This is a genomic window from Legionella nigrisilvae (genome assembly GCF_977063395.2).
In genome coordinates, this window is record NZ_CDRUGZ020000044.1 from 57,672 (window position 1) to 115,342 (window position 57,671).

Below are 57,671 nucleotides of genomic sequence, written 5' to 3' on the forward strand. Positions count from 1 at the left end.
GGACTTTGGGCTTGAAAATTATTTTTTCCATCTGTAACCTCAGAACTCTCAGTGAGACAAAAATGAATGAGTTTATTTTTTTTCGCCAAAGGTGCAACTAAAGCGCCACTCTCTGTTCCTTCAGTCATAATTACATTGATGTGATGTGCATCAATAAATTTTTGCAATGTTTTTGCTGCATTGGCATTATTTGTCATTTTATCCAGTGTATAAAACTCATAATTAATCTCGGAGGACTTTAATTGGTCTCGTGCAATTTCCATTGCTCCTAACATATTTCTACCAATAAAAGCAGATTTCTCAGAAAAAGGGGCATAAATACCCACATTAATTGTCATTTTAGGTTTAGCTGTAGAATTACTTAGATCAGATGTGGCGTTACAAAAACTCGCAGTCATTAGCGACAGAAAGAAAGTCCCTAATACAGTATAAAATTTTGATAAAAAATGTCTCATATTCATCATCCTAATTGATTAGACTTTATAGGGTGCAGCCCCTTAGAACAGCAAAATCATTTTGCTATGAATAGATCCTAAATACAATGGTTGGGATTTAATAATAATTGTGCGATAATCCCTCAAAACTGACATATTTTCGAATACAATGAACTATATTAAATCAATCCTTCTTCTTGCTGGTCTATTTTTTTCCTCTTTTACACAAGCAAATATTCAATTCTATTTCGACCAAATAAAACATGATCCTAATGCCTTATATGCATTTTTTAAAAGTATGCCCAAGGGTGGGGAGTTACATTATCACTTAGCGGGAGGTGCTTACCCCGAAGTCATGCTGCAACTGGCAGCCAAAGATAGCTATTGCTTAAATACAACCAATTGGAATGTGAGTAAAACTTCCTCCGCCTGTAATGGAATTGATACTAAGGATCTACTTAATCATCCAGAACTATATGCAAAAACAGTAAAAAGTTGGTCTATGAAAGACTTTGTTCCTGGTAAGGAATCAGGACACGATCATTTTTTCAACTCCTTCTACAAGTTCATCCCTATAGTTGCAGATCACCAGCCTGAGTTAGTGGCAGCAGTATTGCAAACCGCAGCACAACAAAATGAACAATATATGGAATTAATGATTTTGCCTGATAACGCCCATTCAAGCAGTTTTGGCGATATGCTTAAAGACACTACTTCGTTTAATCAAAAACGAAAACGTTTATTAGAAAATCAGGATTTTCAAAATAATATTAATTACACGGTAGTCGAATCGAATCGAATTCTGCAACAAACACGTCAAGAGTTGGACTGTGAAAGAAATCCAGGAAAAAAAGCCTGCCAAATAAAAGTTAAATTTTTATATTACTCCCTCAGAGAGCAATCTCTAGATAATCTTTTTGCACAAACACTGAATGCCTTTGAAGCCGTAACTCAATCTATAAAAAGCAACGGTGCGCTTGTTGGCGTTAATTTAGTCCAACCTGAAGACGGTATTATTTCATTGCGCGATTTCCGCAAACAAATGCAGATCTACCAATATCTTCACGAGCTCTACCCTCAAGTCAATATCGCCCTACACGCCGGCGAGCTAAATCAGGAACTAGTCGCCCCGGATGATTTGGATTCTCACATCCATGATTCTCTCTTTACTGGTCAGGCGCAAAGAATTGGGCATGGGGTGGATATCGCTCATGAAAATAATGTACAAAAAACCTTAGGTTTCATGGCGAAACATCATAAGGCGGTAGAAATTAATCTCATCAGCAATTTAAAAATATTAAAGATTTCTGGTCGTAATCATCCTTTGAATTTTTATCTTCAAAATCATGTTCCTGTTGTTTTATCTACTGATGATGAGGGTATATTGCGGACCAATTTAACACAGCAATATGTTGAAGCCGTATTAAAACATGATCTGAATTATCAAACCTTAAAACAAATCAATAGAAATGCTCTAACCTACGCATTTGTCTCTGGAGAGAGCATTTGGTCTGATGCAGATAAAGGGTTATTGGTTCACGATTGCCTAGATTTAGATAGTGAACGCTGTAAACAGTTTATAAAAGGCAATGAGAAGGCGCAATTGCAGTGGGATTTAGAGAAGAAACTACGCGCATTTGAAACTAAGTTTTAATATTTAAATTTTAACTAAGATGTTTTCAAATTCATCCTGCATGTGTGTACCGCGGCGTGTTCGCGGTTTTCCATTAAATTCGACGACGCCAATTCCAAATGCAATCCCATCTCTTACCAAAAGCTCTGAATCTTCTCAAAACATTACAGGTTAGAGATTATTTATGAATAAAGAAATGGATTAGCGACTAGATACCGCGAACAAGCCGCGGTACCTTAGTAATAATGGATGGTTTAAGCCCCGTACAAGCTTTGTGGCCTAGCTTGGATAACCGGGAACAATTAATCTTTAAACGGACCGCGTAAAATAATAGTCGAGTCTCGTTCTGGGCCTGTTGATAATATATCAATAGGAACTTTAAGAAGCGTTTCTATGCGATTCAAATAAGCAAGAGCATTGGCAGGTAAATCACTGATATTTGTGATATCAGCAGTAGACTCTTCCCAACCAGGCATTTCTTCATAAACTGGTTCTAAACCCTGAAAATCAGCCGCAGCTTGGGGGGGACGAGAAATTAAATTACCGTGTTCGTCTTTATATGCAACCGCTATACGGAGGACCTCTAAATTATCAAGAACATCCAGCTTAGTGATACACAAGCCCGTAATACTATTCAACTCGATTGAATGCTTTAACAAAACCGCATCAAACCAACCGCAGCGTCTAGGTCTCCCTGTTACCGCCCCAAACTCTTGGCCACGCTCAGCGATTCGTTTACCTACGTCGTCGAAAAGCTCTGTCGGGAAGGGTCCACCACCTACACGGGTAGTATAAGCTTTAGTAATTCCTAAAACATAGTCAATGTATTTCGGCCCAAACCCTGCACCATTAATTACGGAACCCACACAAGTGTTTGAAGAAGTGACAAATGGATAAGTTCCATGGTCAATATCTAGATAGACTCCTTGGGCGCCTTCAAATAAAATATTATCGTCATTTTCTCTATGTTCATGTAAACAAGCCGAGACATCACATACCATAGGACGTAATTCTTTCGCCCATTGCAAAGCAGAATCTAATATAGGCTGCATCGCTACAGCAGGCTGTTTGAAATATTGAGTCAAAATAAAATTGTAGTAATCTAAAAGTTCGGCCAATTTTTTTTCAAATCGGTCAGGATGAAATAAATCACTAACCTTTAGAGCGCGACGAGCTACCTTGTCTTCATACGCTGGGCCTATACCACGACCAGTGGTACCAATCGCGGCGCTCCCCATATGAGCTTCACGTGCTTTATCCATAGCCACATGACATGGGAGAATTAGAGGACAAGCCAGGCTAATGCGCAGGCGAGAACGAACATCAACTCCACTGTGTTCGAGTTCTTTAATTTCACTCAAAAGTGCATCAGGCGAAAGAACCACTCCATTTGCAATGTAACACATTACATTGGGTCGCAACATTCCGGAGGGAATGAGACGTAGAATCGTTTTCACCCCATTAATTTTTAAGGTATGGCCGGCATTATGACCGCCTTGATAACGAACAACAACCTGCGCATCTTGAGTTAATAAATCGACAATTTTACCTTTGCCTTCATCGCCCCACTGCGTTCCTAAAACAACAACGTTTTTACCCATGATCTACTCTTAATTTGCAAAATGCTATTCGCCGCTCTAAATTGAGAACACTTGAACTCAATTTCAACAAAATTGTGTAACTAAACCTCCCGGTCTAGTCCCTTGGAGGCATTCTAAATAAAAAACATTCTGAAAAGTTCATCGTGTTTTTTCCAGAATTTTCATTCAATCTGTACTTATATGTGGATGTTCTCCACAATTTTTGCTTTAGAGTGAATAGTTACCAAAACTCAACATTATAGTTACTTTTTAGCCGGTACACCATCATTTTTTGGTATGGCTTCCTTAAAATAATCGAAAAATGCGCTACTTTGATCCAAGACTAAAATATCCCTTTTACTTTTGAAACTCCCTTCATATGCAAGTAAACTGCGATATAAAGAGAAAAAGTCTTTATTTTGATTGTATGCATCCGCATAGATTGATGCCGCTTGTGCCTGTCCAATAGCCCTTATTTTCTGCGCATTACTGCGAGTTTTTGCCAATAAAACCATGACATTAGCATCGGCTTTAGCTTTAATTTCCTCAGCAGCTGCTTGCCCATCAGCACGATGCCTATTTGCAATTTTTTGCATATCAGCACGCATGCGTTGATAAATTGCATTGCTCGTATTGGCAGGTAACTCTATCCCTTTAATGCGAACATCGACCACGATCATGCCCAACCCGCCTGCTTGCTTTTGAGCCGCTTTACGCAATAATTCCATCAAATCGTCACGGCCACCGGATACCACTTCAGGAATGGTGCGTTTCCCAAACTGAGCGCGTAATAAGGTGTTTAATTGTTGTTCCAATAAAGTTTCCGCTTTAAATTCACTGCCACCGGTTGACCTAAAGTATTGCGCTAAATCAGTAATTTGCCATTTAACATAATAATCAACCATTACATCCTTTTTTTCCTTAGTGACAATGCGTGTTGACTTGATATCCATAGTTTGAATACGAGTATCAAAAATGCGTACATTTTCGATAAATGGTATTTTAAAATGCAATCCAGGATTTAATACTTTAACTTTATTAGTCAACTTATCATCGACCAGACGACCTAGACGCAAAAGAATACCCTGTTGTCCTTCCGTAATGGTAAATACACTAGTCAATAAAAATAAAAAAAATACGAAAATCAGGATGCCAAGAGTTCTAGCAGCAGTAGTTTTCATTGTTAATCTCTCCCTTGTCGATAAACAGGTCTAGTAAACTCACGATCATCGACTAAATTCTCTGTCTCACCGATCTCATCTCGCTCCGTTTTACCATTTTTTGCGGATAGAGTTGAAAAACCGGAGGGCTTTTCAAATAATTTGTCTAAGGGTAAATACAAAAGGTTGCCAGATTTGCTATCAACAATGATCTTACTACTCTTGCTTAATACTTTTTGCATAGTCTCCAAATACATACGCTCAGCGGTAATAAGGGGAGCCGCGGTGTAATGAGGAAGTAAAGCTAAAAACTCGGAAACTTCTCCCTGGGCATTTAGTACAACCTTTTTGGAGTACGCTTCGGCCTCTTGCATGATACGGCTTGCCTTCCCTTCTGCAATCGGTACTACTTTAGCTGCATAGGCATAAGCCTGCTCTTTGAAACGTTTTTCATCTTCTTGTGCTTTAATGGCATCATCAAACGCATCTTGGACACTCTCAGGAGCACGTGCGGGTTGAGGTGATACATTAACGATCGAAATACCCGTTTTATATAAATCCAATGTTTTTGCCAAAGTATCTTGAACTTGATTACCCCATACTTCACGACCTTCAGTAATCATTTGATCTAATGTAGTGGTACCTACTACTTGTCTAAGAGCACTTGAGGTCGCCTGCTGTAAACTTTCTTCGGGATTGGCTACATTAAATAAGTAATCCTCCAGATCCCCAATACGGTATTGCACAGCTAAAGATACCGAAACCAAATTCTCATCTCGAGTAAGCATTTGTCCCGAATAGGAGTAATCCAACACTCTGTCCACATTCATAATTATCTTGGAAGAAATAATTCTTGGTATCCAATGGGGTCCGGATCCTACAGTTTCTACATATTTACCAAAACGAAGAATAACGGCCTGTTCAGCAGGATCAACAATAAAAATACCAGACAATACCCAGAGAATAAAAGCAATCGAGACTACTATTAAAGCCACTAAACCGCTATTTGATTTTTTAGAAGGCTCATTATTCGTTTTAGCAGCGCCTCCGAATAGGATCTTCTTCAATTTGTCATGAACACGTTTAAGAGCTTCATCCAAATCTGGAGGCTGATTTTTACCCTTCCAGGGATCTTTGCCTTTATCTGGCTCGTTCCACCCCATGTACTACTCTCCTGGCAAATTCTAAGAAAACTAGAATTCTATGGGGTATATGAAGTTTAAGCAAGTTCTCACGAAGGAATTAGCTCGATAGGGACTCCTAATTGTTCAGAGAATATGCTTAGTAGAGGGACTAATTCTAATTAAATAATAAATGTATAGACTTGGTTTTATTACAGAAATGATTCCAAATTTTGAGAAGCTACTGACATTTTCCTCTGAGATCAATATCCCAAATATCAACCACAATATCATGTTCAGTAATAAAAAACTGATCAAATAAATTAATTGTGGGATCACAATGGGGGACCATCAATTCTAAAACGTCCCCATGTCCAGGTAATTGAGTGCCCTTTACAGCAGTAATCTTTCCATGCTCATCCCCAAATCCACCCCAATCATATTCCAAACCCTGATGACTAATAATTTGAGGTTTGTATTGATCGACATAAATGGATTTTGTCCCTGCATCTACAGTAACATGCTCCGCTCTATTATTGCTGATGACTGTAGTTAAAAGTGTCAATGCCGGTTTGAATGTATTAAATTGGTTCGGGTTTCGTTGGGAACCAATAGAAGTATATTGAACATCCATAACTGCATAAGATCCTGGTTGAATCTCAGTAACCTCTGTCGCCTCCACATCAATATCATAAGTTCCTGTCCCACTCCCTGTTAATATAGGGCAATTAAGACCATTTTCTCTAAAGATTTTTATAAGATCACTCGCCATTTGCATCGTTTGCAATGATTTACTTTTGCGTTCATCAAAGGAGAGTATATGTTGTAGATTTCCTGCATAACACTGAATTCCCATCAACTTTAACCAAGGAAATTGATTCATTTCTAATGCAAAATTTAAGGCATTTTCGGGTTTAACCCCGGTACGCCCTATCCCCGGGTCTACGTCAACTAGGACATGAATCATTTTCCTATTGTGTGCGCCAGCTTCATTTAAAGCAGCTAGATTTTCTTTATTATCTACAACTATTAAAGTGGAAGGAGCTTGTTCCAGACAAGAAATAAGCCTAGATATCTTGTTGTTAGTGACAATCGGAGAAGTAATCAAGACGTTGGGTATGCCATTTCGAATAAGAACTTCAGCTTCTGAAATTTTTGCAACACAAACACCTATTGCACCGAATTCAATTTGTAACTTAGCTAATTTAGAACACTTATGAGTTTTACAATGCGGTCGGACATTGACTTTATTCTCAATAGAATGTGTCCTCATCGTTTCTAAATTGGATTTTAGTATATTTTTATCGATTAATAAGCAAGGGGTATCCAACTCTGTTTTTTTTAAACCTATGGCTCTTTTCAACATTCTATTTCTATTCCTTCGTAACAACTAATCCGCGCTCAATATCACTCGAATTCCTATATAAACTAATAAGCCACCAAACAAACGACTTAAAATGGCTTGAAAATTAGCAAAAACGGCTCGAACTTTATTAGATTGCAGAAATAAAACTAATAACGGCCAATAAAGAGCAGATTCCGTAACAAATACTCCAGCGACTAATGCCTTATCACTCATTGATGCATTCATTGAGACAAACTGAGTAAACAAGCTTAGTAGAAAAATTGCAAGTTTTGGATTTAAAGCATTACACAAGACCCCTTCCATGTAGGCTTTAGAAACGGTTATGTTTTTTATAGAAGATTTATCTTGATCTATTATTGCAGAATGATTGGATTTAAGACCTTTTAATCCAAGATAAATTAAATAACAAGCACCGGCATATTTTATAGTGGTATAAAGGATGATACTTTGGGTGATAATGAATGCTAATCCTAAAATACAATAAGTTGCATGAAAAAGGCATCCAGAAACAATCCCAAAAGCGGTTGCTAAAGCTTGCCGTTTTGGGTAAAAAAAAGCGTTTTTAGTGACCAGTATAAAATCTGGTCCTGGACTTATCATACCAATAAAACAAATCATCATTAAAAGAAATAAACTAATATTCATAACCACTACACCCCATTCATTTTAATCCAATGAAAACACTACAGCCATCAATTATATACTAGAGAGATAGTCCCCCTAAACCCTATGTGGTTCTATCTCTACAAGAATAGATGCAGCTGTACTTAAATGGTTGATTATACCTTAATGGAGTCAAGCTGGTTTACAACTTCTGAGCTCTCAATTTGTTCATGCATCTCTATTTTCGGCAAGGTCTTAAACATATCATCATAGATAATCTGCGTCCTAGTGCCTTTATGGGTACGCGCATATTCTTTTACGGTCTCCCAATTACATTTGCCCTCGGCAATCATCCAACGCATCGTACTCCAAGGGTTGGGAATTTTTTGATTCTCATATGCTTCGTTATAACGTCGTACAAACTCCGCATACAGTTTAAATGGAGGCTCATCTTCTTTTAATGGTACTGCCGCAACTGTTGGTAATATAGAAGCTTCTTTGTTCCCTTCTGGGCGACGACTGTATTTTCGAGTAACAAGCCGTTCTATAACAAAGGCTGCCTCACTAGGCCTACCGAAAAGCTGGCGTAATGTACTTCCCCAAGAATGATCCACATAAATTATTTTATATAAAGCACCATCATTTAAATGGCATCGATTCACAAAAGGATCAACTAATTCGGGTCGTGTATCCAGATAACAATCGATTTCTTTGAGTAACTCGCTACGTTTATCTGCCAATAATTGACGCAAATCCTCACTTCGTGGTGGTTCTGCTCCACGACAAAGTAACATTGCAACACCTCGGAGCAAATCTTTGTTGTTCCGATTATGGTTTAACTGTTTACAAAGAGCTTCAATTGCATTCTCACCTATTTTCTTATCTTCAGAACGTTTATTATTTTCTCCCTCAAGCTTTAGTTTTGCTACTGGAGCTTCCTCTAATAAAGCTTCAAGCGCCTTAATTTTGCCTTGTCGTGCTGCCAAGAGCAACGGAGTATCTTTCATCGGCCCCAAAGGATTTGTCACATCTGCACCGCTTCTAATTAAATTTACTACTCCTGAAGCAAAATCCAGTGTGATGGCTTGATGTAGAGGTTGGAAGGAAATTCGTGCTTCAGTAAGACGTGTTGGCGCATTAACATCCGGTTTAGCATCTAAAATTTTTTTTAATAATTGGCGGTTTTTTGTAGGTAAAGCCAAAGATAATAAGGTACGCCCCTCTTGATCACGATGATTAACATCAAAAATATGAGACTCCAAAAGATGAAGAGCTAACCGTACCTTACCGAAAGCGATAGCTTGATGCAAAGGCTGGCCAATGTTTTTATTCCGAATCTTTTCTAGGACAAGATCAATAAAATCAGTTAGATCTGAAGGTAATTTTTCATCAACAGAATCTCCTTTTTTTCTCTGATGTAATTGAATCAAATAATTCAAAGCGGTTACTTGGGCACCTTCTGCCATCCAAAATGGATGCTCAAGATAACTATTATCTACTTGCAGCTTTTGCTCAATGAAATCGTTAAATCCTTTCAATCCTGATTTTATAGCTGCATTTATTTCAGTGATAAATTCCATATTACGTCCTTTGTAATGTTCCATCCGGATTCATATTACACATTGGACAATAGAAGATCAAAAGGTTAGTTAAAATTTCTACAAATTCGTCAATTTTTTTAAGTTATGTGATTTCAATAGTTTAAAAGTGCTCTTCAATTTTAGTAAAAATTAAATCCCAAACCCCATGCCCTAAGCGTTCTCCGCGTTGTTCGAATTTTGTAAGTGGTCGAGATAAAGGTCTAGGTGAATATCCTCCGTCTTTTTGAGTATTCTGCAAAGTAGGCTCTGTAGATAAAACATCTAAAATATGTTCCGCGTAATCTTGCCAATCGGTTGCACAGTGAATAAACCCTCCCGGCTTAATTTTTTTTGCTAATAATTGAATAAATTCTTTCTGAATTAAACGTCTTTTATGATGGCGCTTTTTATGCCATGGATCGGGAAAGAAAATTTGCACACCTGCAAGTGAGTTGTCCAGTAATTGAGTGCGAAATACTTCAACAGCATCGTGAGCAACTATACGTACATTAGATAATTGATATTCGTGCAAATCTGCAGCCAAACTGCCCACACCAGCCTGATGGACCTCTATTCCTATATAATTAAGTTCGGGATTATTTTGTGCCATGGTCAACAATGATGCGCCCATGCCAAAACCTATTTCTACCACTGTATTTGCAACGCGTCGAAACTCTTGTTCCAAATTCCAGGGAGTTCCACCCACAGTAAGCTCATAATTTTTAAACCAAAGATCTAACCCTTGACGCTGCCGATTGCTCACACGACCAGCCCTTAAGACATAACTTTTTATCTTGCGTTGCATAAATTGCGCTCATATTTTGTCAAAGCATGAATTATATGTTTTTACAAAAATCTTGCAACTAATGCATTTTTTTGATATAAAACCGCTCTTGTATTTCACATCCGGCTATTTGCCCAGAATTTTACAAAGACAAAGCAAATTAAAACCTATTTTGGAGTAACACAATGTCTAGAGTATGTCAGGTAACTGGCAAGCGACCCATGACTGGTCATAAAGTGTCGCACGCTAACAACAAAACTAAAAGACGCTTTCTGCCGAATATTCAGAACCATAGTTTCTGGGTTGAAGAAGAAAAACGATTTGTCACATTAAAGCTCAGCACCAAAGGTATGCGTATTGTAGACAAGTTAGGTATTAAAGCAGTTCTGGATAAACTCAGAGCTGAAGGCGAAAAAGTATAACTAAGGGGATAAACCATGGCAGCCGTCACTATCAAAGTGAAAATGGAATCCACAGCAGGAACTGGATACTATAAAACTACAACTAAGAACCCAAGAAACCATCCTGAAAAGATGGAGCTTATGATGTACGATCCTAAAGTTCGTAAGCATGTTCTTTTTAAAGAGAAAAAAGTTAAATAATGATTTAAGCCCCATATCTTATGGGGCTTAATTTATTTTAAGCTCTCCATTATCCTCCTCATCCGAATAATTTAACTCGGTTCGTTGTGCTCTAGTAAATCAATACCAACACCCCGCTTTATTCTTATAACTGTAAAACCAGTTATTAATGGCCGTTTTCCAGAGGTTATTTTCTAAATTAACTCAGCAGATACTGGATAATCCTTACGAATCGTTTAAACTGATAGTAAATAGCAATGAATACAAAGAGGATTTGCATGAAACCATCATTGCAACTAAGTATTGGACAGCATTTAACCCTAACCCCACAGTTACAACAAGCCATAAGACTGTTACAACTATCAACTTTTGATTTACAGCAAGAAATTCAACTTATTGTGGAATCCAATCCTATGCTTGAAGCAACACCAAGTGAAGATAAGGAAGGATTTGAAACGAATGAAGTAAAACAGCAAGAGAGCGATGAGTCTTACGACTTTCAATGGTCAGAACTCTACCAAAGTCCAAATAAACGCTCTGCGTTTGAAGACAGTGACTATAATTTCGATAATTTACATTGCACAACAACCAATTTACGAGATCATCTAAGATGGCAACTGGAACTTTCGCCTATGAGTGATGTAGATCGGGTGATCGCAACAGCGATCATTGACGCAGTAAATAACGATGGCTTTCTTACGATGAGCCTTACGGAGTTGCATAACAGTCTTACCAGTGAGGAACATCCTCTGGATTTAGATGAAATAGAAGCCGTACGACATCGTTTGCAACTATTTGATCCTGTAGGCTGTGCCTCTAAGAATCTTGCTGAAACACTACTTGTGCAACTGGAGCAACTTCCATTGAAGGGGGAATACCTAGCTCTGACTAAAAAGATTATTACCGAAGATATAGAATTGCTCGCCCAGCACAACTATAAACAATTAATGAAAAATCACCAGATTAATGAAAAAACGGTTGATGAAGTATTGAAAACAATTCAAGGATTAAACCCTAAACCTGGTAATTTGATTCATGAAGATATTACTGAATACATCATTCCAGATTTAACTGTTAAAAAAGTGAACCATAAATGGAACGTTCAACTCAATCAAAGCGTGCTTCCTAATTTAAGTATTAATAACCAATATGCCTCTTTAATTCAACGAGCTGATAATAGTGCAGATAATCAATTTTTAAAAAATAACTTGCAAGAAGCACGTTGGTTTTTAAAAAGTATTCAGAGTCGGCAAGAAACGCTACTTAAAGTAGCCAAATGCATTATGGAATATCAACAAGGATTTCTCGAGTATGGTGAAGAAGCAATGAAACCATTGATTCTCAATGATGTTGCTTCTGCTTTGGATATGCATGAGTCAACAATCTCTCGAGTCACCACCCAAAAATTTATCCATACGCCTCGAGGAGTCTTTGAACTTAAATATTTTTTCTCAAGTCATGTCAACACAAATGCTGGAGATGAATGTTCCTCTACGGCGATCCGTGCGGTGATAAAAAAATTAATTGCTGCAGAGAATAGAAAAAAACCATTAAGTGACAGTAAAATTACCCAATTATTGGAAGAACAGGGTATCAAAGTAGCAAGACGAACCGTAGCAAAATATCGTGAAGCAATGGGAATTGCTCCATCTAATGAACGAAAAATAATTTGTAATTAATTGAGGATCATGGTTTCATCATGATCCTATGTAACTCGGAGATTTTTATGCTAATTAACATCACTGGACATCATATTGATGTTACTCCTGCCCTTAGAGCATTTACCGAAGAAAAATTCGATAAACTGGAGCGTCACTTTGATCAAATCAAATCCATTAATGTAATATTGAATGTAGAAAAACTACGTCAAATTGCTGAAGCAACGGTTCATGTTAATAAAGTTGAACTACATGCCACTTCGGAATCTGAAGATTTATATGTTGCCATAGATGCTTTAATTGATAAATTGGAGCGTCAACTGATCAAACATAAAGAAAAAAATCATAAACATCATGATTAAGAAATAGAAATAGTTTACATCTGATAGCTTGAGCCAAAATGACCTAATTGAAAAACAGGGCAGTTTGGCCAAGTGGTCCATGTAAGCAGTCACTAAGTAACCTGAGCACAGTGAAGACCCCCTGATTACCTAGATTGCGCTTTCCTGCATTCAGCTACACTTATATCTTAATTCGTGGTACATTGTGGGCGCTATGATTAAAACTAAGATTAAAATAATTAATAAGTTGGGCTTACATGCTCGTGCTTCGGCAAAATTTGTTTCTACGGCAGCAAAATTCCAAAGCCAAATTGATGTAACCAGCAACTCACAAACCGTTAATGGAAAAAGCATTATGGGAGTCATGATGCTTGCAGCCAATAAAGGAAGTGAACTCATTATGGAAATAGAAGGCCCCGATGAAATACAAATGAATGAGGCCTTAACTCATCTTATTAATAATTTTTTTGGGGAAGGTGAGTAATAAGGATTAAATAATCATGCTTCTGAAAATCAATCCTTAACATAGTTATTGAGTTTTTTTGTAGTTCATTTGAAGGTTTTTACTTCTCAGAATTCTTTCTTTGCTTTCTCACTTTTTGCAACGCCATCAAAGTCATAAGCAATCCAGATAATGCATAAACAGTAAAACTAACAAATAAAACCAACGAAGGATTTGCTGCAATGGCTACAAACAAAATAATCATCACCAAGACATAAAGAAATGGTACTTTTCCCTTAAAATCCACTTCCTTAAAACTGTAATAGCGAAAGTTCGACACCATTAAACCTGAAATAACCAATGATAGAACGGCTGTTAAAACCGCAACAAACATATTGTGCCATTCATTTTGATAGCATAACCAAGCAAAAGAAGCCATTACAGCAGCAGCTGGTGGGCAAGGTAATCCCTGAAAGTATCGTTTATCTGCGATCTCAAGCTGGGTATTAAAACGTGCTAACCTTAGAGCAACGGCGGCTGTATAAACAAATGCCACCAGCCAGCCTACTTTTCCCAATTGACTTAAAATTAAATTATATACCAGTAATGAGGGTGCAACGCCAAATGTGACCATATCGGATAAACTATCATATTCGGCACCAAATTCAGTCTGAGTATGAGTTAATCGCGCAATCCGCCCATCCAAACCATCAGCAATCATCCCAATAAATATAGCAATGATCGAGGCTTCAAATTGCCCTTTCATCGATGCAACAAGCGAGTAAAATGCTGCAAATAAACTGGCTGTTGTAAACAAATTAGGCAACAAATAAATACCAGAATGACTTTCTTTTTCCATTCTTAATAACCCTTCAAAAAATGCCAAATAGAATATGTTGACATAATAGGGATAAAAAGTGCTTTTGGAAACCAAATTTAACACAAATTTATTTCTGTAAAAAATGAATAAATTACAGTACAGCCTCGAGCAGATGATGGTATACTTAGCATACTGTATTTATATTGTATAAAAGATATGGCTATACCTAAAAATAAGACAATTATTATAGAAGGAATAACTGACCAAGGAAAAACTTTTCGACCCAGCGATTGGGCAGAACGGATGAGTGGTTCACTAGCAAGTTTCAAGAACAGCCGCATTCATTATTCGCCCCTATTAAGACCCAGTGTAAATAGTGAAGGATATCAGTGCGTTTTGCTTGATCCCAAACTTAAAGAATCAAGTCCTTTATTGTATCAATCCATTATTGATTTCGCCAAAGCCAACAACCTCAGAATCTGTGGGGAAGAAATTTAGAAACGACTAATATCCTTGACTGGCTGTAATTGCCGAAGTCCAACGAGCCATAGAACTCATTACGTAATTTAGCATGGCAATGGTATTATCGAAATTCATTGCTAATACCCCAGCAATTATAAATACCAACCCTTTAGGACCATGCTGAGTCCCTGGCTGACTAGCTTGTGCAACCAATACACTCCCACGAACAAACCATAATACCCCTGCTGTTTGAATCACTAAACCCATAGAACTGAATATATTGGAAGGATTATATGATGTATAAGTTAAGATGTTACCTACCCCAAAGGTTGTATTGGCCATAACGTCTAAGGCTGTGGGTAAATAAAGCAGCGCCGCACCAAATAACAAGTACATCATGGGGGCAAACATCTTTTCCTGTGATGAAGATTGTGCCCGGTGATCCGCAATATTTCTGAGTTTTGAAATAGCAGTCCAAAAAAATAAAATGCCCAGTATATATGCACCCCCAGTGATTAAGTGTTGCACCGGGTATAAAGAACGGCTGAGATTGCCTATCATTGTAACAAGATCTGGTGTATTCATAATATAATTATATGTCGTTAAAACTTGTAATGCATAATTTTTTGCTTATATTAACTTTAGTTCAGAGTTATAATCTCTAATTTTTACGGTAAAGTTGATATTCGTCATGCAAATAAATACATTCCCCATCACTTTAAAAGAGTCATTTATGATCTCTCCTAAAGTTAAACACTTCATTTTTAATTGTGAAGTAACACCTAATTTTAATTATTTACCTGGACAATTTATTACCATTCACTTTGAACATCAAGGAAAATTACTAAAACGTAGTTATAGTATAGCCAATGCGCCAAAACAAGATAATCAAATTGAAATCGCCGCAGGTTATTTTGAAAATGGACCGGGCACTGAATTCCTTTATAATTTAAAACCTGGAGACACTATTCAAATCAGTGGTCCATATGGTCGCTTAATTATCAAAGAGGATATACCCAGTCGATTTATCTTGGTCGCTACCAGTACAGGAGTTACTCCTTATCGCGCAATGTTGCAAGAACTAAGCGTACTCATGGAGAAGCATCCTGCACTCGAAGTGGTTATTCTGCAAGGAGTGCAACGACGAGAAGAAATTCTTTATGCCAATGAATTCTATGCGTTTTCTCAAAAATACCCTAAAGTTTCATTTAGACCTTACCTAAGCAGGCAAGCAACAGATGAGTTAAATGAAAACGAATACAGCGGCTATGTCCAACATGCTTTCCCTTCGTTAAACCTCAATCCTCAGCGTGATGTCATTTATTTATGCGGAAATCCCAGTATGATTGATGAAGCATTTAACTCCTTAAAAGAACAAGGTTTTGCCATGCAACAAATTATTCGTGAAAAATATATATCTAGATAATAAACAATTAGGAGCCCACACAAAATGAATTATGAAGAACTATCTAATACCATGGAACAAATGTTGCAACAAGGAAAAGGAATCTTAGCTGCAGATGAAAGCAACTCAACTATAGGAAAGCGTTTTGCCTCAATTGGTATTGAGAATACCGAAGAAAACCGCAGAGATTATAGATTATTGCTCGCCACCACAACTGATTTGGAACAATATATAAACGGAGTTATTTTATTCGAAGAAACCTTTACCCAAACGGATGAGCATGGCACTCCTATTCCTAAACTGTTTGCCGATAAAGGTATCGTCCCTGGCATTAAAGTAGATAAAGGATTAATTGCTTTAGCTAATACTGAGAATGAACAAGTCACTCAAGGCTTAGATGGATTAGCTGAACGTTTACAACATTTTAAAAAATTAGGTGCAAAATTTGCTAAATGGCGAAATGTTTACTCAATTTCCGAATTTACTCCCAGTTTAACTGCGGTAAAGACAGGAGCAGAAAATTTAGCTCGTTATGCGGCAGCTTGCCAAGAAGCAGGAATTGTTCCCATCGTTGAGCCTGAAGTTCTTATGGATGGCGATCACAGCATCGAACATTGTGCAGAAGTATGTGAAATTGTGCTTCATGAGTTATTCCACGCTTTATTTATTCATCAAGTTGAATTAGAACATATTATCTTAAAACCTAGCATGGTAACCTGCGGTAAAGCACATAGCCCTTTCAGTGAACCTGATGAAATTGCTGATTACACAATCGGTGTATTCCGTAATAATGTACCCGCGGCAGTGCCGACAATTAATTTCTTATCTGGTGGGCAAACGCCACAACAAGCTACAGCAAATCTAAATGCAATTAATAGCATTGATCACCAACCTTGGTTGCTCAGTTTTTCTTTCGGCAGAGCATTACAAGAAGATTGTTTAGCGGCTTGGGGTGGAAGTAAAGACAATGTTTCTAAAGCACAAGAGGCTTTATTGAAGCGTGCGCGCCTAAATAGCCTGGCCTGTGTGGGTGAGTACAACAACAAAATGGAATAACGCTAATAAATACCTCCCTGGATGAAGCAAGTAGTGCTAAGGCTTCATCTAGGGCTTAATCAATTCAAAACGCGCATAAAGCGGTAAATGATCCGATAACATTCGCCATGGCTTTCCATGCAAACAAGCTACTTCTTGTACTTTCATACCCCGGAAATAAACTCGATCAACGCAAAGCGCCGGTTTAATTGCTGGGAAAGAACGGGCATGTTGCCCCTCCACTGAAACAAAAGCCTCTTCTATATTCAAAGTTTCAGCCAAAGGCTTGGAAATAACAGTACGCCAATCATTGAAATCTCCAGCCATTAACAGAGGTTCATCTTGTGGAACAACATCCTTGATACGTTGCATTAAAGCATTACATTGTACTATCCGCTCAGCTTTAAAAAGGCCTAAGTGTACGCATAACAAATGAATAGTAATATTATCCAGCTTCAGTTGTGCATGCAAAATTCCCCTTGAAGCCCTGCGAATGTTTGTGAGATTAATATTTTCAAATCGTTCAAAAGCATATTTACTCAAAATTGCATTTCCATGATGTCCTGATTCGTATATGGCATTTTTTGCATACACATAATGAGGCCAGATATTTTCAGCAATATACTCAAATTGTGGTGAATCAGGCCAGGCATTAATTCGTTTTTGGCGTTTTATATGTTCACCCTGAACTTCTTGCAAAAAAACAAAATCCGGTTGTAAGCTCGTAATGGCATCACGCATTTTTGGAAGTAAAAAACGTACAGCACCTACACCAAACCCTTTATGAATATTATAGGTAATTAATGAAACGCTTTGTGTTTCTTGTTGCATAGTTAACTCTTTTCAAGTTCCTAGATTAAGCATAACATTAAATGCATAAAAACAATTGTACTCCTTTCGTCTTAATCCAAACTCATTGTACTAACTAAAACGCAGGGAAAAATTTTTATTCATTCTATAATGGATTATAGCTCTCCTGTTTGCAGTAGAGATATAATGATTGCTTATAATACTTAAAAAAATAATATATAAAATGAACACATTAAATCTTACAATTCCAGGTTTTTCAATATGCTGCAGAACTTGGGGAAATCCAGAGAAACCAACTATCCTAGCCCTACATGGTTGGCTGGATAACGCGAACAGTTTTGCTCCTCTTGCCTCGTATTTAGCCAATGATTTTTATTTTATTGCCGTAGATTTGCCCGGACATGGTTATTCTTCGCATCTTCCTGAAGGATGTCACTATCATTTTTTTGATGGTATTTTTGTAGTTATTGAATTAATCAATGCGCTAAAACTTGATAAGCTCCATCTATTAGGACACTCAATGGGCGCTTGCTTGGCGAGCCTAGTTGGCGGTGTAATACCCGAACGATTTCTGTCCTTAAGCCTGATTGAGGGTTTAGGGCCCTTTTCCCATCCTGCAGAAACTGCATGTCAGCAATTAAGAGAGTATGCATCTTTTCTTACTCAAAAAAGAAAAAAATCCAAAGGATATGATAGTTTAAGTAGTGCTGCTCTTGCACGTGCCTTTAAAGGATATGTTTCTTTAGAAATTGCAAAAATTCTTTGTGAACGAAGTTTAATAGAAAAAAAAGGTAAATTTTATTGGCGGCATGATCCACGTTTATTGGTACGCTCACCTTTGCGGATGACAGAACCTCAAATACTTTCTTGTTTACAGGAAATTACTGCAAAAACCTATCTACTATTATCGAGTCGAGGATTTTCCTTTGACACTGAGATCATAGATCATCGAATTAAAGCGGTAAAAAATCTCACTCTGAAAAAAATGGATGGCGGACATCATATTCACATGGAACAACCAGAAGTTATAAGCAAACTTCTGGCTGATTTTATTATTACGGATTAATTAGAACAATCACTCATATTGGTGGTGATTTTAACTTCATTTAATGACTTTTTAACGTCACAAACAGCAGTTGAAGGATACCGCTCATGGTTCGGATCACCAGCTACAAGATCAGAAATCGCACTTACTATACCTTCACCGCCTTCATCAAAGTTAGAATAAGGGGTCCAATAATCCATGTTAGCTTTAACCATCACATCAAAGGCTAAACGGGTATTCCAACTAGGCTGATTGGCTAATATGTAGAATAAATGGTTATATACCCCACTGGAGTAATGAACATCCAGACCACCATAATATTCATCAGCAGTATCAATAGACTCACCATCACGACTTGGTTGATCCATATAGCGTAGAGCATCCCAGCCGCTATCTTCTTTCATGATCTCGCCGCCAATTTGCCAAGTGCTTTTATTTACTGAATAATATTCAGCTGCTTGAGCTGCCATATCCGAGAACGCCTCATTCATACCACCTGATTGGCCATAATATTCAAGGTTAGAATGTTGTTCTGTAAAACCATGACTGATTTCATGTGCGCCTACTCCTAGTGAAACCAAAGGATACATCATGGTATCACCATCACCAAAGGTCATCTGCTGGCCATCCCAATAAGCATTCTCATAACCTTCACCATAGTGAACTCGCATTACTAATTGCATTGGAGAACCATCAGAATTACTCAATGCATTGGTGTTATACCATTCTTTATACATATGGTTAATCACATGACCTGCATACAAAGCATCATTCGTGGGAGAAGCCGCTCCATTTTGTTTGTCGTAACCATCTCCTCTATAACCAGTGAGGTAAACATTAGAGTCATTGGTTGGACAATTAAATTTCATTGCTCTACGTTTAGAACTGTATCGGTGATCCATGTCAATTACTTTGACATCGGTGTTTTCCATAAAACACGACTCAGTACCTGAATCACGAGTTACATCTAAATAAGGTAAGTCAGCACCATATCGATAGAAACCTGTTTTATTATTTCCACCGAAACCTGCTCCATTAACCGCACTTTTGCCAGTTTTAATATCATTCCATTGGACGAAAGGTTTGCTATTTTCTGCGTCAATTATTGCAGTTGGACGCTCTGGAATTTGATCTTTGTGAACAACAAGGACACTCACTTTATAAGCCCAATGTGCTTTATGCTGAGCATCTATATAAATCATAGGAGTGACTTTTTCCTCGCTCACTTCTTTACCTGCATACTTGGCTTTAAACTGTTGTAATGCTGAATCCGCATTTTTCACAAAATTAGCATCAGGTTGTCCTAATTCGGATTGTAGGCCTTGATAAATAACGCCGTTCATTGCCACATTAGACTGTGCTTTGGTTAATGATTGTGCTGGATACATGCTATGCATAATTGCATAACCACCATGAACAGGAAATCCTACATATTGTTGTTGCATACGAACATGAGTTACTTTGTTACTGTCTGTATGTTCGCTGACAAAACGTAAACTGTCTTTAGCAACTGCGACACCTTGTGTCGTTAAAGCAAATTTTTGCTTTACTTGCTGAAGAGATGCCTTTTGTAAAGGCATAGGTTCTGCGGCTCTCGCAGAGGATGCTATTCCTAAAGCCAGAGCAACAGCTAAGGGAGATAAATAGTAATTATGATGCATGGAAACCCACTCCTTCTTTGCAACTTAATCTAAATTGAAAGCAACTCATCTCCTGCCAAACCAATTAATCCTTAAATCAAGTTATAAAAACCTGCTTGGTTTCAACAGTGAGTCACACCTGTGAACACAACCAATAACTCTAAAAACTTATCCAAGCTAGCATAGTTTTCGAATTTTTGAAATTATTATTTGATGCTTCGCTACATGTCCATAGGAAATATGAGTGGATAAAAAAGAGTTTTTATTTCAAAGAATCCTAAATAGGTGATTTTCAAGAGTATGAATTCATTTTATTGAGTTATTGTTTCTTGATAATACCATGCGGCCAAAGCACTTATACCAAGAACAAGTAATATTGCAGCTAAAGAAAATTGGCCTTGTATCTTGGTAATTGCAATCATACCACTAGTTAATGCAGAAGTTAAATCCTGCATGCTGACATACAAAGCGGCCACCGTTCCTGCAATTTGTGGAAATGGATGAAAAACTCCAGCAAACGCATTAATAAATGTAAAACCTGCCCCCATACTAAATAAAGAGATAGGAATCATAACTGTCAGTACATTCATGATTCCAGCAAGAGCAAAGCTAAGCATCATCCCCCCACCACCAATCATTAACATGATACCAATAAACAACATATATGAAACACCTTTAGACATAACCAATTGGCTATTAATTAGGCCGCTAAGACAGATAGCCACAGCAATAAAAACTGAAAGTTGACCATATTCCAATGGACTTAGATCTAATTCATTTTGAAATAAAAATGGAGCAATAGTAAGGTAAGCAACCAAACCCGAACAGGCAGAACACGCACATAAGGTATAGCCTAAAAAGACTTTAGATTTTAATAAAGCAGCATAATTTTGTTGTATTACTCTTAACTTAGTAGCATCGGGATTAAGATTTTTATTCGTTTCTGGCAAAACCAGAAGAATAAAAATCCAAAATGTCAAACCGACAACAAAAATAAATAAAAAATTGGCTCTCCAACCAAAATGCTCCTGAATAAATCCTCCCCAAATTGGAGAAGCAACTAAAAGAAGCGTACTTGCCACGCCAACATAAGAACCAATTTTCGATAAATATCGGTCAGTAAAAAGATCACGTATTAAAGAGCGTCCCACTGAACTGCACGAACCGATACCAAATCCTTGTAAGAAGCGACCTAAAATTAACACCCAGACAGAAGGTGCCAATAAACAACAAAGACATCCTATAATACTTATACCAATTCCATAAATTAGCGGGCGCCTACGCCCAATTTTATCGGACCACGGTCCAAAAAATATATGAGAAATTCCCAATCCAAACATAAAAAGAAACAAGGTGAACTGAATGGATGAGTCGTTACTATTAAGAGATTTAGTAATGGCTGGTAATGACGGAACATATTGGTCAATAGAAATTTGCACCAATATCATCATCATAAAAATCACAAAATATATTACAGGTCGTACTTTTTGTACTTGCTGTTGTTGGTCGAGCCTTGCTTGCATCAAAATTCCTTTTTTTAGAATTGAATAACAAAAAATGCCATTTAAATAATTCAATCCTTACCTAATCTAATAGTCTAGGTTACTGTGGGAAAGGGAGCAAATTTTTAACTAGTTGTCCCTGTTACACAAATATTAAAAAGTGTAGATCATGTAGATATCTTCGGAGATATATGGACAATTTCAGGAAGATCAGGCAAAATCTGCAAAAATTGCTCGATACGAACAAAAATATGAAAAAAATTCTGGTTTTACATGGACCAAATTTGAACCTCTTGGGAACTCGAGAACCTTCAATTTATGGGGCTACAACGTTGGATCATATTAATACTCGGTTGATCAAAGAAGCCACCACGGCAGGATTTGCATTAAAATGTCATCAAAGCAATTCGGAAGCGGATTTAATTGAAGTAATTCACCAAGCAAGTATCGATAAAATAGATTATATAATTCTTAACCCCGCTGGATTTACCCATACCAGCGTGGCTTTGAGGGATGCCTTATGTGCTGTTGCAATTCCCTTTATTGAAGTACATATCAGCAATATTTATTCCCGCGAACCTTTCCGCCACCATTCCTATTTCTCAGATATAGCGAAGGGTACTATTAGTGGATTAGGTGCGCAAGGATATTCATTAGCATTAACATCAATTATTGAAAGAGAATCAAATAATGGACATTCGTAAAATAAGAAAATTAATTGAACTGCTGGAAGAAACTGGCATTTCTGAAATTGAAATTAAAGAAGGTGAAGAATCGCTCAGATTAAGCCGTCATAGCAGCGGACCTGCGGTTGAACAACACCAGGTTCACTATGTTACTTCACCTGCCCCGCGTCATGAATCACATCATGCTGTAAATAATATACCTGCTCTGGCAATACCTTCACACCATGAAAGTAAACCTGAGCCTACGGTCTCAGGTCACAAAGTCCGCTCTCCTATGGTGGGTACAATGTATACTTCTCCATCACCAGAAAGTGCACCTTTTGTGACTCTTGGCCAATCAGTCAAAGCAGGTGATGTTTTATGTATTGTTGAAGCAATGAAAATGTTTAATGAAATTGAAGCGGATCGCGCCGGTAAAATCGTAGAAATACTCGTCGCCAATGGTGAACCTGTTGAATACGATCAGGTCCTGTTTGTCATAGAATAGAGGTGCATCCATGCTCAGTAAAATTGTTATTGCCAACAGAGGTGAAATTGCCCTTCGCATTTTGCGTGCCTGTAAAGAACTCGGCATCCAGACTGTAGCCGTACATTCAGATGTAGATAAAGATTTATTGCATGTTCGTCTCGCAGATGAAACCGTATGCATAGGACCGGCTCCAGCGCAAAAAAGTTACCTCAACATCCCAGCAATCATTTCTGCTGCGGAGATTACTGATGCGGTAGCAATTCATCCTGGTTATGGGTTCCTTTCTGAAAATGCTGATTTTGCAGAAGTAGTAGAACAAAGTGGATTTCGTTTTATTGGTCCTCGAGGTGATACTATTCGTCTCATGGGAGATAAAGTATCTGCTATTAACGCAATGAAAGCTGCCGGAGTTCCTTGTGTTCCTGGATCGGACGGTCCCTTATCTGATGATGATCAATCAAATCTGGAAATTGCTCGAAAAATTGGTTATCCAGTTATTATCAAAGCAGCAGGAGGCGGTGGTGGGCGCGGTATGCGTGTTGTGCATAGTGAGGCCAACTTGCTTAATGCCATAGCTCTTACCCGTAGCGAAGCCAAAGCTGCATTTAATAACCCAATTGTTTACATGGAAAAATTTTTGGAAAATCCACGCCATATTGAATTCCAAGTGCTTGGAGATGGTAAAGGTAAAGCAATTCATCTAGGTGAGCGTGACTGTTCCATGCAAAGACGTCATCAAAAAGTAGTCGAAGAAGCACCAGCTCCGGGAATTAGCGTTGAACTTAGAAATAAAATTGGCGCTTCCGTAGTCAAAGCATGCCAAGAGTTACAATATCGTGGTGCTGGAACCTTTGAATTCCTATATCAAGATGGATGTTTTTATTTTATTGAAATGAATACACGAATTCAGGTTGAGCACCCCGTAACTGAAATGATCACAGGAATTGATTTGATAAAAGAACAAATCAAAATTGCCAGTGAGATACCGATGACACTTACTCAGGAAGACATAATTCTACGTGGTCATGCTATTGAATGCCGAATTAATGCTGAAGATGCAAGAACTTTCATGCCTTCGCCAGGAACAATAAAATTATTACATCAACCCGGTGGACCTGGTATTCGCTTTGATTCTCATATTTACAGTAGCTATACCGTTCCTCCGAATTATGATTCCATGATAGGCAAGCTGATAAGTTATGGAGAAACTCGTGCTGTAGCCATTGCAAGAATGCGAAATGCACTCGATGAAATCATTATTGATGGTATAAAAACCAATATTGAATTACACCAACGTATTTTCCATGATCAATCTTTTATAGCAGGCGGTACTAATATTCACTATCTGGAAAAAATGCTGAAGGATTAAACGCTGTGTGGTTTCAATTGAAAATAGAACATTGTCCAAGCCAAGAGATAGAGTCCCTTAGCGAGGAGTTAGAAGAATTTGGTGCGCTATCCATTATGCTCACCGATAAAAATGACAATCCTGTTCTCGAACCCGAACCAGGAACAACCCCATTATGGCCTGAAGTGGTTATTCAGGCCTTATTTGCAGAGGTGTTCCAGGCACAATACACACGAGAGCATGTGATGAAAACTTACCCCAAGTTAACGTGTGCTCTAGAAGTTCTGGAGGACAAGGATTGGGAAAGAGCTTGGATGGATGATTTTAAACCTCAACGTTTTGGTAAACGCCTATGGATCTGTCCTACTTGGTCGACGCCACCTGAACCCGATGCGGTTAACTTAATGTTAGACCCTGGTCTGGCATTTGGTACCGGAACTCATCCTACGACTGCTTTATGTTTAACCTGGTTGGAACAGGCTGATTTAAAAAATAAATCTGTGATTGATTACGGCTGTGGCTCAGGGATACTTTCTTTGGCCGCATTAAAATTAGGCGCAGCAAAAGTCCATGCAGTCGATATCGATGAACAAGCCCTTCAAGCCACTCAAAACAATGCATTGGGAAATCAACTTGATGAACACCAATTACTAATTAGCAAGCCCGACGTATTACACCAACCTGTAGATTTAATTATTGCAAACATTTTGTTGGCACCATTAATTAACTTGAAAGAACGTTTTCAACAATTGTTAAACTCTAAGGGGATACTGATCGTATCAGGCATATTAGAAGAACAAGCCCCTAAGCTTATTGAAACGTACGCATCAATGTTTATTGCGATTCATCAGCAAAACCTTAATGGATGGTCATTATTGGCTTTTACCCATAAAGCAGATTAAATTGTCGTACTCGTTATTTGGTAGTGCAAGGACTCATTGATAATATTCTAAATTTTCCGGGTTCTGCTGCGCCTACCGAGGCTATACTTATTTAAGGAAATTATAATGGTCCAAGAACATGCATTCTCTGCTTTTAAACCTCAAAGAGCGCTGCTTAGTGTTTCAGATAAACGAGGCATAGTGGACTTAGGTAAAGTACTCCATAAAATGGGTGTAGAGCTTATAGCAACGGGAAATACCGCTGCATTACTCAAAGAACATAAATTGCCAGTTGTCGATGTTAGTGAGTGTACAGGTTTTCCAGAAATGCTCGATGGTCGAGTAAAAACTTTGCACCCAGCCATTCATGCAGGTTTACTTGCACGCGGGAAAAAAGACGAAAAAACACTTAAAGAGCACTCTATCAAACCCATCGATTTGCTGGTAATTAATTTATATCCATTTGAACAAACCATCAGTCGTCATGACTGTAACTTCAATGAGGCAATCGAAAATATTGATATTGGCGGCCCCGCCATGATTCGTTCCGCAGCGAAGAATTATGCACACACTTTCGTTGTGGTAAAGCCAGAAGATTACGCCGAACTAATCAAGTACTTAAAAAGCAAAAAAGTTCCTTCAGACTGGGGGTTCACTTTAGCTAAAAAAGCCTTTGCTCATACAGCTGCATATGATGCTGCTATTACAAATTATCTGACTACTCTCGATGCGCAGCACACTCCCTGTGGTTTCCCAGAAGTACTTACATGTCAGTTTAATAAAATAACCGATTTACGTTATGGAGAAAATCCACATCAACAAGCCGCTTTCTATGTTGATAAAAAAGCTTCATCCGGTTCTTTAGGTTCTGCTCAGTTAATTCAAGGCAAGCAATTATCCTATAACAACATTTTAGATGCGGATGCGGCATTGGATTGTGCTAAATCCTTTTCTTGCGAGAAACCCGTATGTGTAATTATCAAGCATGCAAACCCCTGTGGTATTGCTATAAGTGATTCTCCTCTTAATGCTTATCTCAAGGCTTTTCAATGTGATCCAACATCAGCCTACGGCGGTATAATCGCTTTTAACCAAAAATTGGATGCTACTACCGCCAAAACTATTCTTGAAAAGCAATTTGTAGAAGTCATTTTGGCCCCTGAGATTAGTGAGGAAGCCAAAGAAATTTTTGCCAGCAAAGAAAATATTCGTGTTTTATCAACTGGAGCTTGGAAACATGATGATGCATTTCGCCTGAACCTGAAAAAGGTAGATGGGGGCCTGTTGGTACAAGAACATGACTCTCTTTCATTAGGCAGCTATGAAATTAAAGTCATGACTCAAAACAAACCCTCAGATCAACAAATGAGTGATTTAATGTTTGCCTGGCTTGGGGTAAAACATGTCAAATCCAATGCGATTGTTTATGCTAAAGATGAAGCAACAATAGGAATTGGTGGAGGTCAAACCAGCCGGGTTATGAGTGCTCGTATTGGCCTATGGCAGGCAACACAAATGGGATTCGACCCTCGTGGTTGTGTTATGGCTTCTGACGCATTTATCCCCTTTCCGGATACTGTAGAAATTGCCGCAGAAGCAGGAATTGCTGCTATTATCCAACCCGGTGGTTCAATTAGAGACGGACAAATTATAGATTGCGCTGAAAAACATGGACTCATTATGGTATTCACCGGAATTCGTCACTTTAAACATTAAGATGTAGAAGAAAATACATGTACCATGTAGTCTAGATAGCGATGCAGAATAGGGAACGAATTACCCTTTATGGAGAATAGAACTGTGAATACTCTGGTAATTACAGGAGTTAGTCGAGGAATCGGACTAGAAACCGCCAAATTATTTTTAAAGAGGGGTTGGTTGGTTATTGGAACTTCAACTCAGGGTAATGCGCCCCTTAAAGACAAGAATCTAAAAATTCATCCCCTTAATTTGCTAGATTCAAAGCAAATTAATTATTTCACGGAACAATTACCACAATTTGATGTCTTAATTAATAATGCAGCCATCCTCCTAGAAAATTGGAATGAAACAAAGATTAGCATAAGCCGGTTAAAAGAAACTTTTGCGGTTAATGTATTTGGGACTATTGAATTAACTGAACAGTGCCTTTCTAAATTAAATCCAAATGCCCAAATAATTAATATTACTTCGGGATGGGGTGCTTTTAGTTCCAATGATTCCGCAAACGTACCCCACTACAAAATGTCAAAATCATGCTTGAATATGTACACTCTTCTTCTGGCTAAAAGACTTCCTGGAATTACTATCTCCAGTTTTGACCCAGGTTGGGTGAGAACGGATATGGGAAAAAGTAACGCTCCCAAACTGCCTTCGGAAGCGGCACACGAACTTTTTGAATTGGTAAACAAGAAGAAAGAAAGCGGTTATTTTTGGCATGAAGGGAAAACGAGAGATTGGTAAATAAAACTTTTCAAGGACTCTACTCTTGATCCGTAACAATAAAGCAACCAAAATAGGATATATAATTATTTGTCCACAGGAGTTAGGATGACCCATGACAAAGAACTTAGCGAGTTATTACAGGCTATAGCGGAAAAAAGTCTGCAAATTATTTCCGATATTAAAGAAACTCCTTTACAAGTTCCCATAATAATCAATCAATATATTGAACTAACGGAACATTTCCAAAATGTAATGAGTATTCTTCTGCAGAATCCGGAAAAAATCTGGGAAATGCAACTCGCATACTGGCAAGACGCGTTTAACTTAGCACAAACCCAATTACAGCATTGGTTAAATGGAACGCCCATGCCCATAAATGATCCACGCTTTCATGAAGAAGATTGGCTAAATAATCCTTTTTTTAATATGTTAACCCAGCATTACCTTTTAGCCAGTCAGCATATGAATACTTTATTTGAAAAGATAGAATACCCTGATAAAAATACGGCTAAGCGTTTAAAATTTTTTACCAAGCAATATTTAGATGCATTATCGCCAGCTAACTTTTTGCACACGAATCCTCAGATCATGGATGAAACATTGAAAAGTCATGGCAAAAATTTATTACATGGACTTCATAATCTACTTTCTGATCTAGAAGTAGGTTCTCCTCGTCTGATGATTAAAATGACTGATACGGAGGCATTTAAGCTCGGTAAAAACCTCGCTATTACTCCAGGAAAGGTAGTCTTTCGTAATAGTCTAATGGAACTCATACAATACACGCCACAAACCACTAAGGTAAAATCTATTCCTCTTCTTATTATTCCGCCCTGGATAAACAAATATTACATCTTGGATTTAAGCCCACATAATTCTCTTGTTGGCTGGTTAGTAAAGCAAGGAATTACTGTATTTATCATTTCTTGGGTAAATCCAGATTCAAATTTTTCCCATAAAAGTTTATACGATTATTTAAATGAAGGACCATTAACCGCCATTGGTATGATTCAAAAGCAACTCAGTATAAAGCAGGTTAATGCTATGGGCTTTTGTATTGGTGGAACCCTCCTATCCATGTTACTTGCTTATAATAAAGCACGACAAGACAACTCCATTCGGAGTGCAACTTTTTTAGCTTCTATGATTGATTTTAGTGATCCCGGTGACATTGCTGTTTTTATTGATGAACAGCAAATCGCAAAATTAGAAGATGAGATGAAGTCTAAGGGATATCTAGCTGGAAAATTTATGGCTTCAAGTTTTAACTCACTTAGAGCAAATGACTTAATTTGGTCTTTCTTTATTAAAAATTACCTACGAGGTAAAAACCCGGTTCCTTTTGATATATTGTATTGGAACTCAGACTCCACCAACATGCCAGCAACCATGCATTCCCAATATTTAAGATGGATGTATTTACACAATGATCTGGTAAAACCAGGTAAAATTCATCTTAATCATACCCCAATTAATATCAGTGCTATTGATATACCTACCTTTTTCCTTTCAACTGAAAAAGATCATATTGCTCCGTGGAAAACTACCTACTTGGGATTTCAACTTATGAATGGTCCCAAACGTTTTGTACTGGGTGGATCTGGTCATATAGCAGGAATTATCAATGCGCCTGAAACAAAAAAATACGGCTATAAGGTTAATAATCATTTTCCTACTCATCCAGAGCAATGGTTAGAGAATGCTACTGAACATTCAGGCTCCTGGTGGCCAGAATGGTTAAAATGGCTAAAAACGCATTCAGGAAAACTCATACCCGCTCCAGATTTTAACCAGTTACCATTAAAATCAATAATGGACGCACCAGGTAGTTATGTACTAAAGAAATAGATACAGTCTGGAAGAAGCGAAGTAAGTCCAAACATTCTTAAGGATGTTGTCCCGTAATGTAGCCGTTGCTTGCAACCGTTTGCAAGCTAATCACTACATTTAATTTTTAAAAAAGAAATCTATATAATAAATTAAAAAACTTTTTATGGTTAGCATCCGCTCGTAGTCACGGCATCCGTTGGAGGATTTAATGCACTGGTTGCTTGGGTATATACCACGGCACAATTCGTTTTGAGTGTATCTATAAGCTAACCACCAACAAGCTCCAGGAATGTAACCTGTTCCCTTATCCATTTCAAACCTTAAGTCGTATTAAACACTTTTACTCTTCAATTAATTCATTTTGAATAGTTACATAATCTATTTTTCCTGAAGGTAGTACGGGAATTTTATTTCCTGGAACAATTTTATGCGGTACAAGTAATTCTGAATAATTCAGTTCCTTTATTCTCTTGATAAAGCTTGTTTTATTGGCATTGTCAGCTTCACTATATAGTATAATTTGCTCTCCTTTTTTCGGGCTCTTCATACTTACGGCAGCATGTAATAACTCAGGCCAAATTGAGGCAGCAACACCCTCTACGGCAGTAAGAGAAACCATTTCCCCGGCAATCTTCGCAAAACGTTTTGCTCGGCCCGCAATGGTAATGAAACCCTCTTCATTCATAGTCACTATATCACCTGTATCATGCCACCCGTCTTCAGGTGGAATAATCTTTTCCGACTTGTCGCAAGAGAGATAACCTTTCATGATATTAGGCCCACGTAAGATTAACCGGCCCCCTTCCGCAATACCATCTACAGGTTGTATTCGACTTTCCATAGAAGGCAACAACATCCCCACACTTCCTGGAATAGAGGCTAAAGGGCAATTCATAGAAATCACTGGCGACGCTTCCGTCGCACCATATCCTTCATAGACTTTCACTCCAAAAGTGTCGATCCAATGTCGAATCGTTTCCGGTTTCACTTTTTCTGCTCCAGCAAAAATGTAACGGACGCTGCTAAAATCATGTCGTTCTGCCGCTCGAGCATAGCCTGTTAAAAAGGTATCGGTTCCAAGCATAATGGTAGCACTGGTTTGATAAATCAAACCCGGAATTATTTTATAATGCAATGGAGAAGGATAAAAAAAGCAACTAATTCCATTTATTAATGGCAGAATGGAACCGGTTGTTAATCCAAAACAATGAAAGATAGGCAAGGCATTGAAAAATTTATCACGAGAAGAAAAATCCACTCGCGAAGTTAATTGGCAACAATTGGCTAATAAATTAGCATGAGTTAACACAACTCCTTTCGGAAGCCCTTCTGAACCCGAGGTAAATAGTATAACTCCGGGCTCCTCTGCAGAAACCGGGTTACCAATTAATTGATAGGCTCGAGAAGGAAACATCCCCTTGAATATCCCAGAAAGCTTATTCCCTAAATTAATAGAAGATTTAAAATCTTCGAGGAAATAAATCTTAATCCCTGCGTTCTGTAATCCCTCGACCAAATCGTCCAGTTTTGCTGTATCAATGAATTGTCTTGCAGTATAAATCGTTTTTACTTCTGCAACAGTACACGTAGCTAACAGATTATGTAGTCCCAAGCTAAAATTTAGCATAGCTGGAATGCGTCGATATGCATGTAAAGCAAAAAAGGTAACCATGCCCGCAATCGTGGTAGGCAGCATGATACCGACATGCTCTCCTACTTGAGTTTGCTCCTTAATTTGTCGACCTAAAATAAAACAACGGGCAAGAAATTGTTTGGAAGTTAACGGCGCACGATTTGCATCTTCAATTTTTGCTTTACTCTTTGTTCCTAACACACTTCCTTGAATGAGTGCTTCAAACATTGTCATTGGTTGATAACTATTTGCAAAAGTCAGTTCACTAATTAACTGAAACAACCGAGTGCTCATTGCATTTCGGTTAAGAGGTGTATTTTCTTTCTCGATATAAGATCGTGTCGGCAATACATGTAAGATAATTTTTGGAAATAAATAAATACGATGCTTATCTTTACTTATCGAAAAAATACTGTGTTGGGCTCCGTCGATACGGATTGGAATCACTGAAGAGCCAGCCTTTTGTAACACCATTCCTGGGGCATCAAAAACCTTTAAGCTCTCTTCTTGCAATCCAATTCCCTGCGGAAAAATAACACAACGCTTTCCTTCTCGGATGGCTTTGACTAAAGCTCTTGCTGCAAAAGCGTTGGTAGAGTCAATGATAATGACATCAGCAAAAAGCATCATCATCTTCATCCAAAGTTTACCAGCTGATCGTGGAGGAAACGCTACCGTCAATTGCTCAGGTAAAAAAGCAGCAAGCAAAAGCAAATCAATTTTTGAGGTTCTATTGGCAATAATGACTGAATTAGACTCCGGCTGATACGTTCCCTGCACCTCCACCTTAAACCAGTAGGCTAAGATTGCTCTAATCCATCTACGGGCACGTTGCTTTTGGCTTTCCTTCCACATTACTTGTTCCATGTTTTTGTTTCTCTTATAAAAATCCGCTCTTGGTTATACCCAATCAATCATTATTTTTCAAGATTGCAACCGATAACCAGGTGTAATAGACTTTCTTTACTAGTGAACTGTCAAGGATTGTACGATTACAGACCCCGATCTATTTCATACAAAAATAACGTCTAGTCGACTCACTCATCCTATTAAGACAATTTTCATTGTTTTAGCTTTGATCTCACTTATTTCGACTGCCTTTATTTTTCATAATTATTCAAGTGTACTCATTAACTGGATTGAGCATCTTGGCTGGATTGCACCCATTCTTTTTTTAATAATATATTGCGTTGCAACCATTATGTTCTTGCCTACTATGGTGATCACCCTGGCCGGCGGGGCGCTTTTCGGGCCTTTGTTTGGCACACTGCTCAATTTATTGGGGGCAACAAGCGGGGCTGCATTCTCTTTCTTAATTACCCGACACTTGATTTATAATTGGTTTTTACAAAGAAAAGGCAAAAAATTAAGCAAACTCATTTCTGCGGTTGAGCAAAAAGGATGGGTGATTGTTGCATTTCTTCGCTTAGTCCCAATAATTCCGTTTAATATAGTCAATTATGGTCTAGGAATAACCACGATTAAATTCCGGCCTTATTTGTTCACTACTTTTATTTTTCTTATTCCCGCTGAAATTGTTTATACCTATCTAGGTTATGCTGGAATGGGGGTTTTAAAACAAGAAGTATTTTATAAACACCCTGTAGTTTTAATAGCGGGTCTTGTTCTATTGCTGATATGTATTATCAAGCTATTGCATTTTGATCACTTTCGTTTTCAAAACGCAGAGAAGAAGATAATTGATTAAGTAATGGATGATCTACTGCAAAAACAATGTCATCCAAAGAGGATATCGGGCGAATCCCTTGTAAGGAATTAGTTACAAAAAGAGCATCCGCTTCCCTTAGCATTGTTTTGGTTACCGAAACCTCCATGCAATTTATGCCTTGCTGCTTGGAACATTGTAGAAGTCTTGAACGAGTAATGCCAGGAAGCACCCCATCGGTTACAGGAGGTGTTAGCAAACAATTATCGTGGATCACAAATAAGTTCGCACAGGTGGTTTCTGTCGCATGCTGTTGCAAGTTAAAAAATAAAGCATCATCGGCAACTGCCGCAATTGCCTGACGACGAGCGAGGATCGCCTCTAAATAATTGATTGATTTCACTTGATATATAGGATTAGTTCCATCTCTTAGCCAGGACGCACTTACTAATCGCTGTGGATGGGTTTCTATAGAATAATTAAACGCTTGAAATGCAAGTTGACTTACTTGTCCTCGTGCTGCCAAGCCTCTAGGGGCAGAACCCCCACTTAAAATCGCTTTAATACCACCATGATACAAATTATCTTGCTTAATTTTATGGAGCAGATGCTCTAACCAGTGCTCAAAGGAAAGATCGAAGGGGATGTCCAATTTTCGTGCCGAATCCGTTAATCGCTGCCAATGCAAATAAGCACAACATGGCTTCGCTTCCTCTACTCTGAGCGTTTCAAACAACCCCTCGCCCAAAAAGATGCGATCATCTATTGGAAATGCAAAATTACATTCCCCTTCTGTGAGTACTCGTGTTCGTATCATAAACGGTACTTAATCCTAATTCTTCAGTTGATTCCCTTACGAATGATTACTGACAAATCGAATTTAATAGTCGCCAAAATCGTCCAGTTCATCCCGTAACCGCTTTTCGTCTAACATATTTTCCAATCGCCTGCGTGCATCCAAACCACGAGGAACATTTTCCATAATTTCTGCTTCAACATCCAATTCGCTGTCCACATCAACGAAGTCTTCTCCGACTTCTACAACAGCATCTTCATCATCTTCAAACAAATCACTCATACCATTCTCTCAATGAGTTATATTGTACCTAGATACCCATCCCAAAAGGATCTAAAAACCAGGACGGCTTATATACCTTATTTTTTTTGTCTTGACTAGTTTTTTTTTAAAAATAGCAATTCCACGAAGATTTTGAGAGTGACAAATTTTTTCGAAGATTTCAATACCTTGAATTTTTACAATAAAGAATCGATAATTTAATAAGTACAACACATTGATAACTTATGACAGATTACGTCAAGAAGGCTTTAAGAGATACAATGAAACAAATACGCTCGAAGATATCTGTTTCGTATCGCGCCACGGCTTCAACTCAAGTATGTACCCGCATTCGCTTGCTGGAACAATATCGCCAAGCCAAGCAAATAGCACTTTATTTTGCGATAAACGGGGAAATTGAGTTAGATGAGCTATGGAAAAATGCTCTTTTACAAGGGAAAATTTGTTATTTTCCTGTTCTAAATGAGGATTTAACCCTCTCTTTTTTACCCGCCACAGCAGATACTCCTTTTCAAAAGAATCGCTATGGGATTCCGGAGCCGGATGTCAGCCCTGATTTAGCAATTGCCGTAGAGGAACTGGAGTTAGTTTTTGTTCCATTGGTGGCCTTTGATGTACGCTGTAATCGTATAGGGATGGGTGCGGGTTATTACGATCGAACCTTCAAAGGCAAAGAGAATTGTCCCTTATTTGGCGTAGCCTACCAATTTCAACGAGTCGATGATTACCTTGAGCCTGAACCTTGGGATATTCAGCTTAACGCTGTCATAACCCAACGTGCTATTTATTGGTATGGTGGCTGACTCTAGTTTAGGTTAGGGCATCTGCATTGATTTCCCCAGTACGTACTCGAACGACTTGTTGCAATTCATAAACAAAAATTTTGCCATCACCAATCTTACCCGTATATGCAGACTTACAAATTGCTTCGATTGCAGCTTCAACCATGTCGTCTGGTAGCGCTAGTTCAATTTTAATTTTAGGAAGGAAATCCACTACATATTCAGCCCCACGATACAATTCAGTATGGCCTTTTTGTCGGCCGAAACCACGTGTTTCCGAAATAGTTATTCCTGGTACACCAATTTCCATTAATGCCTCATGAACATCATCTAATTTAAAAGGCTTAATAATTGCCATAATCATTTTCATAATATATTCCGCTGTGTGTATACTTTTGTTAGACTCTTTGCAAAACCAAACATGGAGTGATTATGTTCGACCCCAAACAATTTGATGATTTAGCAAAAAAACTTTTTTCAGCTCTCCCCCCCAGTCTACAAAACATTGAAAAAGACATCCAACAAAAATTTAAAGAAGTCCTTCAAGCAGCCTTTTCTCATATGGAACTTATTACCCGGGAAGAATTTGATGTACAAACCAAAGTTCTGGCACGAACTCGCGAAAAAGTAGAACACCTTCAAAAGCAAGTCGATATGTTACTGACTCAGCTTAATAAAGATCAAAAATAAAAAAGAGCAGCTTAAGCGGCATAGGAAATTTGTCGCTTTATTAGTCCAACATCAAAGGAATAAGCAATGAATCTTGCGTTTACTAAAACACGTAGTACCGTTGGGATATTGGCACAACCCGTGTCAGTAGAAGTTCATTTATCAAATGGGTTGCCTGGATTTACAATAGTGGGACTGGCCGAAACCGCAGTGAAAGAAAGTAAGGATCGAGTTCGCTCCGCGATTATTAATAGCCAGTTTGAATTCCCCTGCCGCAGAATCACAGTGAACTTGGGACCTGCTGACTTACCCAAAATTGGGAGTGGTTTTGATTTACCCATCGCTCTTGGAATTCTTGCTGCATCAGATCAAATTCCTCAAAATCAATTGGCCGATCATGAATTTATAGCAGAACTTGCCTTAAGTGGAGAGCTTCGAGGGATTTCTGCTATTATTCCTGCGGTCTTAGCAGCACATAAAAGCCAAAGTTTACTTATTATTGCCAGTGCAAATGCTCATGAAGCGGCACTAACCGGCTATCAAAACATCTATAGTGCTAATAATTTGCGCGAAGTATGCAGCTACCTTTGTCAAGGAACTTCATTACACGCGTTACCACCCAAGCCGGAATCATGCGTCAGACCAGACACGATGGATTGGTCTGACATCAAAGGACAATTTCATGCAAAAAAAGCAATGGAAATTGCAGCATGTGGTGGTCACAGCATCTTGCTAAGTGGTGCTCCTGGAAGTGGTAAAACGATGTTAGCAAAACGGTTTAATACCTTATTACCTCCACTATCTGAAACACAGGCCTTAGAATGTGTGGTCATCAATTCCATACGGGGTAAATTACCTGATTTTAGCCAATGGCGCTCACCCCCTTTTCGCGCCCCCCATCATACTGCATCCCCGGCATCTCTAGTAGGTGGAGGAAACCCACCTAAGCCGGGAGAGATCTCTCTAGCACATCATGGAGTTTTGTTTCTTGATGAGTTACCTGAATTTAGCCGCCATGTTCTAGAAACTCTAAGACAACCGCTTGAATCAGGAACCGTTTGCATTTCCAGAGCCGCTGCACAAATCGAATTTCCCGCTCAATTCCAGTTCCTCGCAGCAATGAATCCTTGTCCCTGCGGGCAATGGGGGAACCCACAAGCAAACTGCGTATGCAGTCCTGATCGTATTAAACGTTATCATGCGAAGATTTCAGCACCTTTATTAGATCGGATTGATATGCATATCACGGTCCAAGCATTAACTCAGGAAGAATTGGTTGCTCCGAATAATAATCCCCTAAAACAAAGTGAATCAATCCGAGAACAAGTTATCCAAGCACGAACTATACAGGTAGAACGACAAAATTGCCTCAATGCCTATTTAAGCGCTAATACTTGTGAAAAAATTTGTGCGTTAGGTTCTGAAGAACAAGATTTTTTACATCAATCGATGCTGCAATTCAAACTTTCTGCTCGAGGATATCATCGCTTATTGAAAGTTGCACGAACGATAGCCGACATGAATCAAAGCATCCTGGTTTCTAAAATCCATTTACAACAAGCATTATCCTTTAGACATGCCTTACGCACTCCTGCATAGCCCCTTTTAGGGGGCTATAGTTTCCCAGCAACATTTATGCTGTGTGCATGCTCTTCGACTCCACTTGTGCACTCTAGTCTCATTCATTTTGAACCGGTCTAAGTGGGGTAAGTGCTATAAATCAAAAGCAAGGGTAAATGCGCGTAGAAGATAAAATAGCACTGGGATGAACAGCCCAAATATAAAAATGCCAGTTAGGATAGACATGGAGTAATACTTCGTCCCATCAGACTGAAGTTCATTATTGCCATAGATTTTTTTTCTTTGAGTTAAAAGATAAGTTAAAAGAAGTAGTCCATAAAAACAATAAGAAGCATAACTTATTCGAACTAGGTAATTGGACATGTCTTGGCTATTCATATTATCAATAGGCAAATTGATAAGGAAAAAACTTACCAGCCAAATAAACATTGTTTTGGTCGCATTATTTTGTTCCTCTAAGGCCGAAAACCAAGTAAGGATTAGGGGGAAAATCAATAAAGGAAAATAATAAGACCAACCTAAAGGACTCATAAGTAACATCATAGCCAATGTCAAACAAAAAGGTTGATGATTTATTGGATCATTTTCAGTGGGACCTAACTTTCTCCAGTACCACAGGAACAAAATTAAAAGCAACACTGCATACAATATATTAATGGGTATTAAGTAGGACTTATTAGGAATTATTTCACCTCCAAAAAAAAGACGATAAATGAAACCATAAATGGAAGCATTCCAACCATCCCCATACCAAAATACGCCCGTCATCATTTTGAAATATTGTTGATAAAGCATTGGTCCTTTTAATACAGCAGGTAAAAACGAAGCCACTAAGAAAACCAGTAACATCGTCACAAAAACTCGCTTCCGGCCTTGTTTTAAAACGTAGAAAAATAACAGTGCGGGAAACAATTTAATTGCAATAATAATGCCCCATAATATACCTGCAAAATAATCGCGATGATTCCAATAAAAATAATAACCCAGCATGAGGAAAAACAATAAAACACCACCAAATTGCTGTGTTACAAAATTCATTAATGTCGGAAAAAATGCGAAATAAAGTAGATATAAATTGATATGATTTTTTTGGAAAAATTGAGAAGAGAAGGCATAATAAAACGCAATCCGTGTGCCAATTACTCCCAAAACAAGAGAAAGACAAAACCATACAACTAATCCATTTAAGTAACTTAACTTCGCCAAAAAGCTAAAGCTCCACACAACAAATGGTGGATTTACATTGGCAGGTAACATCTTTAAGGAAGACATATACATTATAGAAAAATTTATATAAGGATTTTCTCCTTGTAATACTGCTTGACACGAATAATAAAGAGATGAGAAATCACTTTTTTGATAACGCATAAAAATGAAGAAGGAGAGCAAACAATAGAAGCTCAACAGCAGGAGAATGCCTATTTTTTGGTAGCGACTCATCCAATATATTTCCTTGAATTTTTTCTTATTAAATAGCACGTCCTCTGTGACTTATCAAAATACTACCTTTGATTACATAAGGCATCAAAAATTGCCATCCGTACGAAAACCCCATTAGCAACTTGATTTAATATAAAAGAGTTCGGCCCATCGGCCACATCACTGTCTATTTCAACACCACGATTTATAGGTCCCGGGTGCATCACCATTACATCCGGACGAGTATATGCTAGACTTCCCTTGGTTAACGCAAAATCACGTCGATAAGAATCCAGATCCAAATGATCTGACTCCAATAAACGCTCGCGTTGAACCCGCAAACAAATCACGACATCAGCATTAGTTAATCCATCGCGTAGATCGTGAGTAACCCGCCCATAATGCAAGCTCTTTGGCTGCCATAGTTCCGGCGCAACCAAAACAAGCTCACCTACACCCAGTTGTGCACAAATCCATTGAAAGGAATTCGCTACACGTGAGTGTCTAATATTTCCCAAAATAGCTATTTTTAATTGATCCAACCGTGGTTTTTGTTCAAGGATCGTCATCATATCCAGCAAAGCCTGACTTGGATGAGCATGGGTACCATCCCCAGCGTTTATTATATGGACACTATTTCCAATTTGATTTACTAAACTTTGTTGTAAACCCTCTTGTGAATGACGAATTACAAAATACTGAATTCCCATTGCAGCCAAGGTACGGATTGTATCTTCAATAATCTCTCCCTTAGTTTCAGAAGAGCTTTGTAAGTCTAAATTGATTACTGGCATCGATAAACGCTGGGCAGCCAATTCAAAACTCACCCGAGTGCGAGTACTGTTTTCATAAAACAAATTCGCAACAGTATGTTGTGCATAGGAAGGATATTGGGATGAGTTATGATTTTTGAAATAAACCGCGCGTTGGAGTAAAGACTCAATCTGTTGTCGTGATAATTGACTAATTTCTAAAAAATGATTCATAAAACCCTTATCTTTTTAACTTAACTCCCAGGGTCTAGGGTCTTCCTCATTTCGCAAGATGGAACTCAACGCTCTGATTTTAAACACCTTATCAGATAAGCCAAGATAGGAGAAAGGAACAGCCCTATTCAGGATGTTGTAACCATTGCTCAAGTATAACACAAGCCGCTATACTATCTACCTCAGATTGTTTGATTTTACGATATCCACCCTGTGCAAACAATTGCTCCCTGGCTTCCACCGTAGAGAGTCGTTCATCAACTAAATGAACCGGCAAAGAAAATCGCTTGCGCAATTCTTTGGCGAATCGACGTGCGGCAGATGTTGTATATAATTCACTGCCATCAATACACGTGGGAATCCCAACAATTAATCCTTGAGGTGACCATTCCGTAATCAATTTGGCGACTGCACTCCAATCAGGAACACCTATTCGAGCATTAAGCGTTGAAAGAGGAGAAGCACTACACGTGAGCTGTTGTCCTACTGCAACACCAATGCGTTTATAACCAAAATCAAAACCTATGAAAACAGGACTAGGCATGGCCGATATATGAACTCAGTTGACTCATTTTGACCCCTAAAGTGGATCCCGCATACTCCCAACGATCTTCGAAGGGCACCTCATACAGAATTTCGGAGCGGTAGGGGCAAACTAACCATGTATTCTCAAGAATCTCTTTTTCTAGTTGATGCTCTACCCAGCCAGCATAACCTAAAGTTATTAGAACATCTTTAGGTCCTTTGTCCTCTGCAATGGCGCGAATAATATCATTAGATGTGGTTACCGTCACCTCATCTTGCAAAAACAAACTAGAACGCCAACCACCCAATTGTTTATGAATAACAAATCCTCTCTCCGGTTGTACTGGTCCGCCAAACATTAAGGGTAAATGGCTTTGCTCCATACGGACCGGTTCAATATGTAATTGTTCAAAAACAATAGACAACGGAAATTGCATTGGACGATTTATAATCAAGCCTACCGAGCCTTGTTCATGGTGTTCACAAACATAAATAACAGTTCGTTCAAAATTAGGATCATTGAGGGAAGGCATCGCGATCAGCAAGTGATTAGCCAAGGAGCTTATAATTGCCATGAGCCCTCCATAAAGGTCGGTTTATTTAGCTGCTTCTATTTATAATTATACACCAGTTGCTCGTTTTTTATTCAATTATTTAAAGATTATCCGCGACTGAAACTTTTACATAAAGTGTTGCTTGTTGAGAAAATGGCCTTCCTGCTGTATATGAAACCGAAGAGGAATCCGTATCCTTTGTTCCTTCTGGGCTTCCCAAAGAAACCCACTTATTGAGTGGTACCATCAATGTTGTATCTATATTTTGATCATCAAATTGTTGTCCCCCAGCCGGATTTTGTTGTTCACGCACCCGGCGTAGCTTCAATTCGACCTGTGATCCACGCATAATGGGCTGTACTAATAAACCATTTTTGATTTGATGTTGTTGATACTCGATTCCTGTGAAAAAACCCGCCCCTACAGCAGTAACGATGGGTACTTCTTGATCGGTAGATACGAAAGCTGATTCTCCATTCATAACTTTAACCGATTGGGTCCGCTTCACTTCAGCAGGAGATTTCGTACTATAGGTTACCGAATTTTCATTTTGTGCACTAAGCCAATTTGGGTCACCTTGATAAATAGAAATATTAAATGTTACTGGAGGTACATCGATTTGATGTAATATCGTTCTAATTTGGGTTAATGTTTGCGGAGAAACCTGAACAACTAAGGTTTGATCAGAACCACTTATTTTTTCTCCAGTTTGCAGCATAGGTTGCACTAACTGAATAACTTTTTGGGCAGGAACATAATGCAATTCAATTACCTTAGTAATTGTTTCGGAACATACGCTATGTGCTAACAACAATAATCCTATTAGCCAAAATCGCTTCATCCTGAGCTCCTTGTCCCGTTCCTATTTCATCGATTTTATTAAAAAAAAAAGTATTGTGGTAAACCCTAGTATTTTCAATTGTAGACCAATATAAAAAATCATTGCAGCAAATTGAAAATATTTTTATTTTTTTTATTTAAAAAAACAAAGAATAAACCGAAAAATTTGGTGAACTGCAATTCAATTGTTTTGTTCCTGAAAAAGTTTGGGTATACTTCTCAAAAATTTGCCTAAGAGATGCGAATATAATGGGTAGCATATTTAATATGTTTGGTCCTTCACCAATTAGACCGATAGAACAACACATGCGAAAAGTGCACCAATGTGCCAAACAGCTCTACCCATTTTTTGAAGCCGTCCTTAAAAAAGACTGGACGACCGCGAATAGAATAAAAGAAAAAATAATTTCTCTTGAAAAAGAAGCTGATTTAATCAAACGGGATCTACGTCTTCATTTGCCTACTGGACTATTCCTTCCTGTTTCTCGTACTGATCTGCTTGAGTTGCTTAGTGCTCAAGATTTCATAGCGAATAAGACGGAAGATATTGCAATACTCATCATTAGTAGACAAATGACTATCCCAGCAGCAATAGTTTCCATTTTTATGCCTTTTTTAAGTCGTTGTCTTGACGCATCAAAGCAGGCTTGTAAAGCAATTAATGAATTAGATGAATTACTAGAGACAGGTTTCAGGGGCTCAGAAGTAAAGATCGTTGAGGAAATGATCTTAACTCTTTATGAGATTGAACATGACAGTGATGAACGTCTAGCAGATATTCGACATCGTATTTTTGAAATCGAAAAAGATTTATCTGCAATTGATGCGATTTTTCTCTACAAATTGGTCCAATGGATTGATGATTTAGCCGATGGCGCTCAACATGTGGGCAGTCGTCTTCAAATTCTAATCGCGCGGTAGTCAAGTTCTATGGATTATTCAATTATATATCTTCTTGTAGCAGTCATTTTGTGTTTTTTGATGACTTGGGGTGTCGGTGCCAATGATTTAGCCAATGTCATGAGCACTACCATGGGCTCAAAAGCCGTTACCGTCAAGCAAGCAATGCTAATCGCCATAATTTTTGAATTTGCTGGTGCATTTTTAGGTGGAACTGGTGTTACCGAGACAATGCGTGATGGAATTATTAACTCCAGCGAACTTTCTGGACAGCCCTTGATCCTTATAGAAGGAATGTTGGGTGTTTTATTAGCTTGTACTATCTGGATGAATCTCGCGAGCTATCTTGGAGTTCCTGTTTCTATTACTAATGCCTTAGTGGGTTCCATGGTAGGTTTTGGCACGATAGTGCTAGGACCCCAAGCAATTCATTGGAATCAAGTAAGTCGTATTGCCATAAGTTGGATTACCTCCCCGATGATTTCGGGAATTACTGCATTTATATTATTTACGAGTATTCAACAAACTATTTTTGTTAAAAGTAACCCACTAACCAAAGCTAAATTATATATTCCTATTTATCTGTTCCTCATTGGCTCTATTTTGTCATTTATTACCGTATTTAAAGGGCTGAATCATTTTCATATTCATCTGAATTTCAAGCAAAATTTAGCGGTTACTTTAGCAACGAGTATTATTATCACAATTATTGGAATGATAATTATTAAACGCATTCCGGAGCACCCAAGAATAAGACGTAGAGAACGATTTATCCAAGTAGAAAAATATTTTGCTGTACTTATGGCGATGACTGCTTGTGCGATGGCTTTTGCACATGGATCCAATGACGTAGCCTTAGCAGTGGGCCCCCTTTCCATCATTTACAGCTTGATCATGAGTTCACATCAAGTTTTTAATGCCAATAATTACCCCGCATGGATTATCTTATTAGGTTGTGTGGGTGTAGTTACAGGCCTGCTTATGTACGGTAGAAAAGTCATTGAAACCGTAGGTAGCGCAATCACCGCTCTGACTCCTAGTCGCGCCTTTGCAGCAACGCTTTCAGCCGCAACTACTGTAGTAGTAGCAACAAGTACAGGTATTCCCGTTTCAGCAACGCAAACATTAGTAGGCGCTGTTCTTGGAGTGGGTTTGGCACGAGGTATCGGTGCGTTGAATCTGATTGTAATCCGTAACATCTTTATGTCATGGGTTTTAACATTACCTGCCGCATCTATTCTGACGATTCTAGCTTACAAAGCATTACATTTCTTTTTGGGCTAATAAGTGTGTGTAGGCCGGTGTAGCAACGCAAAATCTGGATGAAGAGTCCCGGGTTTCAGCTTAGGCCTTCACCCAGACTACAATGGCTAATTGTACATCCCTTCTTGATGTAGAAAAGAAGCTCTCCCCTTAGACCTCCTGAGAGAATGGTGTATCAACGATTTATAAGCATATAAGGGTATAAAAACATCTGAGGAAAAATTTTGATTGCTAAGCTAAGCAACGATTAAAATTCTTCCCAGATCTCACCTTTTTCATTAACATAATCTTTATTATCACGCATCATAAAAATACGCTTGTGCTTGTTAATTTCTTTTACTTGAGATGCAGATTTATTATGAGTTGCATCAAATTCAAAGAAAAATTTATCATAAGGACTAACATAAGCTTTATCTATATCATCGGAATTCATAACCAATCCAAATAACAATAATTTAAACCAGGTATTTTATAGCTTTTTTATCTAAGTTACCATTACTCTAACTTTTTAAAAAATTAGGAGCGAGGGATGAGTTTAAAGAAAGCGGAGTTACACGTCCATTTGGAAGGTAGCATCACTCCTGGATTAGCCGCAAAGCTGGCTGCACGGAATAAATTAGCTCTGCCTGAAGGCCTGGTTGCCCCTGATGGAAAAAGCTATTTATCTAAAGACTTTCTCGATTTCTTAAAGGTGTATGATACGTTGGCCTCGGTAATTCGATATCCTCAAGATTATTATGATATCACCTTTGACTATTTACGAGCTCGCGCCCAAGAAGATGCAATTTATATAGAAATGATGTATTCACCTGACCACGCAGAACTATCCAGTAAAATTCCTTCCGCAGAACATCTGTCAGCAATCCAACAAGCAATTGACGATGCTAAAGATCAATTCAATATCGTAGGACGTATTTTAATTACTGCCGTGCGTCATTTTGGAGTGGAAGCAGTAGAGCATGTTGCAAAACAAACTCATAAAGATAGATTTCCTTGTGTCACCGGCTTTGGTTTAGGCGGGGATGAAGCGAAATTTCCTCCTAAACTATTCAGTAAGGCGTACCATATTGCGGCGGATGCAGGGTTACAATGCACCGTTCATGCCGGAGAATTTGCTCCTGCGGACGGTATGGTTGAGGCAATGGAAAATCTACCCATCCAACGTATTGGACATGGGGTTAATTCCATTTATTCACCAGATACCATGGCAATGGTAAAAGAAAGGAATATCACATTAGAAATTTGCCCCACCAGTAATATCTTTTTGGGCTTATTTAGAGATATGAATAATCACCCCTTGCCAAAATTTTATGATGCGGGCATTAAAATTAGTATCAATTCAGACGATCCACCCTTTATGAGTACTACTTTAGGTCAGGAGTATCAACGCGTACAAAAGTCATATAACTACAGCGATGAAACAATGAATGCAATAACGCGTATGTCCATAGAAGCTGCTTTTGTTGATGAAAAAACAAAAGCCGAACTTTTAGCAAGAATTTGATTCGATTAAATTGCACTCTGGGTTAAGGTTTGATTCTTAACCCAGAATCCTGGCCCCAAAAATCTGGACTTCTTGTGGGCAGGTTATGAGGGTTAATCATTGCGATGCAACTCACCCATTAGCTGTTCAATATAACGTCTGCAGGTCAAAGGATTATGCAAAAAATTAATAATACGACGAGTCCCACCCGTACCCGTGATGCTAATCATCCCATAACCCAAAAGGCTGCCCATAATAGATTGACGGATGTCGATCGCTTCGATTTTGCTTAATGGAATATCAATTGTTTGTCTCACAACGACGCCAGTGCGTATAATCACGTGATTTTTCTTGATTGTGAGCGAAGAAAAATAATAGGTCATCCAAGTTATGCCAATCCATAACAAGGATAGCGCAGCAAACCCGTATCCAAGTTTATGTAAAAAATCGATTTCCACATAATTAACAATGATTAAAGCGGCACATAACGCAACAACTGGCCAAAAAAATATAATCCAATGCATGCGGGTAAAATAAATAACATTAGTGTCGTAGGGCTTCTCAAACATTGATTCACCTATAATCCTGAAAGTCTACTGAAAAATTATAATATTGCATTTAGCTCGAATTTACTATTCTATACTTCTTACGGAGTATATACTAACTCTCTTACATTTTTTTATTTAGACTCAAAAAATGCGCTCTATCAGTCGTTGCCTCAATAAACAACTTGCTGACCTATGTCAACGCTCTGTTCAATTAGAAGAGCTCGCGAATAAAATAAAGCTTATGCTTCCGGATGTTTTAGCAAATCAATGTCAAGTTGGCAGTTTTAATAAAGGTTGTTTGCTATTAACAACAACTGACGCTGCCTGGGCAACACAATTACGGTATGCGATTCCTGAATTGCGGGATAAATTACGCAAAGAAGCCGGTATGTATCAACTTTCTTCAATTAAGGTGACGGTTATTGAACCCCTGATTGAGTACGAAAAAACATCCCCGTCCAAACATTCATTATCAAAAAAAGCTAAGGAAATTATAATTAGCGAAAGTCAGCAGTGTAATTATGAACCGTTACAAAAGGCGTTATTGCATTTAGCGCATGGTGATAATTAGATACATATAATTAAAATGCAGTCAAAAAAGTTTGTATGCATCCATAGAATAAAATTAACTTGTTATTGCATCCTAAGGCCAACGAAGTGAAAACGGTTTGGTTTATTTATCTCTATAAAATTCCAGATCGCGCTTCACCTATCCACCTACAAATACTCATAATTGATAAAAATTATTTGTTTCAGCCAACGCAGTTGCAAAACGACGGCTTACCCATTCCGATCCAAGATAAGCAAAACAATCTTGTAGATAATCAGTCAGTTCTACTTCTTCCATAACATGTTCTTGCCCACTTGGCTCAACATCATGATGAAAATAGCAATCAAAAAAGCGCATTGAAAAATCGACATAATCTCGGGTATGAAGAATAAAGGTGTGCCACAGTTCATCAAGAATAAGCAAAGGGCCAAAAAGGTAGGTTTTTTTACCTTGTTTTGCCCTGTGCACATTTAACCACATCCAAGCCAATAAATCAGCGAATAAAGCCTGGCCTTCAGGCTCAGAAAAGTCCGGATGATGAGAGCAAAAATGCTTCACTACTGTATTATTTTTATAACCCAGTAGCTCGGACAAACCAATCATCCACAACACGCTTTTTTGGTGCTTGGTTTTTGGGTTACATATCGTATGATACGACAAATCATTTCTTCTTTAGTCATCATTATCTCCACAATAAATTGTATACAGTGCAGAAAGTCTAACCAATGTTCACAATGGAAGCAATTTAATTATTTTTTATATCTACAGCATACGGCACAATCTTCTGAGAATTCAGGAGATTGTGCCAAAATATTTACCAAATTACACAGCGGTTCTTATTCACCATGGGGCTGTCGTTAGGAATATGGAACGCTTCCTGAAATTGAGGAATATTCGCTAAGCTTCCATTTACTCTATATTGTGCTGGAGGATGGGGATCGGTAGTGACCTGATTACGCAGTTGTTGTGGTCGAATGTTCATCGCCCAAACATGTGCTGTTGCGATAAAAAATTGTTGATCCGGTGTCAAACCGCCAATTGTAGGCGCATTTTTATAAGCATCCGAATGCTTAAACGCTCTATAGGCTAATGTAATTCCCCCTAAGTCTGCCGCAGCTTCTCCTACAACCAATTTTCCTTGGACATGTAAATTATCCTCTACGGTATATTGAGAGAACTGGTTCACAATACATTGGGTTGCAGCCTTGAATTTTTCTAAATCACTCGGGGTCCACCAATTTTGTAAGTTACCATGGCCATCAAATTGTGCACCTTGATCATCAAACCCATGAGTCATTTCATGTCCCATTACAAAACCAATTGCTCCATAATTTACAGCAGCTGGTGCATTAGGGTCAAAAAACGGTGATTGAAGAATCCCTGCTGGAATATTTAAATTGTTCATCGAAGGATCATAATACGCATTGATGGTTTGTGGTGTCATGACCCATTCGGTTCTATCTATAGGCTTACCAATTTTGTTAAGATCACGCTTCGTCAAAAATTCATTAGCACGAATTACATTTAAAACGTATGGCCCTCTATTAATGACCAATTTAGAGTAATCTCTCCACTTGGAGGGGTAACCTACTCGTTCTTCCATCATTGCAAGTTTTTTCAATGCTGCTTCACGAGTTGCAGGAGTCATCCAAGATAGCGTGCTAATGTCTTCTTGAAGGACTGTGCGAATATTTTTAAGTATATCCAATGCTTGTTTTTTATCTTCGGGAGAAAAATAGCGGTCCACATACATTTTACCTATAGCAAAACCCAAGGCCCCATTTTCAGTAGCAACAACTCGTTTCCACCGTGGCAGTATTTTCTCAGCCCCCGTAAGAACCGAAACCATTTTAAAATTTTGATCTACAAAAGGTGCAGACAAATACGAAGCAAAGGCATCAATTAAATGCCAACGCAAATATGTTTTCCAATCATCTAAAGAGACCGTTTTTAATTGATTGTTCATATCCTTAAAAAAACCAGGCATTGCTAAATTAATACTTTTGATTTGGGCAAGTCCCATAGCTGAAAAATACGCTGGCCAGGAAAAATTGGGTGTAACTTGAGCAAGTTGGGCCCTATCCATAATATGATACACCGCATGAGGATCTCGTTGTTCTATCTGGGACATAGAAGCCTTGGCCATTTGTGTTTCTAACTTCATTACGATCATGGCTTCAGCAGCTGCTTTATCAGGAGAATCACCTAAGAGCTCAAACATTTTGCGTATATGGTTTATATAAGCCTCTCGAATTTGTTTAAATTTAGGATCATCTTTTAAATAATAATCGCGATCGGGCAATCCTAATCCGCCCTGCATGGCCGCAGCTATCATATCCTTACTGTTTTTAAAATCTTGCATGCTGCCGAAATTGAAAAAAACATCAACTCCAATTTGATGCAAATGAGCTATTTCATTTTGTAGATCAGTTAAAGTTTTTAAATGATTAATGCGATCAAATTCTGGTTGCAAGGGTTTAATACCCAATTGATTAATGCTAGCTTCATCCATCCCGCTAAAATAAAAGTCACCCACTTTTTGCTCTATGCTACCTTGTTTTGCATTTGTATTTTTAGCAGCATCGATTAGCATGTGATGAATGATATTTTGCACTTTCTCATTAATCAGATTAAAGCTTCCCCAACTCGAATAATCAGGAGGAATGGGATTGTTTTTTTTCCAGTTGCCCACTGCATAAGCATAAAAATCTTTACTGGGTGAGACAGTGGTATCCAACCAATCCATGTGCAGTGCTTGTTCAGCATTTGTCTTGGGCGTTTCTTCAGTGCTGGTAGAATATATTGAAGTACTGCATAACAAAGCAAAAGTAAAAAGACTAATATTTAGTTTCATGCTACAACGCTCCCTTGCCAACATTTATGTTAATTCACTAGGAATCCGAAAACGTAGCCAGGAGGAGGCAAATCATAACCAGGGGACATATGCGGTTCTGTTTTCCTGGGTTACGAACATTGTCTTCCCCAGGCTACATTCCTACGCTTCGACAGGATAAAATTCAGTGTGCATTGTAGGGAGATATTCTTCTTTATCAAAATAAGTATATTCCCAAGCGTCTTGTCTTATCATTAGCTCACGCAACAATCTATTATTGAGTTCATGACCAGATTTGTACCCTTCAAATGCACCAATCAAACTAGAACCTAACAAGTATAGGTCGCCAATCGCATCCAATACCTTATGAGAAACAAATTCTGATTCAAAACGAAGTCCATCGTCGTTGAGAACGCGATAATCATCGACAACTATTGCATTATCCAAGCTTCCGCCTTTTGCTAAATCACATTCCCTTAATTTCTCATAGTCGGATAGGAATCCAAAAGTACGTGCTCTACATACCTCTTTCACATAGGAAGTTGTTGAGAAATCAAAACTTACAGTTTGTGGCTTATCATTGAACGCTGGATGATCAAAGTCAATGGTGAACGCAATTTTATACCCATCATAAGGATAAAATTGAACGTATTTTCCATTGTCCTCTACCCGAATGGGTTTAAGAATACGAATGTATTTTTTAGGTGCGTTTTGTTCACGTATTCCTGCTGATTGGATCAAGAATACAAAAGGAGCCGCACTACCATCCATAATGGGTAACTCTGGAGCATTCACATCAATATACGCATTATCTATTCCTAATCCTGCTAATGCCGATAGCAAATGTTCCACAGTAGCAATTTTTACTGCTCCATGGTGTAATGTGGTGCATAACATAGTATCGCCCACGTTTTCATATGACGCAGGTATTTCCACTACGGGAGAAAGATCCACCCGTCTAAAAACTATGCCTGTATTAACAGGGGCAGGTCTCAAGGTTAACAGCACTTTTTCACCGGAATGCAATCCTACACCAGTTGCCTGGATCACCTTTTTAGGAGTTCTTTGTTTTGTCATTCAGTGCTCACCTTGTTCCTCATATATCGTTTTTAAATTTTTTATTTTGCACGCAAAACCTAGTGATCGTATCAATATTTTAATATTTAGTCTAATTATTTTTTATCAAAAAATTAAACGGCCCTTCATCTACGCTGCTGCAGATGAAGGGATGTAACGTATAATTATGCCTCTTCTTGCCGGCGTAAAAATGCTGGAATATCAAGATAATCTACATCTGGAATGCTGTCGCCATTATGTTTTGCGCCCGAGGACATACCTGATTGAGCTTGTTTGCGAACTACAGCGGGTCTATCTAATTGTTGATAATCCAAAGAGCCATCACTGCGCGTTGTTTCAAGCAAACGTGCACGATGAGATTGGGGTTGGGATTGTTGGTGGCGTTGTCGTCCATCGCCTAACCCAGTTACAATCACTGTTACGCGCATTTCATCGGTCATGTCTGGATCAATTACTGTTCCAACTACCACTGTTGCATCATCAGAAATGAATTCTTTAACTACATCCCCGACTTCTTCAAACTCACCTATTGACATGTCAAGACCAGCAGTAATATTGACCAAAATTCCTCGTGCGCCAGAGAAGTTTACATCCTCTAATAATGGAGATGCAATGGCTGCTTCTGCAGCTTGACGTGCTCTTTGTTCACCTACGGCACTACCAGTACCCATCATAGCCATACCCATTTCCGACATCACTGTACGTACGTCTGCAAAATCAACGTTAATCAGACCCGGACGAGTAATTAAATCAGAAATTCCTTTTACTGCACCAAGTAAGACATTATTTGCTGCCTTGAACGCATTAAGAAGACTGATGTTTTTTCCCAAAACACTGAGTAATTTATTATTCGGTATGGTGATTAATGAATCCACATGTTCTGCTAAGCGACGGATTCCATCCTCTGCAGCCAATGCGCGTTGCTTACCTTCAAAAGAAAATGGTTTAGTAACGACTGCTACAGTTAAAATACCTAGTTCTTTAGCAATTTCTGCGAAAACCGGAGCCGCCCCTGTACCAGTTCCACCTCCCATGCCTGCGGTAATGAATACCATATCTGCACCACTTAAGATTTCACGGATATGATCTCTATCTTCTTCGGCTGCCTCGCGACCTATTTGTGGGTTTGCACCTGCACCCAAGCCTTTAGTCAGTTCGTCACCTAGTTGAATATGTATTTTTGCATTTGAGCCTCTCAGAGCTTGTGCGTCAGTATTCGCACAAATAAACTCAACTCCATCAATATTTTCTGCAACCATATGTTGGACGGCATTACCACCACCACCGCCAACACCTACTACTTTAATAACAGCATTATTATCTTGGTGTTGGCCTTCCATTAATTCAAACATAACCTGCTCCCCTCATATGTTTAATCTTTCAACAAAATACGGCATGAACCCTTAAATTGCTCATTACCGATTTAGTTATATACGTTAGTTGTAACCTAAAAATTACCCTGAAACCATTCTTTCATACGGGCCCATAAACTTTGCGTATTATCATTCATTGTGGGTACCTTGTAGTTTGATACATACTGTTGTTGGTATCCTTGCAACAACAAACCTACCCCTGTTGCAAATGAAGGATTTTCTGTTGCTTCAGCCAATCCAGAAACATGATGAGCGCAACCTTTTCTTACAGGCATCTCAAAACAAAGTTCTGCAAGTTCAATACCGCCTCTAACATTAGCAGCACCACCAGTGAGAACAATGCCCGCAGCCATTCTATCTTCAAAACCACTACGTCGTAATTCATTGCGTACTAGAGTAAATAACTCTTCATAACGCGCCGCAACTACATCAGAAAGAGTTTTAGCTGATATCTTTCTTCCTGGCCTGTCACTAACGCTTGTAACTTCTAACATGAGATCTGAATTTGCTAATTCAGTTAAAGCGCACGCATGATTCAGTTTAATGGATTCTGCTGCTTTTGTGGGTGTCCGTAATGCCATTGCTATATCATTCGTCACTTGATCCCCCGCAATGGGAATGACGGCGGTATGTTGAATCGCCCCTTCACAAAATATAGCAATATCGGTAGTTCCACCACCAATATCTATCAAGCACACACCAAGGTCTTTTTCATCTTCGGTCAAAACGGCATGGCTTGAAGCCAATTGCTCCAGAATAATATCATTTACCTCTAAACCACAACGTCGCACACACTTAACTATATTTTGCGCAGCACTTACTGAACCAGTAACAATATGTACTCGCGATTCAAGTCGTACGCCCGACATTCCTATAGGTTCGCGGATGCTGCCTTGTTGATCGATGATAAATTCCTGCGGCAAAACGTGCAGAATCTTTTGATCTGCAGGAATTGCTACAGCTTTTGCGGCATCAATCACACGTTCTACATCAGCCTGGGAAACTTCTTTATCTCGAATTGCAACGATGCCATGTGAATTTAAACTGCGAATATGGCTACCGGCAATTCCTGCATAAACCGTTCTCACTTCACATCCAGCCATAAGTTCAGCTTCTTGAACCGCTCGCTGAATAGAGTTCACAGTAGCCTCTATATCAACCACAACACCACGTTTTAAACCACGTGAGGGATGACGACCTATTCCGATAATTTCTATTGCACCATCAGCTGTGACCTCTCCAATTAATGCAATTACTTTTGAAGTTCCAATATCCAATCCAGTGATAATATCTTTTTCTATTTTTTTTGCCATTATCGTTCCGTTTGTTGTTTCCACTGCACCGCCATACCACGTGGATAACGCAAGTCCACGCTAGACAATTGCTCAATTTTTTCAGCAAACACTGCTGGATATGCTTTACAAAAACGCTGCAATCGTTCCTCTAACTCTTTCTTTCCCAAATATATTTTTATATCATTGCCTAAAAGTAATACCCAGGATTGGTTCTCTCTTAGATGCAGTCCAGTAGGGTTTAAACCGTACATTGACAATATCTTACTCAATTTTTCGTAAACTTGTAAGACTTCTTCTTGTTGAGATAGTGGTCCTTTTAATTTTGGCAAGCTTAGACCCTCTGGAACCGCACCTTCATTAAATAATCTGCCGTCCTCTGTCATCAGGGCATTATCCCAAATTGCAACGGGTTTTTTTTCAACAAGTCTTATTTTCAATGTGTCGGGCCAAACACGCTCAACCGATGCAGTATCGATCCACCCCAGTTCATTCAATTCGTTCTGTAACGCACTAATTGATAAAGTAAAAAAACTATTATTCAAGTGTTTTGATAATACCCCTTCGAGCTCTTTATGCGTCACATGTTCATAATTTGCAGCGACTTTAATTGTGGTAATTGGAAACCGCTCTGCATCGGATAGATAATAGTACCCTAAGCGGCAAGTTAAGAATATTGCACTTAAACTTAATATCAACAACCAACAGATATATCGCAAATTACTGGAATCAACATCCCTATTTTTATTCATGGTGCTCACAAATAGTTGGTTACCAAGTGTTGGCGGCAATTCTGATGCACCATTGCAATACGAATCAACTCATCCAATAAATCAGGATAAGCTAAGCCACTCGCCTGCCACAATTTTGGATACATACTAATCGAAGTAAATCCAGGCAAAGTGTTTACTTCATTAAAATAGATCGTTTCTGTTTTATCATTAACAAAAAAATCCACCCGCGCCATACCCTTGCATTTTAAACGGATAAAAATATCTGCAGCAGCTTTCCTTAATTGCTCGTATAAATTCTGACTCATAGAAGCCGGTATAATCAGATCGGTTTGTCCACTTTCTAAGTATTTTGCTGAATAAGAATAAAAACCATCAGGATGATGTACACGTATTTCACCAGCGATGCTAACTCGTGGCTCACCCGAAGGTACTGAACTCTCCAGAACAGACAACTCAATTTCTCGTCCAGACACAAAGGACTCCACTAAGATCTCTTCGTCATAGCGTAAAGCATCATCCACTGCGACTAACAATTCAGCCATATTTTTTGCTTTATGTATGCCTACACTGGAACCCATTGAGCAAGGTTTAACAAACAAAGGCCAACCAAATTCTTCAGCAACTTCATGGCAAAAGTGTTGCCTTTCAGATACAGAGGCATGCCAAGATAAGAGCTTATAATTTGCTGATTTTAAACCATTAACGCAAACGATGCGTCTGGCCATATCTTTATCCATTCCAATAGATGAAGAAAGTACATCACAACCCACATAAGCAACACCCGCTAATTCAAGCATTCCTTGCAAGCAACCATCTTCATATAAAGGTCCATGCACTACCGGAAAAACGACATCAGCATCCACCGATAAACGTCCATTAATAAACAAGCTAACCAAAGGCTTCGAGTGTTCGGTTACTACAGGAAGTTTTTCTTTAAAGGCAAGTAAATCCTGGTATTGGTGAAGATGAAATAATCCCTCTTTATCCATTGCTATAGGAATAATATTATATTTTTCAGCATCCAAGTGGGTAAGCACAGATGCAGCGGAAATTAATGAAATTTCATGTTCTCCGGATTTTCCACCATAAAGCAGAACTAAATTGAGAAGCTTAGACATTTAACGGTCTCCGATTATATGAACTTCGCGCACCAACTCAATTGTTGTCTGCTCACGAACTTTAGTTTGTACTAAATTAATCAAGGCCTCAATATCAGCTGCAGTCGCTGTACCTTGATGGTTGATAATAAAATTAGCATGTTTCTGAGAAACTACTGCGCCCCCGATATTGAAGCCTTTTAATCCACAGGACTCAATAAGTCGAGCTGCAAAATTTTCTGGTGGATTTCGAAACACTGAGCCACAATTGTATTCATTAGTAGGTTGCGTGTTTGCACGGTGAGCCAACAAATCTTTGATGACTTGTAGTGAAGTTTCTTTATCACCAGTTGGCAGCTTAAATGTGGCTGAAATGAACCATTCATCGGGAGGGACAGAAACATGTCGATAAACCACTTCATATTCCTGAGGTTTACGAATTCTTATTTCACCATTTCGCGTCATAGTTTGCAGTTCCACCACAAACTGCCACGTTTCGCCGCCATGACAACCCGCATTCATGCGTAAAGCGCCACCCATCGTTCCAGGAATGCCCGCCCAAAACTCACCACCAGACAAATTATTACGCGCACAAAAACGCGCCATACTCGCACAAGATACCCCTGCTTCAACTTTAACAATTTGCTTGTCTAAAAGTGCAATTTCTTTTAAACATCCTTGAGTCAAAATAACTGTTCCTGGAAATCCAGTATCGCGAATTAACGAATTGGAACCTAATCCCAACCATAATAAAGGTTCTGTTTCCGGAAGTTGGCGAAGAAACAAAGCCAGATCAGCAATGCTTATCGGCTTATAGAGCTTCGCAGCAGGTCCTCCAACTCGCCAGGTAGTATATTCTGCCAAAGACTCATTATAAAGCAAACTGCCTTGAAATTCTGTTACATGGCTACAATCGTTCTCAGTTGGACACATGTTGCTCTCACACTTCCTTCATTAAGTTTACAGCAATTTGGCCAATACTACCGGCTCCCTGCATCAATATCACATCACCATCTTTAATTAACTGATTCAATTTTGCTTTGAGCGATTGTTCATTCACCAGAGTTACTGTTTTATCTTTACCTCTAATTTTCTGTGCCAAACTCTCACTAGTTACTCCAGGGATTTCGGGTTCGCCTGCGGAATAAATATCAAACAAGAATAATTCATCCGCAAGGCTCAACACATCAACAAATTGCTCTTGTAGAGATTGAGTTCTCGTATAACGATGTGGTTGGAAGACATGTACCAGACGCTTATTGGGCCAAACATGTCGAAAGGCATCGATGGTTGATAAAATTTCCTGAGGATGATGACCGTAATCATCTACAATAAGAGCTGAACCATTCTCAAATTTTTTCTCACCTAACATTTGAAAACGGCGGCCTACCCCTTGAAATTTTGCTAAAGCACGTTTAATAGAAGCATCATCCACCCCTAATTGCGTCGCGATCGCAATAGCGGCTAAGGCATTTAATACATTATGGCGGCCTGGGTACTGAAATTGAATGTTTAATTCAGAATAAGGTACTGGACGTACTACGGTGAACTCACTAATGAGCTCATTTTGGGTCCAATTGGTCGCACGATAATGTGCTTCTTCAGAAAATCCGTATGTTAGAGTAGGTCGTTCAATAGCTGGAAGAATCTTACGTACTTCCGGATCATCAATACATACTACTGCTAACCCATAAAAAGGTAGATGATGTAAAAATTCAAGAAACGTTGTTCTTAATTTATCGAAATCATTTTCATAGTTATCCATATGATCCGCATCAATATTAGTTACTATGGCCATCATGGGTTTTAAGAATAAGAAAGATGCGTCACTTTCATCAGCCTCAACTACAAAATAGGGGGATTGGCCCAGTTGAGCATTTACTCCCAAACTATTTAATTTTCCACCAATTACAAAACTTGGATCTAAACCACCTTCCGCTAAGAGGCTGCTTACCAAACTTGTGGTTGTAGTTTTACCATGAGTTCCAGCTACAGCAATGCCATGGCGAAAGCGCATAAGTTCAGCAAGCATCGCTGCTCGTGGTATTACTGGAATCATTTGCTCGCGAGCAGCTACAATTTCAGGATTATTCATACCAACAGCTGAAGAACGCACTACCACATCTGCGCCTTTTATATGTTCGGCTTTATGTCCCATATAAACAGGAATTCCTAAAGATTTTAATCTTTGTACCGTACTACCTTCTCCTAGGTCTGAACCTGTAATACGATATCCTTGGTAGTGTAATACTTCAGCAATACCACACATGCCAACCCCACCAATTCCTACGAAATGTATTTGTTCTACGCAGCCCATCCTTGAAGATATAAATTGTCCTGAATTACCCACAAATGCCCCCTTATGCTGACAGTGGCCCTAATCCAAGAGCTTGCCAACGATTTTCGTGATCAATGCGCAATAATAACGCAATTACAACACAATTGATAACCATACTTGCACCACCATAACTCATGAGTGGCAGAGTTAACCCTTTTGTTGGTAATAATCCCGAGTTAACGCCCATATTTATAGCTGCTTGTAGCCCCAGCCAAAAAGTCAAACCATAAGCCGTGTATGAAGCAAACAATCGCTCTTGTATATAAGCATTGTATGCGATAGTCATACCTCTAATAACAAGTATACTGTATAGGAGCATGACCATTAAAATGCCTACCAGACCCAATTCTTCTGCTAACACAGCGAATAAAAAGTCGGTGTGTGCTTCAGGTAAATACAATAATTTCTGGATGCTTTCTCCCAAACCAGAGCCGAACCATCCTCCTCGACCAAATGCAATCAAGGATTGAGTTAACTGATAACCACTATTATATTGATCGGCCCAAGGATCTAAAAACGCTGTAAGACGGGCAACTCGATAAGGAGACGACACGGCTAAAAAGGCCAGCGCTCCCATAACTACGAACATCAATCCTATATAATAGCGTAATTTTACACCCGCTAAAAATAGCATAGCCATAACCGTACCAGAAATCACCACTGTGGCGCCAAAATCTGGCTCAAGTAATAATAAAAAGGAAACAACTCCCAAAATTACCATGGGTTTAATAAATCCCAAAATACTATTACTAACTGCATTTTGTTGCCGTACTAAATAGCCTGATAGATAAAATATCATAGTAAGTTTGG

59 protein-coding genes (2 of these 59 cut by a window edge) are annotated in these 57,671 nt (G+C 38.6%); 25 read left to right on the top strand and 34 right to left on the bottom strand.

Features of this window, described 5'->3' with window-relative positions; translation table 11 throughout:
• Positions 1-455 carry the 5' portion of a type 1 periplasmic-binding domain-containing protein gene (locus tag ACWTE2_RS32565; protein ID WP_454786028.1) on the bottom strand. It extends 286 nt beyond the left edge of the window, so the window shows 455 of its 741 coding nt (coding positions 1-455); it begins with the start codon at positions 453-455; its stop codon lies beyond the left edge, outside the window.
• A gap of 148 nt (positions 456-603) precedes the next feature.
• Between ACWTE2_RS32565 and ACWTE2_RS32570 the strand changes: the two genes are divergently transcribed.
• The gene (locus ACWTE2_RS32570) at positions 604-2,088 is read left to right on the top strand and encodes an adenosine deaminase family protein (RefSeq protein WP_454786029.1); all 1,485 of its coding nucleotides are present in this window, start codon (positions 604-606) and stop codon (positions 2,086-2,088) included.
• Positions 2,089-2,369: 281 nt separating this feature from the next.
• Here ACWTE2_RS32570 and ACWTE2_RS32575 read toward each other — a convergent pair whose 3' ends face one another.
• The 7 genes from ACWTE2_RS32575 to trmB all read right to left on the bottom strand — a co-directional run bounded on the left by ACWTE2_RS32575 (position 2,370) and on the right by trmB (position 10,282).
• Positions 2,370-3,668 (bottom strand): adenylosuccinate synthase, encoded by a 1,299-nt coding sequence (locus ACWTE2_RS32575; RefSeq protein WP_454786030.1) that lies wholly within the window; start codon positions 3,666-3,668, stop codon positions 2,370-2,372.
• Positions 3,669-3,910: 242 nt separating this feature from the next.
• Positions 3,911-4,828, bottom strand: coding sequence for a protease modulator HflC (gene hflC, locus ACWTE2_RS32580; RefSeq protein WP_454786031.1), 918 nt, complete (start codon positions 4,826-4,828; stop codon positions 3,911-3,913).
• 2 nt (positions 4,829-4,830) lie between these two features.
• Positions 4,831-5,970, bottom strand: coding sequence for an FtsH protease activity modulator HflK (gene hflK / locus ACWTE2_RS32585; RefSeq protein ID WP_454786032.1), 1,140 nt, complete (start codon positions 5,968-5,970; stop codon positions 4,831-4,833).
• A 199-nt stretch (positions 5,971-6,169) separates the two neighbouring features.
• The gene (locus tag ACWTE2_RS32590) at positions 6,170-7,294 is read right to left on the bottom strand and encodes a DSD1 family PLP-dependent enzyme (protein WP_454786033.1); all 1,125 of its coding nucleotides are present in this window, start codon (positions 7,292-7,294) and stop codon (positions 6,170-6,172) included.
• A gap of 24 nt (positions 7,295-7,318) precedes the next feature.
• Complete coding sequence (locus ACWTE2_RS32595; RefSeq protein WP_454786034.1) at positions 7,319-7,939, bottom strand: LysE family translocator; 621 nt, start codon at positions 7,937-7,939, stop codon at positions 7,319-7,321.
• Positions 7,940-8,073: 134 nt separating this feature from the next.
• On the bottom strand, positions 8,074-9,477 hold the full coding sequence (gene ankC, locus ACWTE2_RS32600) for a Dot/Icm T4SS effector AnkC/LegA12 (protein WP_454786035.1): 1,404 nt from the start codon (positions 9,475-9,477) through the stop codon (positions 8,074-8,076).
• A 121-nt stretch (positions 9,478-9,598) separates the two neighbouring features.
• Positions 9,599-10,282, bottom strand: coding sequence for a tRNA (guanosine(46)-N7)-methyltransferase TrmB (trmB, locus tag ACWTE2_RS32605; RefSeq protein WP_454786036.1), 684 nt, complete (start codon positions 10,280-10,282; stop codon positions 9,599-9,601).
• Positions 10,283-10,446: 164 nt separating this feature from the next.
• Here trmB and rpmB point away from each other — a divergent pair, with 164 nt between their 5' ends.
• The 5 genes from rpmB to ACWTE2_RS32630 all read left to right on the top strand — a co-directional run bounded on the left by rpmB (position 10,447) and on the right by ACWTE2_RS32630 (position 13,325).
• Complete coding sequence (rpmB, locus tag ACWTE2_RS32610; RefSeq protein WP_182391467.1) at positions 10,447-10,683, top strand: 50S ribosomal protein L28; 237 nt, start codon at positions 10,447-10,449, stop codon at positions 10,681-10,683.
• Between the two features lie 15 nt (positions 10,684-10,698).
• The gene (gene rpmG, locus ACWTE2_RS32615; RefSeq protein WP_003635328.1) at positions 10,699-10,863 is read left to right on the top strand and encodes a 50S ribosomal protein L33; all 165 of its coding nucleotides are present in this window, start codon (positions 10,699-10,701) and stop codon (positions 10,861-10,863) included.
• Between the two features lie 257 nt (positions 10,864-11,120).
• Positions 11,121-12,521, top strand: a complete 1,401-nt coding sequence (locus ACWTE2_RS32620; protein ID WP_454786037.1) for an RNA polymerase factor sigma-54 — start codon at positions 11,121-11,123, stop codon at positions 12,519-12,521.
• 47 nt (positions 12,522-12,568) lie between these two features.
• Positions 12,569-12,862 carry a ribosome hibernation-promoting factor, HPF/YfiA family gene (gene hpf / locus ACWTE2_RS32625; protein WP_182391469.1) on the top strand — a complete coding sequence of 98 codons (294 nt, stop codon included), beginning with the start codon at positions 12,569-12,571 and terminating at the stop codon, positions 12,860-12,862.
• Between the two features lie 193 nt (positions 12,863-13,055).
• Positions 13,056-13,325 (top strand): HPr family phosphocarrier protein, encoded by a 270-nt coding sequence (locus tag ACWTE2_RS32630; RefSeq protein WP_454786038.1) that lies wholly within the window; start codon positions 13,056-13,058, stop codon positions 13,323-13,325.
• A 79-nt stretch (positions 13,326-13,404) separates the two neighbouring features.
• Here the strand turns inward: ACWTE2_RS32630 and pssA are convergent, their stop codons facing one another.
• Entirely contained in the window at positions 13,405-14,142 is a 738-nt protein-coding gene (pssA, locus tag ACWTE2_RS32635) for a CDP-diacylglycerol--serine O-phosphatidyltransferase (protein WP_182391471.1), read from the bottom strand.
• A gap of 177 nt (positions 14,143-14,319) precedes the next feature.
• On the opposite strand from pssA, the gene ACWTE2_RS32640 reads away from it, so the two are divergent.
• Positions 14,320-14,601, top strand: a complete 282-nt coding sequence (locus tag ACWTE2_RS32640; protein WP_182391472.1) for a DUF3579 domain-containing protein — start codon at positions 14,320-14,322, stop codon at positions 14,599-14,601.
• Positions 14,602-14,607: 6 nt separating this feature from the next.
• On the opposite strand, the gene ACWTE2_RS32645 is transcribed toward ACWTE2_RS32640, so the two are convergent.
• Entirely contained in the window at positions 14,608-15,150 is a 543-nt protein-coding gene (locus ACWTE2_RS32645) for a type IV secretion protein IcmC (RefSeq protein ID WP_454786039.1), read from the bottom strand.
• A 106-nt stretch (positions 15,151-15,256) separates the two neighbouring features.
• On the opposite strand from ACWTE2_RS32645, the gene ACWTE2_RS32650 reads away from it, so the two are divergent.
• A complete protein-coding gene (locus ACWTE2_RS32650) occupies positions 15,257-15,991 on the top strand; it encodes a ferredoxin--NADP reductase (protein ID WP_454786040.1) in 735 nt (244 codons plus the stop codon).
• Between the two features lie 24 nt (positions 15,992-16,015).
• Complete coding sequence (locus ACWTE2_RS32655) at positions 16,016-17,026, top strand: class I fructose-bisphosphate aldolase (RefSeq protein ID WP_454786041.1); 1,011 nt, start codon at positions 16,016-16,018, stop codon at positions 17,024-17,026.
• Positions 17,027-17,074: 48 nt separating this feature from the next.
• Here the strand turns inward: ACWTE2_RS32655 and ACWTE2_RS32660 are convergent, their stop codons facing one another.
• Complete coding sequence (locus tag ACWTE2_RS32660) at positions 17,075-17,836, bottom strand: endonuclease/exonuclease/phosphatase family protein (RefSeq protein ID WP_182391476.1); 762 nt, start codon at positions 17,834-17,836, stop codon at positions 17,075-17,077.
• Between the two features lie 202 nt (positions 17,837-18,038).
• Between ACWTE2_RS32660 and ACWTE2_RS32665 the strand changes: the two genes are divergently transcribed.
• Entirely contained in the window at positions 18,039-18,881 is an 843-nt protein-coding gene (locus ACWTE2_RS32665; RefSeq protein WP_454786042.1) for an alpha/beta fold hydrolase, read from the top strand.
• On the opposite strand, the gene proA is transcribed toward ACWTE2_RS32665, so the two are convergent.
• Together proA and ACWTE2_RS32675 are read right to left on the bottom strand one after the other, a co-directional pair.
• Entirely contained in the window at positions 18,878-20,521 is a 1,644-nt protein-coding gene (gene proA / locus ACWTE2_RS32670) for a zinc metalloprotease ProA (protein ID WP_454786043.1), read from the bottom strand. The genes ACWTE2_RS32665 and proA overlap by 4 nt on opposite strands.
• Positions 20,522-20,811: 290 nt before the next feature.
• Positions 20,812-22,023 carry a multidrug effflux MFS transporter gene (locus ACWTE2_RS32675; RefSeq protein WP_454786044.1) on the bottom strand — a complete coding sequence of 404 codons (1,212 nt, stop codon included), beginning with the start codon at positions 22,021-22,023 and terminating at the stop codon, positions 20,812-20,814.
• Positions 22,024-22,253: 230 nt separating this feature from the next.
• On the opposite strand from ACWTE2_RS32675, the gene aroQ reads away from it, so the two are divergent.
• From aroQ to ACWTE2_RS32710, 7 genes are all read left to right on the top strand, one after another.
• Positions 22,254-22,706 (top strand): type II 3-dehydroquinate dehydratase, encoded by a 453-nt coding sequence (gene aroQ, locus ACWTE2_RS32680; protein ID WP_454786045.1) that lies wholly within the window; start codon positions 22,254-22,256, stop codon positions 22,704-22,706.
• Positions 22,693-23,175 (top strand): acetyl-CoA carboxylase biotin carboxyl carrier protein, encoded by a 483-nt coding sequence (gene accB / locus ACWTE2_RS32685; protein ID WP_454786046.1) that lies wholly within the window; start codon positions 22,693-22,695, stop codon positions 23,173-23,175. The genes aroQ and accB overlap by 14 nt, the downstream gene beginning before the upstream one ends.
• A 10-nt stretch (positions 23,176-23,185) precedes the next feature.
• Positions 23,186-24,526 (top strand): acetyl-CoA carboxylase biotin carboxylase subunit, encoded by a 1,341-nt coding sequence (gene accC / locus ACWTE2_RS32690; protein WP_182391481.1) that lies wholly within the window; start codon positions 23,186-23,188, stop codon positions 24,524-24,526.
• A gap of 5 nt (positions 24,527-24,531) precedes the next feature.
• Positions 24,532-25,407, top strand: coding sequence for a 50S ribosomal protein L11 methyltransferase (gene prmA, locus ACWTE2_RS32695; protein ID WP_454786047.1), 876 nt, complete (start codon positions 24,532-24,534; stop codon positions 25,405-25,407).
• Positions 25,408-25,512: 105 nt separating this feature from the next.
• On the top strand, positions 25,513-27,102 hold the full coding sequence (gene purH, locus ACWTE2_RS32700; protein ID WP_454786048.1) for a bifunctional phosphoribosylaminoimidazolecarboxamide formyltransferase/IMP cyclohydrolase: 1,590 nt from the start codon (positions 25,513-25,515) through the stop codon (positions 27,100-27,102).
• 84 nt (positions 27,103-27,186) lie between these two features.
• Positions 27,187-27,828, top strand: a complete 642-nt coding sequence (locus ACWTE2_RS32705; protein ID WP_454786049.1) for an SDR family NAD(P)-dependent oxidoreductase — start codon at positions 27,187-27,189, stop codon at positions 27,826-27,828.
• Between the two features lie 87 nt (positions 27,829-27,915).
• Entirely contained in the window at positions 27,916-29,658 is a 1,743-nt protein-coding gene (locus ACWTE2_RS32710) for a PHA/PHB synthase family protein (protein WP_454786050.1), read from the top strand.
• A gap of 322 nt (positions 29,659-29,980) precedes the next feature.
• On the opposite strand, the gene ACWTE2_RS32715 is transcribed toward ACWTE2_RS32710, so the two are convergent.
• Positions 29,981-32,140 (bottom strand): AMP-binding protein, encoded by a 2,160-nt coding sequence (locus tag ACWTE2_RS32715; protein ID WP_454786051.1) that lies wholly within the window; start codon positions 32,138-32,140, stop codon positions 29,981-29,983.
• Positions 32,141-32,474: 334 nt separating this feature from the next.
• Here ACWTE2_RS32715 and ACWTE2_RS32720 point away from each other — a divergent pair, with 334 nt between their 5' ends.
• On the top strand, positions 32,475-32,981 hold the full coding sequence (locus ACWTE2_RS32720; protein WP_483099551.1) for a TVP38/TMEM64 family protein: 507 nt from the start codon (positions 32,475-32,477) through the stop codon (positions 32,979-32,981).
• On the opposite strand, the gene ACWTE2_RS32725 is transcribed toward ACWTE2_RS32720, so the two are convergent.
• Positions 32,920-33,756, bottom strand: coding sequence for an aminotransferase class IV (locus ACWTE2_RS32725; RefSeq protein WP_454786053.1), 837 nt, complete (start codon positions 33,754-33,756; stop codon positions 32,920-32,922). The two genes, ACWTE2_RS32720 and ACWTE2_RS32725, sit on opposite strands and share 62 nt — an antisense overlap.
• 63 nt (positions 33,757-33,819) lie before the next feature.
• Entirely contained in the window at positions 33,820-34,017 is a 198-nt protein-coding gene (locus ACWTE2_RS32730; protein WP_182391504.1) for a PA3496 family putative envelope integrity protein, read from the bottom strand.
• A 224-nt stretch (positions 34,018-34,241) separates the two neighbouring features.
• Between ACWTE2_RS32730 and ACWTE2_RS32735 the strand changes: the two genes are divergently transcribed.
• A complete protein-coding gene (locus ACWTE2_RS32735) occupies positions 34,242-34,820 on the top strand; it encodes a 5-formyltetrahydrofolate cyclo-ligase (RefSeq protein WP_454786054.1) in 579 nt (192 codons plus the stop codon).
• A gap of 7 nt (positions 34,821-34,827) precedes the next feature.
• Here the strand turns inward: ACWTE2_RS32735 and ACWTE2_RS32740 are convergent, their stop codons facing one another.
• Positions 34,828-35,169, bottom strand: coding sequence for a P-II family nitrogen regulator (locus ACWTE2_RS32740; RefSeq protein ID WP_003635241.1), 342 nt, complete (start codon positions 35,167-35,169; stop codon positions 34,828-34,830).
• Between the two features lie 62 nt (positions 35,170-35,231).
• Here ACWTE2_RS32740 and ubiK point away from each other — a divergent pair, with 62 nt between their 5' ends.
• Complete coding sequence (ubiK, locus tag ACWTE2_RS32745; RefSeq protein WP_182391506.1) at positions 35,232-35,489, top strand: ubiquinone biosynthesis accessory factor UbiK; 258 nt, start codon at positions 35,232-35,234, stop codon at positions 35,487-35,489.
• Between the two features lie 66 nt (positions 35,490-35,555).
• Positions 35,556-37,067 (top strand): YifB family Mg chelatase-like AAA ATPase, encoded by a 1,512-nt coding sequence (locus tag ACWTE2_RS32750; protein ID WP_454786055.1) that lies wholly within the window; start codon positions 35,556-35,558, stop codon positions 37,065-37,067.
• 114 nt (positions 37,068-37,181) lie between these two features.
• Here ACWTE2_RS32750 and ACWTE2_RS32755 read toward each other — a convergent pair whose 3' ends face one another.
• From ACWTE2_RS32755 to ACWTE2_RS32775, 5 genes are all read right to left on the bottom strand, one after another.
• A complete protein-coding gene (locus tag ACWTE2_RS32755; RefSeq protein WP_454786056.1) occupies positions 37,182-38,489 on the bottom strand; it encodes a glycosyltransferase family 87 protein in 1,308 nt (435 codons plus the stop codon).
• Positions 38,490-38,551: 62 nt separating this feature from the next.
• A complete protein-coding gene (locus tag ACWTE2_RS32760) occupies positions 38,552-39,454 on the bottom strand; it encodes an aspartate carbamoyltransferase catalytic subunit (RefSeq protein ID WP_454786057.1) in 903 nt (300 codons plus the stop codon).
• 124 nt (positions 39,455-39,578) lie between these two features.
• Positions 39,579-39,998, bottom strand: a complete 420-nt coding sequence (ruvX, locus tag ACWTE2_RS32765) for a Holliday junction resolvase RuvX (protein ID WP_182391510.1) — start codon at positions 39,996-39,998, stop codon at positions 39,579-39,581.
• The gene (locus ACWTE2_RS32770; protein WP_182391511.1) at positions 39,991-40,554 is read right to left on the bottom strand and encodes a YqgE/AlgH family protein; all 564 of its coding nucleotides are present in this window, start codon (positions 40,552-40,554) and stop codon (positions 39,991-39,993) included. The genes ruvX and ACWTE2_RS32770 overlap by 8 nt, the downstream gene beginning before the upstream one ends.
• Positions 40,555-40,633: 79 nt before the next feature.
• Positions 40,634-41,374 (bottom strand): type II/III secretion system protein, encoded by a 741-nt coding sequence (locus ACWTE2_RS32775; RefSeq protein ID WP_454786058.1) that lies wholly within the window; start codon positions 41,372-41,374, stop codon positions 40,634-40,636.
• 248 nt (positions 41,375-41,622) lie between these two features.
• Between ACWTE2_RS32775 and ACWTE2_RS32780 the strand changes: the two genes are divergently transcribed.
• Both ACWTE2_RS32780 and ACWTE2_RS32785 read left to right on the top strand, forming a co-directional pair.
• Positions 41,623-42,294, top strand: a complete 672-nt coding sequence (locus ACWTE2_RS32780; protein WP_454786059.1) for a TIGR00153 family protein — start codon at positions 41,623-41,625, stop codon at positions 42,292-42,294.
• Between the two features lie 9 nt (positions 42,295-42,303).
• Entirely contained in the window at positions 42,304-43,557 is a 1,254-nt protein-coding gene (locus tag ACWTE2_RS32785; protein WP_182391513.1) for an inorganic phosphate transporter, read from the top strand.
• A 226-nt stretch (positions 43,558-43,783) separates the two neighbouring features.
• On the opposite strand, the gene ACWTE2_RS32790 is transcribed toward ACWTE2_RS32785, so the two are convergent.
• Positions 43,784-43,969, bottom strand: a complete 186-nt coding sequence (locus tag ACWTE2_RS32790) for a CBU_0585 family protein (protein ID WP_182391514.1) — start codon at positions 43,967-43,969, stop codon at positions 43,784-43,786.
• A gap of 96 nt (positions 43,970-44,065) precedes the next feature.
• On the opposite strand from ACWTE2_RS32790, the gene ACWTE2_RS32795 reads away from it, so the two are divergent.
• Positions 44,066-45,040 (top strand): adenosine deaminase, encoded by a 975-nt coding sequence (locus ACWTE2_RS32795; RefSeq protein ID WP_454786060.1) that lies wholly within the window; start codon positions 44,066-44,068, stop codon positions 45,038-45,040.
• A 92-nt stretch (positions 45,041-45,132) separates the two neighbouring features.
• On the opposite strand, the gene ACWTE2_RS32800 is transcribed toward ACWTE2_RS32795, so the two are convergent.
• Positions 45,133-45,588 carry a PH domain-containing protein gene (locus ACWTE2_RS32800; RefSeq protein WP_182391516.1) on the bottom strand — a complete coding sequence of 152 codons (456 nt, stop codon included), beginning with the start codon at positions 45,586-45,588 and terminating at the stop codon, positions 45,133-45,135.
• 127 nt (positions 45,589-45,715) lie between these two features.
• Between ACWTE2_RS32800 and ACWTE2_RS32805 the strand changes: the two genes are divergently transcribed.
• Entirely contained in the window at positions 45,716-46,138 is a 423-nt protein-coding gene (locus tag ACWTE2_RS32805) for a DciA family protein (protein ID WP_182391517.1), read from the top strand.
• A 156-nt stretch (positions 46,139-46,294) separates the two neighbouring features.
• On the opposite strand, the gene ACWTE2_RS32810 is transcribed toward ACWTE2_RS32805, so the two are convergent.
• The 10 genes from ACWTE2_RS32810 to ftsW all read right to left on the bottom strand — a co-directional run.
• Positions 46,295-46,720, bottom strand: coding sequence for a glycine-rich domain-containing protein (locus tag ACWTE2_RS32810; protein ID WP_454786061.1), 426 nt, complete (start codon positions 46,718-46,720; stop codon positions 46,295-46,297).
• Positions 46,721-46,931: 211 nt separating this feature from the next.
• Positions 46,932-48,971 (bottom strand): M13 family metallopeptidase, encoded by a 2,040-nt coding sequence (locus ACWTE2_RS32815; RefSeq protein ID WP_182391518.1) that lies wholly within the window; start codon positions 48,969-48,971, stop codon positions 46,932-46,934.
• A gap of 141 nt (positions 48,972-49,112) precedes the next feature.
• Positions 49,113-50,027: a UDP-3-O-acyl-N-acetylglucosamine deacetylase gene (lpxC, locus tag ACWTE2_RS32820; protein WP_182391519.1), complete on the bottom strand. Its 915-nt coding sequence runs from the start codon at positions 50,025-50,027 to the stop codon at positions 49,113-49,115.
• A 164-nt stretch (positions 50,028-50,191) separates the two neighbouring features.
• A complete protein-coding gene (ftsZ, locus tag ACWTE2_RS32825; RefSeq protein WP_182391520.1) occupies positions 50,192-51,379 on the bottom strand; it encodes a cell division protein FtsZ in 1,188 nt (395 codons plus the stop codon).
• A 95-nt stretch (positions 51,380-51,474) separates the two neighbouring features.
• A complete protein-coding gene (ftsA, locus tag ACWTE2_RS32830) occupies positions 51,475-52,713 on the bottom strand; it encodes a cell division protein FtsA (protein WP_182391521.1) in 1,239 nt (412 codons plus the stop codon).
• On the bottom strand, positions 52,713-53,444 hold the full coding sequence (locus ACWTE2_RS32835; RefSeq protein WP_454786062.1) for a cell division protein FtsQ/DivIB: 732 nt from the start codon (positions 53,442-53,444) through the stop codon (positions 52,713-52,715). The genes ftsA and ACWTE2_RS32835 overlap by 1 nt, the downstream gene beginning before the upstream one ends.
• 5 nt (positions 53,445-53,449) lie before the next feature.
• Positions 53,450-54,544, bottom strand: a complete 1,095-nt coding sequence (locus ACWTE2_RS32840) for a D-alanine--D-alanine ligase family protein (protein WP_182391523.1) — start codon at positions 54,542-54,544, stop codon at positions 53,450-53,452.
• On the bottom strand, positions 54,545-55,456 hold the full coding sequence (gene murB / locus ACWTE2_RS32845; RefSeq protein WP_454786063.1) for a UDP-N-acetylmuramate dehydrogenase: 912 nt from the start codon (positions 55,454-55,456) through the stop codon (positions 54,545-54,547).
• Positions 55,457-55,463: 7 nt separating this feature from the next.
• On the bottom strand, positions 55,464-56,873 hold the full coding sequence (gene murC, locus ACWTE2_RS32850; RefSeq protein WP_182391525.1) for a UDP-N-acetylmuramate--L-alanine ligase: 1,410 nt from the start codon (positions 56,871-56,873) through the stop codon (positions 55,464-55,466).
• Between the two features lie 10 nt (positions 56,874-56,883).
• Positions 56,884-57,671 carry the 3' portion of a putative lipid II flippase FtsW gene (gene ftsW, locus ACWTE2_RS32855; protein WP_182391526.1) on the bottom strand. Its footprint extends 388 nt past the window's final position, so only the last 788 of its 1,176 coding nucleotides appear in the window; its start codon lies off the right edge, out of view; its stop codon occupies positions 56,884-56,886.

Coding starts and splice junctions, on each gene's coding strand:
- ACWTE2_RS32780 (WP_454786059.1), top strand. CDS start 41,623: ATGGGTAGCATATTTAATATGTTTGGTCCTTCACCAATTAGACCGATA.
- ACWTE2_RS32800 (WP_182391516.1), bottom strand. CDS start 45,588: ATGTTTGAGAAGCCCTACGACACTAATGTTATTTATTTTACCCGCATG.
- ACWTE2_RS32775 (WP_454786058.1), bottom strand. CDS start 41,374: ATGAAGCGATTTTGGCTAATAGGATTATTGTTGTTAGCACATAGCGTA.
- ACWTE2_RS32655 (WP_454786041.1), top strand. CDS start 16,016: ATGAATTATGAAGAACTATCTAATACCATGGAACAAATGTTGCAACAA.
- ACWTE2_RS32715 (WP_454786051.1), bottom strand. CDS start 32,140: ATGGAACAAGTAATGTGGAAGGAAAGCCAAAAGCAACGTGCCCGTAGA.
- ACWTE2_RS32750 (WP_454786055.1), top strand. CDS start 35,556: ATGAATCTTGCGTTTACTAAAACACGTAGTACCGTTGGGATATTGGCA.
- rpmB (WP_182391467.1), top strand. CDS start 10,447: ATGTCTAGAGTATGTCAGGTAACTGGCAAGCGACCCATGACTGGTCAT.
- ACWTE2_RS32590 (WP_454786033.1), bottom strand. CDS start 7,294: ATGTTGAAAAGAGCCATAGGTTTAAAAAAAACAGAGTTGGATACCCCT.
- ACWTE2_RS32790 (WP_182391514.1), bottom strand. CDS start 43,969: ATGAATTCCGATGATATAGATAAAGCTTATGTTAGTCCTTATGATAAA.
- ACWTE2_RS32805 (WP_182391517.1), top strand. CDS start 45,716: ATGCGCTCTATCAGTCGTTGCCTCAATAAACAACTTGCTGACCTATGT.
- ACWTE2_RS32710 (WP_454786050.1), top strand. CDS start 27,916: ATGACCCATGACAAAGAACTTAGCGAGTTATTACAGGCTATAGCGGAA.
- ACWTE2_RS32720 (WP_483099551.1), top strand. CDS start 32,475: ATGTTCTTGCCTACTATGGTGATCACCCTGGCCGGCGGGGCGCTTTTC.
- ACWTE2_RS32575 (WP_454786030.1), bottom strand. CDS start 3,668: ATGGGTAAAAACGTTGTTGTTTTAGGAACGCAGTGGGGCGATGAAGGC.
- murB (WP_454786063.1), bottom strand. CDS start 55,456: ATGTGTCCAACTGAGAACGATTGTAGCCATGTAACAGAATTTCAAGGC.
- ftsZ (WP_182391520.1), bottom strand. CDS start 51,379: ATGTTTGAATTAATGGAAGGCCAACACCAAGATAATAATGCTGTTATT.
- ACWTE2_RS32640 (WP_182391472.1), top strand. CDS start 14,320: ATGGCTATACCTAAAAATAAGACAATTATTATAGAAGGAATAACTGAC.
- ACWTE2_RS32785 (WP_182391513.1), top strand. CDS start 42,304: ATGGATTATTCAATTATATATCTTCTTGTAGCAGTCATTTTGTGTTTT.
- proA (WP_454786043.1), bottom strand. CDS start 20,521: ATGCATCATAATTACTATTTATCTCCCTTAGCTGTTGCTCTGGCTTTA.
- ACWTE2_RS32725 (WP_454786053.1), bottom strand. CDS start 33,756: ATGATACGAACACGAGTACTCACAGAAGGGGAATGTAATTTTGCATTT.
- accC (WP_182391481.1), top strand. CDS start 23,186: ATGCTCAGTAAAATTGTTATTGCCAACAGAGGTGAAATTGCCCTTCGC.
- ACWTE2_RS32620 (WP_454786037.1), top strand. CDS start 11,121: ATGAAACCATCATTGCAACTAAGTATTGGACAGCATTTAACCCTAACC.
- hflK (WP_454786032.1), bottom strand. CDS start 5,970: ATGGGGTGGAACGAGCCAGATAAAGGCAAAGATCCCTGGAAGGGTAAA.
- ACWTE2_RS32760 (WP_454786057.1), bottom strand. CDS start 39,454: ATGAATCATTTTTTAGAAATTAGTCAATTATCACGACAACAGATTGAG.
- ACWTE2_RS32815 (WP_182391518.1), bottom strand. CDS start 48,971: ATGAAACTAAATATTAGTCTTTTTACTTTTGCTTTGTTATGCAGTACT.
- ACWTE2_RS32770 (WP_182391511.1), bottom strand. CDS start 40,554: ATGGCAATTATAAGCTCCTTGGCTAATCACTTGCTGATCGCGATGCCT.
- ACWTE2_RS32840 (WP_182391523.1), bottom strand. CDS start 54,544: ATGTCTAAGCTTCTCAATTTAGTTCTGCTTTATGGTGGAAAATCCGGA.
- ankC (WP_454786035.1), bottom strand. CDS start 9,477: ATGGAATTTATCACTGAAATAAATGCAGCTATAAAATCAGGATTGAAA.
- ACWTE2_RS32755 (WP_454786056.1), bottom strand. CDS start 38,489: ATGAGTCGCTACCAAAAAATAGGCATTCTCCTGCTGTTGAGCTTCTAT.
- purH (WP_454786048.1), top strand. CDS start 25,513: ATGGTCCAAGAACATGCATTCTCTGCTTTTAAACCTCAAAGAGCGCTG.
- rpmG (WP_003635328.1), top strand. CDS start 10,699: ATGGCAGCCGTCACTATCAAAGTGAAAATGGAATCCACAGCAGGAACT.
- ACWTE2_RS32740 (WP_003635241.1), bottom strand. CDS start 35,169: ATGAAAATGATTATGGCAATTATTAAGCCTTTTAAATTAGATGATGTT.
- ACWTE2_RS32835 (WP_454786062.1), bottom strand. CDS start 53,444: ATGAATAAAAATAGGGATGTTGATTCCAGTAATTTGCGATATATCTGT.
- ACWTE2_RS32650 (WP_454786040.1), top strand. CDS start 15,257: ATGCAAATAAATACATTCCCCATCACTTTAAAAGAGTCATTTATGATC.
- ubiK (WP_182391506.1), top strand. CDS start 35,232: ATGTTCGACCCCAAACAATTTGATGATTTAGCAAAAAAACTTTTTTCA.
- pssA (WP_182391471.1), bottom strand. CDS start 14,142: ATGGAAAAAGAAAGTCATTCTGGTATTTATTTGTTGCCTAATTTGTTT.
- ACWTE2_RS32675 (WP_454786044.1), bottom strand. CDS start 22,023: ATGCAAGCAAGGCTCGACCAACAACAGCAAGTACAAAAAGTACGACCT.
- ruvX (WP_182391510.1), bottom strand. CDS start 39,998: ATGCCTAGTCCTGTTTTCATAGGTTTTGATTTTGGTTATAAACGCATT.
- ACWTE2_RS32595 (WP_454786034.1), bottom strand. CDS start 7,939: ATGAATATTAGTTTATTTCTTTTAATGATGATTTGTTTTATTGGTATG.
- ACWTE2_RS32630 (WP_454786038.1), top strand. CDS start 13,056: ATGATTAAAACTAAGATTAAAATAATTAATAAGTTGGGCTTACATGCT.
- ACWTE2_RS32645 (WP_454786039.1), bottom strand. CDS start 15,150: ATGAATACACCAGATCTTGTTACAATGATAGGCAATCTCAGCCGTTCT.
- lpxC (WP_182391519.1), bottom strand. CDS start 50,027: ATGACAAAACAAAGAACTCCTAAAAAGGTGATCCAGGCAACTGGTGTA.
- ACWTE2_RS32735 (WP_454786054.1), top strand. CDS start 34,242: ATGACAGATTACGTCAAGAAGGCTTTAAGAGATACAATGAAACAAATA.
- accB (WP_454786046.1), top strand. CDS start 22,693: ATGGACATTCGTAAAATAAGAAAATTAATTGAACTGCTGGAAGAAACT.
- aroQ (WP_454786045.1), top strand. CDS start 22,254: ATGAAAAAAATTCTGGTTTTACATGGACCAAATTTGAACCTCTTGGGA.
- ACWTE2_RS32810 (WP_454786061.1), bottom strand. CDS start 46,720: ATGATTGGTTTGTCCGAGCTACTGGGTTATAAAAATAATACAGTAGTG.
- ACWTE2_RS32795 (WP_454786060.1), top strand. CDS start 44,066: ATGAGTTTAAAGAAAGCGGAGTTACACGTCCATTTGGAAGGTAGCATC.
- ACWTE2_RS32665 (WP_454786042.1), top strand. CDS start 18,039: ATGAACACATTAAATCTTACAATTCCAGGTTTTTCAATATGCTGCAGA.
- trmB (WP_454786036.1), bottom strand. CDS start 10,282: ATGCAACGCAAGATAAAAAGTTATGTCTTAAGGGCTGGTCGTGTGAGC.
- ACWTE2_RS32570 (WP_454786029.1), top strand. CDS start 604: ATGAACTATATTAAATCAATCCTTCTTCTTGCTGGTCTATTTTTTTCC.
- ACWTE2_RS32660 (WP_182391476.1), bottom strand. CDS start 17,836: ATGCAACAAGAAACACAAAGCGTTTCATTAATTACCTATAATATTCAT.
- hpf (WP_182391469.1), top strand. CDS start 12,569: ATGCTAATTAACATCACTGGACATCATATTGATGTTACTCCTGCCCTT.
- ACWTE2_RS32730 (WP_182391504.1), bottom strand. CDS start 34,017: ATGAGTGATTTGTTTGAAGATGATGAAGATGCTGTTGTAGAAGTCGGA.
- hflC (WP_454786031.1), bottom strand. CDS start 4,828: ATGAAAACTACTGCTGCTAGAACTCTTGGCATCCTGATTTTCGTATTT.
- ftsA (WP_182391521.1), bottom strand. CDS start 52,713: ATGGCAAAAAAAATAGAAAAAGATATTATCACTGGATTGGATATTGGA.